Genomic DNA, 57,671 nt, shown 5'->3' on the forward strand with positions numbered 1-57,671 from the left:
TAAGTTTAGCCATATGTGTTTATTTTATTTTTATGAAATTCGGATTTAACATGACAGAAATTATGCCAAGTGATAAAAACTGACACTTTGTAAAATGAAAATGCCAGCTTGTCATTTGGGCTGGCATTTTAAATTCTTATTGTAATCAATTTCTTATTGAATAGTATCTAAAGGACTGTTGGTATCTGTTGGAACAACTTCTTCCGGTACTGTTTCCGGAACAGCTGTTTCAATATCATCACCCTGTAGTAATTTTGAATCGGCCTCGCCAAAACTGCCCTTAAGGACCACATTAGACAGAAGAATCAGAACGATCAACAGACCGGCCAGTGTCCAGGTACTTTTATCCAGAAAATCACCGGTTTTCTTAACCCCGCCAACAACCTGTGTGCCACCACCTCCAAAAGAAGAGGACAATCCCCCACCTTTAGGATTCTGAACCATGACCACCAGGACCAACAGGAAACATACCACAATGATAAGGATCAGGAATATTGTAAATGTACTCATCTTAAGAATTTTCCTTTTGTAATTGCTTTACCGCTTTAATTCGGCTTGCAAAGAAACTACTTTTTTCCGGATATTTCAAACTTAATATTTTGTAAGCCTGCAGTGCTTTTTTGTATTTTTTTTGTTCCAGATAGACCCTGGCCAGGGTCTCCGTCATCAGCTCTTCAGAATTGATTTTTGTAGATTCTTTGATATCCACCTTTGACGAATCCTGTTCCTGAGGAATGATTTTCGGATTTTCTTCAAGAAAGCGATCAATGAGATCAAACTTTTTCTTTTTCTCCGATTCCTCAGCAATAGGGAATTCCATGTTTTCGGGTATACTGGCTTTTTGTTCTTTTGATTTGATTCTGGATTCGATGGGCTTTGAAGAACTAAGTTGTAACCATTCAAGGAAAGAATGTTTTTCCTTTTTGGTAAAGGCCAGAGGTTGTCCAAGTTCCAGCTCTTCTGCCGCCTTTGCCTTTTTCTGGGCAATTTCCCTGTCTATTTCAGGGTCCTTGGATGTGAAAAGGGAAGGATCCAGAATATCCTCGGCATCCCTGGTATTTCTTGGAAGGGGTGCATCAGCCGATTCCTCTAGCAGGGCTGCCGGACTCTCTTTTTCCGCAATCACTTCTTCTGCTTCTACCTCTTGCACCTCGAGCTTCTCCGTTTTCCCGCTGATGGTATCGGCAATGGAATTCTGAAGAAATTCCGGAGAGGTGATTAAATCAAAGAGCACATCCCGGTCTGCTGTATAGGCTGCGGTTGCTTTCAGAGCATTATTATATCTGAAACTATTGAGGTTTTTCAAACCTTTTAATTGCAGTGCTCTGGCAGCCTGAAAATAAGGGTATTCTTTTACGATTTCCTCTAATTGCCTTGTCTGAACAGGATCTACCACCTTGTCGGGATGCTGGAGTAAATATGTGAAATCTGTAACATTCATGTTTACCAGTCTGCGAGTGATTCGTTGAAAATATCCTGATTAATCCGCTCAAAAATCACCTGATGGGCTTCATCCCTAACAGTTGCCAATTGAGAAGCGGCGGGATAATCGTAGAAAAAGGAAAAACGCTTTTCAAACTCGGCGCCTTCTTTGGTTTTGTTGAAGAACCGCACATTGACTGAAATACTAAGTCGGTTTTGGGCGGCTGTCTGTTGAGCCGTTGCCGACATAGGCGACACACGGTACTCCACGATTTCTCCTTCGTAAAGCAAGTCGCCATTAGAAGAAACCAGGTCCAGACTGGTCTGATTCAGGATAAGGTCCTGTAGCGATAGCGTATATTCCCTGTCCAGGCCCGGATCAAAGGTAGAACCCGGACTTTGAGAGGCGTAATTCTGAAAGTAATTAACCGTAAATGTCTCGGCGGTTCCAACGTTTCCTCCCGTAAAATTATAAACTCCACACCCTGTCAGGGACAGGAGTAGAATCATTATACAGATGTGTTTTTTACTAATCACTAAAGGTCGTACTGTTTTATTTTGCGATAGAGGGTCCGTTCGGAGATACCCAATTCGGAAGCTGCCGCCTTGCGTTTACCCCGGTTCCGTTCCAGTGATTTTTTTATCAATTCAATTTCCTTTTCCTGTAAAGATAGGGTTTCTTCTTCTTCTATTTCTTCAGCAAAGTGGTACTTGTCTTCCTTGGTAAGCTCTATCGGTTTTTCCACCCTGCTCTCATGAGGAGGCAGAAGTTCAACAGCATTTGCCTTCTCCTCTTCAACATCTGATTCGTTTCCGTAAATCTTTCGGATCAGATTTTCATTCTCCTCCTGAACTTTTTCTGAATCTCCGGAATTGAGTAATTCGAGCGTCAGCTTTTTAAGATCGTTAAGATCGGCCTTCATATCAAAGAGCACCTTGTAGAGAATCTCGCGTTCATTGCTGAAATCTCCCTTTTTAGAACTGTGTTCCACCACTGCGGGTAAATTAGAATCATTTGCGTGTGGGAGATAACCGTTTAAGGTTTCGCGGGTAACGGCTCGACTTTCCTCTAAAACGGAAATCTGTTCAGCAACATTCCTGAGTTGCCTTATGTTGCCAGGCCAGCGATATTTCTCAAGAATTTGAATGGCGCCTTCCTCCAGTCGGATAGTGGGCATTTTGTATTTCTGGCTGAAATCGGACGCAAATTTTCGAAACAGTAAATGGATGTCATCCTTTCTCTCCCTTAGCGGGGGGATATGTATCTCTACTGTACTTAACCTGTAATAGAGATCTTCCCTGAATTTCCCTTTTTTAATGGCCTCAATCATATTCATATTGGTAGCCGCAACGATACGAACATTCGTTTTCTGAACCTGTGATGAACCCACTTTTAGAAATTCCCCATTTTCCAGAATTCTCAAAAGTCTTACCTGAGTAGTCAATGGAAGTTCTCCTACCTCATCAAGAAAGATCGTACCTCCGTCTGCCACCTCAAAGTAACCACTACGGGTCTGAGTGGCTCCAGTAAAAGATCCTTTTTCATGCCCAAAGAGTTCACTGTCAATAGTGCCTTCAGGAATTGCTCCGCAGTTTACTGCTATGTATTTGGCGTGTTTGCGGTGCGAAAGGGAATGGATGATTTTTGGGACGGCTTCTTTTCCCACACCACTTTCTCCGGTAACCAGGACCGAAATATCGGTAGGGGCTACCTGAATGGCTTTTTCCAAAGCCCTGTTTAATTTCGGATCATTTCCGATGATCCCAAAGCGTTGTTTTATAGCTTGTACACTTTCCATTATGCCGTATTTTCTGCCATTCCAACAGCCTCACCCAGGAGGGTGGCTGAGGTACAATCATTTATTTTTACATTGACAAACTGACCCAATTCGTACTGTTCTTTAGGGAATACGACCACAGTGTTGCCCGAGGTTCTTCCCATCCAATGTGCGTCCGATTTTTTGGAAGGCCCTTCTATCAGAACTTCCTCAATCTTTCCGATATGCTGTTTGGTTCTGTACAGGCTGTGCTTTTGCTGCATTTTAATAATCTCCTGTAACCTCCTTTTTTTGACGGCTTCAGGAATATCATCCTCCAGCTTTCGCGCCGCCATGGTACCCGGCCGTTCGGAATAAGCAAACATAAATCCAAAGTCGTATTTTACAAATTCCATTAAAGACAAGGTATCCCGATGATCTTCTTCAGTCTCCCCCGGAAAGCCGGCAATCATATCCTGGCTAATCCCGCAATCGGGTAAAATATTACGAATATCCGTGATCAATTTCATGTATTCATCACGTGTATGGAGGCGATTCATTGCTTTGAGCACCCGGTCACTTCCGCTTTGAACAGGCAGGTGGATGTAGTTACAGATATTTTTATACTTAGCCATGGTTTTTACCACATCCAGTGTAATATCCTGGGGATTGGAGGTGGAAAAGCGAATTCGCATCCCGGGTTGTGCCTCTGCAACCAGTGACAACAATCCTGCAAAATCAACAGAAGTGGCTTTCTGGATTTCTGATGCCTTGTCGAAATCTTTCTTGAGTCCGCCACCATACCAGAGATAACTATCTACATTCTGCCCCAGTAAGGTAACTTCCTTGTACCCCTTATTCCATAGTTCATTGACTTCCTTAATTACAGATCGGGGATCCCTGCTGCGTTCTCTGCCCCTGGTAAAAGGAACAACACAGAAAGTACACATATTATCACAACCCCGTGTGATGGAAACAAAGGCGGTTACTCCATTGGTATTTAATCGTACCGGGGCAACATCCCCATAGGTTTCTTCTTTGGAAAGGATCACATTTACTGCATTCCTGCCTTCGTCTATTTCCCTGACAAGATTGGGCAGGTCCTTGTACGCATCTGGCCCCACCACCATATCAACTATCTTTTCTTCTTCCAGAAACTGGCTTTTAAGGCGTTCTGCCATACATCCGAGCACCCCTACTTTTAAATGAGGTCTGGATTTTTTAACGGCATTGATTTTTTCCAGCCTTTTCCTTACCGTTGTTTCGGCTTTTTCACGAATAGAGCAGGTATTGACAAGCACCAGGTCTGCTTCCTCCAAGTCGGACGTAGTATTAAATCCTTCATCAGCCAAAATAGAGGCCACGATCTCACTGTCAGAAAAATTCATCTGGCAACCATAGCTCTCTATGTAGAGCTTTCGCACATTTTTGTTTCTTGACTTTGTCTTCAGGGAAGAACCCTGAATACTTTCATCGATTACTTTTTCCATATAAACTCTATAATGACAGGCGTATTAAAGGAGGGCAAAGATAAGACAATATCCTTTTTTATGACAATTTGACAGGTGAATATTTTCATAAAAAAGACGCAACTACACAGTAGCATACGTATCTATAGTGTATCCTAATCCAATAATAAACTTTCTTATGAAAACCCTGAATTTCCTGCTTGTTGTTATTGCCGTTTCCAGTCTGCTTTCCTGTGAAAAGGATGATCCGGGAAAGTATGCCGATTATCTCGTAGCCCGACCCCTCACGATTTCTTTGGAAGAATTTAAAAATGGTGTAGACGTCATTGTTCCACAGCCCATAAACGAATCAGGTAAAATCTACGCCTACGAGAATTACATATTTATTAATGACAAATACAAAGGGGTTCATGTGATAGATAACAGTGACCCCGGTTCCCCGACCAAGGTAGCCTTCATTAAAATAGCAGGGAATGTGGATATTTCCGTAAAGAACGATTTCCTGTATGCTGATAGTCTTACTGATCTGATAGTGATCGACATTTCCGATATCAATAACATGCAAATTGTTAACCGACTGCACGATGTCTTGCGGGATAATGTTATTTGGCCGATGGAGGCAGATATTTTTGAATACGAGGATTGGGGAAATCCCGATAATGTACTTATTGGATGGGAAGTGGTCACCGAACGCAGATTGGTAGAAGAGGTGCAGCAACGCTTTGATGATGTACTGATGGCCAATGCCGCTGAAAACAGTGTAGGACAAGGAGGCTCACTGGCACGCTTTAAGATCGTTGCAGATTATTTATACGCCGTTGACAATCACAGTATAAATATCTTTGAAATTTCAGACCTGGCGAATCCCGTAGACATGGAAGATGTATATGCCGGATTCAATATCGAAACAATCTTTAATCAGGAAAATCATTTGTTCCTGGGGAGCCGAAGCGGAATGTATATTTACGATATTTCCTCCCCGGCACAGCCCAGTTTCGTTTCCGAATTTCAACACGGTACGGCCTGTGATCCTGTCGTTGTAGACGGGGATTTCGCCTATGTCACCTTAAGAGGTGGTAATGGATGTGGTGCCACCGAAAGTGGATTATTTGTAATCGATATTGCCGATATTTCCAATCCTGCCCTTCTTAAGTCGTACCCCATGGAAGAACCCTATGGCCTTGGTGTAAAAGACGATAAACTCTTTGTCTGTGATGGAAGTTTTGGTCTTAAGGTTTATGACAAAAGTAATGTGCCCGACTTAACCCCCCTGGAGCATTTTGATGGAATAACCACCTTTGATGTTATTCCGATGCAGGACCATTTGTTAATGATCGGAGATGAGGTTTTATATCAATATACCTATACTGCCACCAGCCTGGAATTGATCAGTTCCATGGCTCTGGATTAATTATCCCTGGACAGGCTTTCAAGGTTCAGTTGCCGGAAGATATTTTGAATCACATAAGAAGTAAAAGAGGCAAATCAAATTTTTGCTATACTTTTGTGACTTCAAAAATCAATGAATGGCTAAGAATTTAGTAATTGTAGAATCACCCGCCAAAGCAAAGACTATCGAGAAATTTCTGGGAAAGGATTTTAAGGTAGAATCGAGTTTTGGACATATTGCAGACCTTCCGTCAAAAGAACTGGGGGTTGACGTAGCCAACGATTTTAAACCCAAATACATTGTCGATAAGGACAAAAAGTCCCTTGTAAAAAAACTTAAGGACCTGGCAAAGAAGGCCGAAACGATCTGGCTTGCCAGTGATGAGGACCGGGAAGGGGAGGCCATATCATGGCACCTGGCGGAAACCCTCGATCTCGACAAGAGCAAAACCAAACGAATAGTCTTTAATTCCATTACTAAATCGGCCATACAGAATGCGATTGAAAATCCAAGGGCCATTAACTACGATTTGGTCAACGCCCAGCAGGCCAGGAGAGTCCTCGACCGATTAGTGGGCTACGAACTTTCCCCTGTGTTGTGGAAAAAAATTAAACCGGGCCTTTCTGCCGGAAGAGTGCAATCAGTTGCGGTGCGGCTAATAGTTGAGCGGGAACGCGATATTGAAGCCTTTGTTCCTGTAGCCTCGTTCCGGATAAATGCGGAATTCCGAACTCAAAAAGGAGAGGTTTTTAGCGCTAAACTCTCCAAGACATTTGATACCAAGGAGGAAGCAGAAGTGTTTTTAAGGGCAAATCTGCAGACAGAATTTGAAGTTGCATCCCTCGATAAGAAACCCGCAAAGAAATCACCTTCAGCACCTTTTACAACATCTACCTTACAACAGGAGGCCTCCAGGAAACTTTATTTCTCTGTGGGGAGGACCATGCAGGTGGCCCAGCGGCTTTATGAAGCCGGACTGATAACCTATATGAGGACTGATAGTGTAAACCTGTCTTCGGAGGCGATTAATGACGCCAAAAAAGCAATCGTAACCAATTACGGTGAGAAATACAGCAAGGTTAGGAACTACAAAGGAAAGAGCAAAGGGGCACAGGAGGCTCATGAAGCCATTCGTCCTACGGATATGACGCTGCAGAATCCGAAGGTAGAAAGAGACCAGGCCAAATTATACGAATTGATATGGATGCGAACCTTGGCTTCTCAAATGGCCGATGCACAATTGGAACGCACCAATGTTAAGATTAGTGCCAACTCCCACAAGGAACAGTTTACCGCCAATGGAGAGGTGGTCAAGTTCGATGGATTTTTAAAGGTCTACCTCGAAGGGAAGGACGAAGAGGATATAGCCGAAGAACAGGAAGGAATGCTCCCAGCGCTTCAGGTAGGAGAGTCCCTTGATAACAACTACATCACTGCTACAGAACGATTTACCCGGCCACCCTATCGTTTTACAGAGGCATCTCTGGTAAAGAAGCTGGAGGAATTGGGAATAGGAAGACCTTCTACATATGCTCCAACCATATCTACTATTCAGAACAGAGGATATATTGAGAAAGGAACAATTGAAGGATCCGAGCGTAAATACAGTCAGTTAGTTCTTGAGAACAACAAGATCAAAGAGAATCACCTTACTGAAACAGTCGGATCTGACAAGGGGAAGATGGTGCCTACTGATATAGGAATGATTGTCAACGATTTTCTGGTGGAAAATTTCGCCAACATCCTGGATTACAATTTTACAGCAAAAGTAGAAAAGGACTTTGATGAGATCGCTTCTGGGGAGGAAGACTGGCAAAAAGTAATGAAAGATTTTTACAAGGATTTCCATCCCAATGTGATTGATGTGGAGGAGAACGCAGACCGTGCAAGTGGTGAACGTGTTCTTGGGACAGATCCAAAGACCAAAAGACAGGTCTCAGTTCGTCTGGGACGATTTGGCCCTATGGTGCAGATTGGTACGGTTGAGGAGGAAGAAAAACCGCTGTTTGCCAGTCTGCTGCCAAACCAGTCATTAAATACAATTACCTATGAGGAAGCCATGGACCTCTTTAAGCTGCCGCGGAAATTAGGAGTCTATGAAGGAGAGGAAGTTGAAGCCAATGTGGGTCGATACGGTCCTTACGTGCGCTATGGTAAAAAGTTTGTCTCCCTTGAAAGTGGGGAAAGTGCGATGGATGTGGATTTAGACCGGGCTGTTGAACTTATCAAGGCCAAGCAAAAAGCAGATGCACCAATAACCACATATGAAGGGAAAGACGTCACTAAAGGGAAAGGGAGATTCGGTCCTTTTATCAAATGGGACGGCATGTTTATCAACGTGAACAAAAAATATAATTTTGATCAACTCTCTGAAGCAGATATTGCTGAGCTTATTGAGGCCAAGAAGAAGAAGGAGGCAGAACGCGTAGTAAAGGAATGGCCAGAGGAAGGGATCAGAATAGAGAAAGCCCGCTGGGGCCGGCACAATGTAATCAAAGGCAAAACTAAGGCAGAACTGGCCAAGGAAGTTGATGTTACAAAAATGAGTCTGGAAGACGCGAAAAGTCTTCTGGAAAAGAAAAAACCCAAGAAAAAAAGTAAATAACCCCACTTTGCTATAGTCGTATGGCATTTGATTTTTTAGTTCCGGTTGAAGATAAGGCCCTGGCGCACTGCGAGCTCTTGCCGCCGCAATCCCTTGGAAAGAATATCTTTAAACATACCCACAGAGATGGTCTGCCAGTCCTGGCTAATGCTTCATTTGCCATTATGGGGGTAAATGAATCGCGTAACGCCTTTGAAAAGAAACCTGAAAAACTCGCCATAGTAGAGATTCGTATTCAATTGTACAAGTTGATGATGGGCAATTGGAATATCAATATTGTAGATCTCGGCAATGTAGAGGAGGGGGAGACGGTAGAAGACACCTATTTTGTCGTCAAGGAAATTACGGCAGGTTTGCTGGAGGAAAATGTGATACCTATTATAATAGGTGCCACTCAGGACATTACCTATCCTACCTACAGGGCTTTTGACAGGATAAAAGACCTGATCAACCTCGTGTCCATTGATAGCCGTTTCGACTTTGGGGCGGATGAAGAATTGATCAGCTCCAGTTCTTATATGAGTAAGATCATTACCGATAAGCCCAACAATCTGTTTAATTTTTCCAATATCGGGTACCAGAGTTATTTTAATGCTCAGGAGGAGATCGACCTTATGGAAAGGTTGTTCTTTGATGCTTACCGTCTTGGTGAAATCTCTTCAGATATAACCTTAGCCGAACCAGTCTTGAGGAATGCCCACCTGGTAAGTCTGGATGCCCGGGCCATAAAAGCCAGTGAGATAGGAGGATCATCCAATTATTCGCCCAATGGTTTTGACGGTAGGGAGATCTGTGCAATCGCACGTTACGCCGGAATCAGTGAAAATGTAGCTGTGTTCGGTATTTATGAAAGTGAAAACTCACCCTTGTCGTTCCAGCTGATCGCTCAGATTATCTGGTATTTTATGGAAGGATATAACTTCAGGATCAAGGAACGCCCTACTGGTTCCAGTAAAGATTTTACCAAGTTTATAGTCCCTACCGAAAACGAGGAACTGATATTCTACAAAAGTCTGCTCACCCAAAGGTGGTGGGTAGAAGTTCCTTCATTTGCTTCTTCGCATACTAAATCAAATTCACCTGCGTTATTACCTTGCACTGAGCAGGACTATTTGGACGCTTGCGACCAGATTATCCCTGAACGGTGGTTTAAGGCCTACAAGAAAGGTTTAAACTAAACGTGAATTTTTTTAAAAGGAAGGCTAGTAACGTACAATATTTTATTCAAAAAGTAGTTTTAGAGAATAATAATTGACATTACTGCTAAAAGTCTAAATCGAAATTTAACCTAAAGTATGAAGAAGCTATTGTTGTTATCTATAGCGTTTGTTTTTTTACTCTCAAGTTGCGGGTCTAAGACAAAAGGAGAACTAGTGGGCGTACAAGGAAAGAAATGGTACCCTGAAAAACCATATGGAATGGAACTCATACCAAGGGGTGCTTTCATCATGGGAAAAAGCGAGGAAGATATGGCGCAGGTTCTCAACGCCCCAACTAAAACAGTAACGGTGAGATCGTTCTATATGGATGATACCGAAATAACAAACAGTGAATATCGTCAGTTTGTACAATGGGTCCGCGATTCTATCGTAAGGACCAAATTGGCAATTCTGGCTGATGAACTAGGAATGGGTCCTGAGGACGGAGGTATCGGAGAGTACGCTTTTAAGAGTGCTGATACCACCAGAATGTCGACATATGAAAAGTATATGCTCGACAATTATTCCGGTATGGGAGAAACGGGCTACGAAGGATATCGTTTAAATACTGATGAAGACCTGGTTTGGGATACATCAGATTATCCGGATGAGTACTATACGGAGATAATGGATTCATTGTACATTCCTGAAGAGGAGTCCTACAATGGACAACGTATTATTGACGTAACCAAATTAAAGTATAAATACACCTGGATGGATATCGAAGCGGCGGCCCGTTCTAGGGATTCACGCCGTAAGGAATTCCTTAGGACCGAAGAATTGGAAATTTATCCTGATACTACGGTATGGATCAGGGATTTTGAATATTCTTACAACGAACCCATGCACAATGATTATTTCTGGCATGATGCTTATAGTGACTACCCTGTTGTTGGTGTATCCTGGACTCAGGCCAAAGCCTTTTGTCACTGGAGAACTAAATTCAAGAATGATGATCAGAAGTCGCGTGGGAAACAATTTGTGAACCAGTTCCGTTTGCCTACAGAAGCCGAGTGGGAATACGCTGCCCGTGGTGGTATCGAAGGAGGTACCTATCCCTGGGGAGGTCCGTATGTAATTAGTGACACAGGCTGTTTTATGGCCAACTTTAAACCTCAGCGAGGGGATTACGCAGCGGATGCAGCCTTATATACGGTAGAAGCTAAATCATATGAACCTAATGATTTTAACCTGTACAATATGGCAGGGAACGTTTCGGAGTGGACTAACAGTAGTTATTTCCCCGGTTCTTACGAATATGCTTCTACAATGAACCCCAACGCAGATTCGGGCGATAACGCCAGAAAAGTAATCCGCGGAGGATCCTGGAAGGATGTGGCTTACTTCCTGCAGGTAAGTACAAGAGATTATGAATATCGTGATTCTGCCAGGAGTTACATCGGTTTCAGAACCGTACAGGACTATATGGGAGAAGAAGATTCAACACAATAACAGATTACCAATTAAGATCAAACAAAAACCAAATACTTATTTATTAAACTTAAATTAAATCTTAGAATTATGGCACAGTCAAAATCAACAAAAAAACTATTTAACATGGCCTATGGCCTGGGAGCTTCGGTAGTAATTATCGGTGCCCTCTTTAAAATCCTTCACTGGGAATTCGGACCGTTAACCGGTGGACTTCTGCTTGCAGTAGGTCTGATTACAGAAGCCCTTATTTTCGCCATCAGTGCCTTTGAGCCTGTAGATGATGAATTCGATTGGTCTCTGGTTTATCCTGAATTAGCTGGAGGAGAATCTAATGGAAAGGCCAGTTCTGATGCTAAAGAAGCAGAAGGATTGCTTTCAAAAAAATTAGATCAGCTTTTAAAAGAAGCTAACATTGATGCAGAATTAATGCATAGTCTTGGTGACAGTATCCGCAATTTTGAAGGTGCTGCCAAAGGAATCGCTCCTTCTGTAGACGCAATGGAAACTACTAAGAAATATTCTGATGAAATGGCCCAGGCTGCTTCACAGATGGAATCTTTAAACAGCTTGTACAAAGTACAGTTGGAAAGTGCCAGCAGACAGGCTTCAATTAACGAAGAAGTAGTTCAGAACGCAGGTGCTCTTAAAGATCAAATGGAATCATTGGCCTCTAACCTCTCATCTTTAAATGGTGTATATGGCGGTATGTTATCTGCCATGAGTAAGAACTAATTAGTCGCGAACCAATAACCCAAATCAAGTTACAAATCAAAACTAATTAGAAAAACATGGCATCAGGAAAAGCAACACCGCGTCAGAAGATGATCAACTTAATGTATTTGATCTTTATCGCAATGCTGGCGCTCAATATGAGTAAGGAAGTTCTGGCTGCATTCGGATTAATGAATGAAAAGTTTGAAGCTTCTAACGAAAAAACCACGGAAAGCAATATGGCCTTCCTCAGTGGATTAGAAACCAAAGCATCTGAGAACAAGGAGAAATTTGGACCCTTGTACAAAGACGCCGTTAAGATCAAGGAATTGTCTCAGGAATATTTCGATTATATCGAGTCCTTGAAAACGTCAATGACCAAAGAACTGGATGATCCGAAGGATTATGTAGTTATGGACAAGTCGGACTGGCTAGACCAGAAATTCTTTCAGGGTGATAACCTTGCCCCGGAAGGAAAAGAATTCCTGAAAAGAATCAACGATTATAAAACCCAGATCACTGCACTTCTTCCAGAGAACTTTACCGAAGTTCGCGATGCTGTAGCCTCAAGGTTTCAAACCGGAGACGCTAACGGCAAGGTAGAAAGAAGAGATGGTGTAAAAGTTGATTGGATCAATTACCATTATGAAGGATATCCATTAGTAGCTTCTCTGGCAAACCTGAGTAAGCTGCAGGCCGATATTAAATCGACTGAAGAGGATGCCTTAAAAGCAATGCTTCAGGGTCAGTTAACCTCTGAGGTTTCCATGACAAACTATACCACTTTACTGGAGCAGGAGAAATCTGCTTTCTATACAGGGGAGAAGTTTGCAGGAGCCATCGTCCTTGGACGTAAGGATGCGACAACAAGACCTAATGAAGTAAATCTGAAACTCGATGGAAGAACCCTGGTTGAAGGGAAGGACTACGAGATTAAGGAAGGACAGGTAAAGCTACTGGTAAGTGCAGGAGCTGCCGGAGATCACAAGATCGAAGGAAACCTGGTCTTTATTCAGGATGGAGAACGTACCGAAGTACCGGTTTCTTCAACATTTGCGACGATTACTATGCCTAACGCAGCCGTAATTTCAGCAGACAAGATGAATGTGGTTTACCGAGGAGTGGCCAATCCAATGACCATTTCAATCCCTGGTATTCCAGATAACAAAGTTGACGCAAGTGCAGCTGGATTACGCAGAGTTTCAGGAAGCAAGTTTGTTATGAACCCTGGAAAAGGACGTGAAGTGACTATCAATGCCTCTGGTGTTTTGCCTGATGGTAAGAGAATCACTACTCCCGCTACCTTCAGGATCAAGGATATTCCAAGACCTGCAGGATCTGTAAGAGGGGAATCCGGAAGTGCCAAGATGCCAAGGCGAAACCTTGAAATCGCGACTATCGGAGCGTTGTTAGAAGACTTTGATTTTGACCTTAACCTTGCGGTAAGCGGATTTAAATTCAAAGTGCCAGGACAGCCAACTGTTGTTGTCAAGGGTAATAAACTTGATAGCAGAGGTAAATCTGCCCTTAAAAGAGCCAAAAGAGGTGATGCTGTTCAGATCTTTGATATCGAAGCTTACATCACCAATAACAAAACGTATAAGCTTAAGAAAGTATCTCCTGTAATTGTGGAGATCACAAACTAAGAATTTTTAGTAAAATTGAATTTTATGAATTGGAAGAATGTAATACTAGTTGGAGCCGTTTCTCTGCTACCGATTTCAATCCTGGCCCAGGCAAATATTTTAAATGCCAAGAAGCCACAGGATATCGGGAAGAAGACAGCAAACCAGTTGGCAATGGATGATGATGTTCCTCTGGATTATGGTTATGTGGATGACAGGGATATTCTCTGGTCCAAGACCATATGGGAGGTGATCGACCTTGATGAGAGGGTGAATTTCCCCCTCTATTATCCAACCGATACAATTGATATCGGTGCCGACAGGAGATCGCTTTACGATGTTTTCTTAAAAAACATCAAGAACGGCAAGTTGACAGATGTTTACGTTGACTCTTACTTCACCGAAAAAAGGAAGTTTGAAGATCTGAAAGCAACCCTGACAAGGATAGATACAACAGATTTCGGATACGAACAAATCAATGCAGGTGAAGAACTCTCCCCTGAATATGTTAACAGGAGGGATATAACCGCTGCAGATATTGAAGAGTATCGTATTAAAGGTATTTGGTATTTTGACAAGCGCCAGGGAGAACTGAAGTATCGACTCCTCGGGATAGCTCCCGTAGCTCCCGATGTAAACTTCGTGGATGACGAATCTATGAATCCTGCCGATAACAAGGTAGAATTGTTCTGGGTTTGGTTTCCAAGTGCCAGGAAAATCCTTCACGATGCGAAGGTGTTTAACCAACGGAATTCAGCACAGCCTATCTCATATGATATGTTGTTGAACGCCAGAAGGTTTAACGCAACCATCTACAGGGAAGACAATGTCCATGGAGATCGTTCTATAGACGACTACATCGCGGATAACGCCTTGTTCCAGTTACTAGAATCTAATCGCATCAAAGAAGCGATCAGAGACAGGGAACAGGATATGTGGGCCTATTAAAAATTCCTTTAGTATTCCAATTCAATTATAAAATGAAAACGCCGCTTTTATGAAGCGGCGTTTTTTATTTTTGTACAATGGTTGATTACCTGATAGCAGGCCTAGGTTTGGCTGGAATTTCGTTTTGTGAAACCCTGGAACAAGAGGGAAAATCGTTTATGGTTGTCAGTGATCAGTCTCAAAAGGCCTCAACCGTAGCAGGCGGCTTGTACAACCCGGTTGCACTCAAGAGATTTAACCTGTCATGGAAGGCCCATGAACAACTTGCACTCCTGCCCCAATTTTATGCCGGCCTGGAAAAAAAATTGGGTGTTCAATTAAATTACCCTCTCAGCGTTCTGCGAAGATTTACAAGTATAGAAGAGCAAAACCAATGGTTTGAAGCTTCAGATAAGCCGGGTCTTGAACCCCTTATGTCTACCTCACTGATTTCTAATACTAATGCTGCTATTGAAGCGAAATACAGTTACGGCGAAGTATTGAGAACGGGCAGGGTCGACACAAAACTCCTTCAAATAGGCTACAGAAACTATCTTCTCGATCGGAATCTGCTCCGGAAAGAATCGTTTGATTTTAATTCCCTGACCTTGGGGGAAGATCTTATACTCTACAAAAATATTAAAGCTAGGTATCTCGTTTTTGCCCTTGGCTATGGTCTGAAGCAAAATCCCTATTTTAACTGTCTTCCTTTAAGTGGATCCAAAGGTGAATACCTTATGATCAAGGCTCCTGATCTTAAGGAAAAACATATCATAAAGTCTTCCGTATTTCTTATTCCTCAGGGAAATCAGGTTTATCGCGTCGGAGCCACATATAAACGAGAGGACAAGACTAATAAACCCACTCCGGAGGCAAGAGAAGAACTTGAAACCAAATTAAGGTCCTTTTTAAAATGCGATTATGAGGTGGAACACCAACTTGCAGGAATCAGGCCCACCACAGGAGACAGGAGGCCTTTGGTTGGGCAACATCCCTACTACCCATCGCTGTATCTTCTCAATGGCTTTGGTTCCCGCGGCGTAATGATCGCTCCTTATGCTTCAAAAGCCTTGTACAATTACATCGAAAATCAAGAAGAGCTTCCTGCGGAAATGGACATAAAAAGATTCAGAAAACGCTTTGGTAAATTCTAGGATTTTACGACTGCCCCCGGATCGTAGTGCATGAAAATATTGATCCAGATATTCCTTGAGAGACGAATTATAATTGGTAGAAAGAGAATTAGTGTTACTACTATGCTGACAAAAATATTGAGCAAGCTGGCCTTGAATACAAAAAAAGTAATAACAAAGGCTGCCACGGCAAAGGCAATACCTACAGCATAACTCACATACATAGCACCATAAAAGAAAGAAGGCTCTATTTTGTACTTTGTATTACAGTGGGAACATCGTTCATTCATCTTAAAAAGAGACCCCGGAAGATAAGGATTCTGTACCTTGTACATGCTTTCCATATGGCATTTTGGGCAACTTCCTGTTAAAATGCTGTAGAGTTTGCTTCCTTTTTTGAACATTTGCAAAACTTTTGGCAAAGATACTTTTTTGCTTAATTATACCTTGTAAACCGAGTTACAATCATGTTAAATGTCCATAATCTTTCCGTTTCATTTTCAGGTGAAATCCTCTTCGAGGAAATTTCGTTCCGTCTGAATCCGGGTGACCGTGTTGGACTGATCGGTAAAAATGGGGCAGGAAAATCTACCTTGCTGAAATTACTTGCCAAAGATGTAGCTCCTGATACCGGAACATTAGCTTCCGACAAGGAACTACGCATTGGATTCCTAAGGCAGGATATTGAGTTTGAGGAGGGGCAGAGCGTACTTGAAGAAGCCTATAAGGCATTTAAAGAGCTTCAGGAAGTAGAAGGTCGACTGGAGAAGATCAATGAACAGCTCGCAGAACGAACCGATTATGAAAGTGAGGGATACCATCAATTGATGGTAGATCTCAATGATTTTACGCATAGATACGAGATCCTGGGGGGATATAACTACCAGGGCGAAACAGAGAAAATCCTTTTGGGCCTGGGTTTTAAAAGGGAAGATTTTGATAAAAAGACCAATACATTTTCCGGGGGATGGAGAATGCGTATTGAACTGGCGAAGTTGTTACTACAGAGCAACGATGTACTTTTGTTAGATGAGCCTACCAACCACCTCGATATCGAATCGATTATCTGGCTCGAACAATTTCTCACCAATTTTCCTGGGGCAGTTGTGATCGTATCCCACGATAAGATGTTCCTGGATAATGTTACTAACCGCACTATAGAGATCTCGCTGGGCCGTATTTACGATTACAATAAACCATATTCCAAATTCCTCGTTCTGCGCGAAGAAATCAGGGAACAGCAAATCAATGCCCAAAAAAATCAGGAGCGTGAAATTCAACAGGCAGAACGACTCATAGAAAAGTTTCGTGCCAAGGCCTCTAAAGCTTCCATGGCCCAATCGCTGATTAAAAAATTAGACCGAATGGACCGCATTGAAGTGGATCAAACGGATAAAAGTGTTTTAAAACTGCGTTTCCCGGTATCCGTGACCCCGGGAAAGATAATAGCAGAAATGAATGGCATCACTAAGCATTACGGCCCCAAAGAAGTTTTGAATAACATCAATTTACTTTTAGAACGCGACAGTAAAACGGCCTTTGTAGGACAAAATGGACAGGGAAAAACTACCCTTGCCAAAATTATGGTGGAGGAGATCGCTTACGAGGGAGAACTCAAATTGGGGCACAATGTACAGATCGGCTACTTCGCCCAGAATCAGGCAGAATACCTCGATGGCAATAAAACTGTACTAGACACCATGATTGATGCTGCCAATGAAACCAATAGGAGTAAGGTTCGGGATATTTTAGGCTCTTTCCTCTTTAGCGGGGATGAGGTGGAAAAATTCGTAAAGGTGCTCTCCGGAGGGGAACGAAACAGACTGGCCCTTGCAAAAATGTTGTTGCAACCCTTTAATGTCCTCGTGATGGACGAACCGACCAACCATCTGGATATTGCGTCTAAAAATGTACTAAAACAGGCCTTGATCAACTTTCAGGGGACACTCATCGTCGTTTCACACGACAGGGACTTTCTACAGGGTCTAACCAATAAGGTCTACGAATTTAAAGACAGGAAAATAAAGGAGTATCTAGGGGATATCAATTACTTCCTTGAGGAACGGAAAGCAAATGATTTCAGGGCAATTGAAAAGAAATCGGAGGAGGAAACAAAAAAGAAAACCGAAGATAAGTCCCCGAATCAATACCTTGATCAGAAAAAATTAAAAGGTCTTAAAAATAAACTGAGTCAGGTAGAAAGTAAGATTAGTGGCCTGGAAAAAGAAATTGCCGAGATTGATCATGAACTGCTGATGAATTATGACCAGACGATTGCTCAGCCAAACTTCTTCGATAAATATCAAAAAAAGAAGAAACAACTCGAATCCCTGATGCAGCAATGGGAAGATCTTACCCTACAACTCGAAAAATAAGCCGCAAAGGGATTGTAATACAAGTTTTATTTCACAACAAAATTTCTGGTTTTCACAACAAAATAGGACCGTTTGTCGGAAAAATAAGTAGGTAATCTCTACTTTGAACTATATTTGTAAGGTAATTCCTAATTCATGTATCAGATTTGTTGTAAGTCGACTACTGAATACTGACAAAGAAATTCAAAATGAAAAAAACACTTTTCCTTTCACTGTTGATGTTAAGCTCAGCGCTCTTTGTTACAGCCAAGGTATCCAAAGGGGAAATGGAGGCGCTTACAGACCTTTACGAAAGCACTAATGGAAAGGAATGGGTAAGGACATGGGATTTCTCCACTCCGGTACACACATGGTACGGGGTAAAGGTGGAAGGTGATCACATCGTTGAGATCAATCTCTTCAGAAATAATTTAAAGGGTACACTGCCTGTATCCATGGATAAGTTGTCTCACCTCAAGGTCCTCAATTTGGCATTTAATGGTTTGACGGGCGAATTACCTGAAAGTATTACCCGGATGGAAAAGCTGGAGGTCCTCAAAATAGAGATGAACAGATTTAAGGGTGAATTACCAGAAGCTCTCGGTAATTTACGTCAGTTGAAAGAATTGACGGCTTTTAATAATTTCTTTACCGGAAGTATTCCTTCAAGCATGGGACAGCTCACCCGTTTGAGAGTACTTAATCTTTCAAGTAATAGTCTCAGGGGAGCAATACCAGAAGAACTGGGTAAATTGACTAATTTGGAAAGCCTTGGACTATTTGAAAATACACTCGAAGGATCCATTCCAAGACAATTCGGGCAGTTGGTGGAACTCAAAGAGCTCATCCTTGCAAATAATCAATTAGATGGAGCAATTCCTTCAGAATTTAGTCAATTGGCCAGTTTGGAGATCCTGCAGATACAGAATAACAAATTCAATTCTCTCAAAAACCTGGAAGGAATGAATACGAAGCAATTCCTGGTCTTTGACTATGACAAAGAAGAAGCTAAGTTGAACTTTAAGGAGATCGACTTTAAGAAAACCCGGGTTGCGGATACGAAATTTGAAGACGAAGATGATCCTGATCATGAATAGTCAATTTTAAGTTGGTTAGCTATAATTAGGGGATGTGAAAACATCCCTTTTTTTTGTTTTAATACCTAAGAAGTCCTTAAAATATTATGATTTATTTAACTATGGTTGCATATGCAACTAATAGATATTTATCTAGTTTTGGCCCATGCAAGAACTCGACTTGGAGATAGATTTGGAAAAGTCGCTTGGCCCCTGGCTAGGCAAAACCATAAAAATTACAGACTACTATTTGCACGAAGCTTTTCAGCAGCATGGTTTGGATATAAGTAAAGAACAGATGATCGTTCTTGGGAAATTGAATAAAAATGACGGACTTAACCAAAATGAAATTGCCGACTTAATCTGGAGAGACAAATCTTCTTTAGCCAGGTTATTGGCGAAGATGGAAAAAAAGGGGTATATAATCAAAAGACAGCACGAACAGGACAGGCGCGTTAACCTGGTTTACCTTACAGATAGCGGAAGGGAAATTTTCCGTAAAACCAGACCGATCATACAAAAAGCAATAAACATCCTGGAGATGGATCTCAGTAAATCAGAAATCAATCGCATGATTGAAATTTTAAAACGGATCCAGGATAATTTTACAAGAGAATTAAAATCACTTTAAGTATCCACCAAATGAGAAAGATAATATTATCGATACTAGGAATCCTGATTATAGTGTTGGGGATTTTTTTATCCAACAGCATAGTTGAAAGTAAAACCAGGCCAAAACCAAAAGTTGAAAAGGCCGTAAAGACCGTTTTTACTCAAACCGTAAATAACGGAACAGTAGATATTATTGTTCCGGCAAATGGCAACCTTACCGCGAAGCAAAGAGTAGAGCTCTACGCGGAGGTGCAGGGGGTATTCAGAAAAGGGAATAAGCTATTTAAGGCTGGTCAGCCATACAGGGCCGGAGAAACTATCATTCGAATAGATGCCTCCGAATATTATGCCAGTGTGCAGTCTGCCAAAAGCAACTTATACAATCTGATCACCTCTATAATGCCGGATCTTCGTTTGGATTATCCCGAGTTTTATCCTAAATGGCAAGCCTATCTTTCGGGCTTCGATCTTGATAAGACAACCCCGCCATTCCCGGAAATGACTTCTGAAAATGAAAAATTTTTTATATCCGGACGTGGAATTTTAACTACCTATTACAATGTTAAGAATCTGGAGCAACGGTTGAGTAAGTATGCGATAAGAGCACCTTTTAGGGGTATTCTGACAGAAGCACTGGTTACTGAAGGCTCGCTGGTTAGATCAGGACAAAAACTAGGTGAGTTTATCAACACCGATGTGTATGAATTAGAAGTTGCAGTGAGCAAGACCTATAGTGACCTTTTAAAAGTAGGCGAGGTTGTCAACCTGGTCAATCTGGACAGGACCAAAACTTACAAGGGGAAAGTAGCCAGGATAAACGGGAGCGTAGATTTGGCTACCCAGACCATAAAGGCGTTTATAGAAGTCAGCGACAGTGATCTCAAAGAAGGGATGTATCTGGAAGCAAATTTAAATGCTAAACAAGAGACCAATGCAATTGAAGTAGACAGAAACCTGCTTTTGGAAAATGATCAGATATTTGTCGTTCGCGATACTGTCCTCGATCTTATTGATGTAAAGCCCGTTTATTTTTCGGATAAGAAAGTTGTTCTTAAAGGGGTTCCTGAAGGAGAGACGATTATAACCAAACCCGTGGTGGGTGCATATGCGGGAATGCTCGTAAAGGTGTATAAGGAAGAGACTGCACAAAATATTGAACAATGAGAAATATTATAGCGTATTTTATTAAATACCATGTGGCGGTCAATGTAGTGATCATTGCATTTTTCATCTTTGGGATTGTAGGAGCCCTGTCGTTAAAATCTTCCTTTTTTCCACTGACGGATTCTAAGAATATCTCAATAAACATTACATATCCGGGAGCTTCTCCACAGGAAATTGAAGAAGGCATTGTCCTGAAGATCGAAGATAACCTAAAGGGACTTGAAGGGGTTGATAGAGTGACCTCTACCTCCAGGGAGAACAGCGGGAGTATCAATGTGGAAATAGAAAAGGGCCGGGATGTGGATTTTATGCTACTACAGGTAAAAAACGCTGTAGACAGGGTACCGACATTCCCCACGGGTATGGAACCCTTGGTGGTTTCAAAACTGGAGGTTGTAAGACAGACCATAAGTTTTGCAATAAGCGGAGATAATATCCCACTGGTAACCTTAAAGCAAATTGGACGCCAGATTGAAAATGATATACGGGCCATTGACGGGATATCCCAGATCAGTATTTCCGGATACCCTGAGGAAGAAATAGAAATTGCTGTCAATGAGAATAGCCTATTGGCTTATGGAATGTCCTTTACAGAGGTAGCACAGGCAGTTTCAAATGCCAATATCCTTGTAACCGGAGGAAATATCAAAACCGATTCCGAGGAGTATTTAATCAGGGCCAATAACAGATCCTATTACGGAGATGAACTTTCTAATTTAATTATAAGGGCCGATGCTTCCGGTCAGACAGTGAGATTGAAAGATGTGGCTGTAGTCCGGGATCGTTTTTCTGAAACACCCAATGCATCCTATTTTAATGGCAACCTTTCAGTAAATACTACTATCACCAGTACGAATACGGAAGACCTTATTTCTTCGGCCGAAAAGGTTAGGAACTATATAGAGGAATTCAATCAGAAATACAATAACGTTACACTCAATGTAGTGAGCGATTTATCTGTCACCCTCACTGAGCGGACAAAACTACTTACAGAAAATGCCGTCATGGGGATGACCCTGGTCCTTATTTTTCTTTCTTTATTTCTAAATACCAGGCTGGCCTTTTGGGTAGCCTTTGGTCTGCCAATCTCATTTTTGGGAATGTTCATTTTTGCCGGCTATTTCGATGTAACCATCAATGTATTATCCTTATTCGGGATGATTATCGTGATAGGGATTTTAGTAGATGACGGGATTGTGATCGCAGAGAATATATATCAGCATTACGAGAAAGGGAAAACACCCATACAGGCAGCCATAGATGGTACCATGGAAGTACTTCCACCCATTGTATCTGCAATTATTACAACCGTACTGGCATTCTCAATTTTCCTGTTTCTGGATGGAAGAATTGGGGAGTTTTTTGGAGAAGTATCGGTTATTGTGATACTCACTCTTGCTGTATCCCTGATAGAAGCTCTGATCATTCTCCCGGCTCACCTTGCACATTCCAAAGCCCTGCGTCCGATAGATGACAAACCAAAGAAGGGGATAGCCAAGGTGTTTTCAAAGCTGAGGATTATCAATAAATCCGGAGACCGGGCCATGGCATGGCTCCGGGATAAAATGTACAGTCCTACCTTGCGTTTTGCCCTGAAGTATAAACTGCTTACGTTTTCCTTTTTTGTTTTTGCACTCTTACTAACATTTGGCTCCGTTGGAGGGGGTATAATCCGTACTGCCTTTTTTCCGCAAATTGCCAGCGACAGGGTACAGATAAGTTTACAAATGCCCAATGGAACAAATGAAAAGGTTACAGATTCAATAATTAGCCTTATTGAAGAGAAGGCCGAAATCGTCAATCAGGAGTTAACCGAACAGTATTTGAAAGGAACCGATAAGGTCCTTTATGAAAATGTTATCAAGAATGTTGGTCCTGGTTCTTCAACGGCCTCTCTGACCATTAATCTACTTCCCGGTGAAGAGCGTCCGGATGAGATACGTTCCGACATGGTTTCCACACGTCTGCGTGAATTGGTGGGCCCTGTTATCGGAGTTGAAAGCCTGATTTACGGTTCAGGGGGGAATTTTGGTGGAGATCCTGTTTCTGTCTCTTTACTAGGCTACAATATTGAAGAATTAAAAGGGGCAAAAACCGAGTTAAAGAATGCGTTACTTCGTAATCCGGAATTGAAAGATGTTGCTGACAACGATCCTGCTGGAATCAAAGAAATACGCCTAAAACTAAAGGAAAATGCCTACCTGCTAGGTTTAGACCTGCGAACGGTAATGAATCAGGTAAGAGCAGGTTTTTTTGGAACTCAGGCACAACGTTTTCAACGAGGCCAGGATGAAATTCGGGTATGGGTGCGTTACGACAGGGAAAACAGATCGTCCATTACCGATCTTGATGAAATGCGCATTGTTACTCCAAGCGGCAGTCGGATACCATTAAAAGAGATTGCTTCTTATAGCATAGAGCGTGGAGAGGTCGCCATCAACCATTTGGACGGGCAGCGTGAAATTCAAATTTCAGCGGATTTAAAAGATGCACAAACTACCAGTGCAACAGATATAATGACTGAGATTCGAACCGAGATCATGCCTGAAATCCAATCGAAGTACCCTACGGTATCAGCTTCTTATGAAGGACAGAACAGGGAAGCCGGTAAACTCCTCGATTCATTGCAATTTGTTGGTTTCACTGTACTTTTCCTGATTTATGTTACCATAGCTTTTACATTCAGAAGCTTTAGTCAGCCCTTAATGCTACTCATCCTAATCCCCTTTAGTTTAACGGCCGTGGCATGGGGACACTGGATCCACAATTTCCCTATGAACATCTTATCCATGCTGGGTATTATAGCCCTTGTAGGGATCATGGTAAATGATGGCCTCGTCCTGATAGGAAAGTTTAATGGGAATCTTCGCAATGGGATGAGTTTTGACGATGCAATATTTGAGGCCGGAAGGTCCAGATTCAGGGCCATTTTCTTAACCTCTCTAACCACCGCTGCTGGACTTGCCCCTTTAATCTTTGAACAGAGCAGGCAGGCACAGTTTCTGATCCCCATGGCTATCTCCATAGCCTATGGTATTGGTTTCGCTACAGTCCTCACCTTGATTATGTTGCCTATTTTCCTGTCTTTCAGCAATAAAGTGAAAGTGGGTACAAAATGGTTGGCAACGGGAAATACGATCACAAAAGAAGAAGTGGAACGAGCCATAAAGGAACAAAAAGAAGAGATTCATTTACAAGATCAAATGGTGACTAAACTATTGAAAGAACCAACCAATGGCTCTTCAGTTTCAGATCCAAAAAAAGATATAGAAAAAGAATTGGAGGATACTAAATAATGAGAAAGTACCAAGCAATTTTCATGCTACTGGCATTTGTAACTATAAATACCAGAGCACAGGAACAAGTATTGTTAAAAGATGATGCAGTTTCCAGAGCACTCTACAACAATTTTGGAATTAAAGTAGCAAAGAACCAGGTCGAGATTGCCGAGAATAATAAAAGTATTCTCAATACGGGCTTCCTGCCTACTTTAACAGGAAGTGCCGGGGCAACTTACAACAGAGATGATGCAACTATAGAATTTCCGGGGCAATTTCTCGAGAGTGGTGAACCAAGACCCGATGTAGAACTCAACCAAGCCGAGGCCCAGAGATACGACTCCAGCCTTTCTCTGAATTTCACTTTGTTCGACGGTATGGGCAGATATTACAATTACAAAAGCCTGAAAGAACAATACCAGCTAACAGAGTTACAGGCAAGGGAAACTATAGAAAATACGGTTCTGCAGTTGCTGAGTATATATTTTGAAGTAGCAAGACTTACAGAGAACGTCAATGTGTTTAAGAAGGCCTTGGAAGTTTCCAATGACCGGATAACCCGGGCTGAATACGCCTTTGAATACGGTCAGAATACTAAGCTCGATATACTGAATGCCCAGGTTGATGTCACAAATGACAGTATCAACCTGTTAAATGCACAGCAGCAATTGTCGAATACAAAGCGCGATTTGAATGTAGTATTAAATCAAAACCTGAATGAATCATTCGAAGTTGATACAGTTGTTGCCTTTATCCCCAGATTACAATTGGACGACTTTATTGCAAAAGCGAGGGAAAATAATGTCGCCTTATTGCAAACGAAAAAAAATCTGCTAATCAATGAATACGATATCAAGATTAGTAGATCCGGATACCTCCCCACAATAGGCCTTAATGGTTCATATGGCTGGAATTTAAATCAAAGTGCAGCTTCAGCCTTTTTTCCGGGCACCAACAATGAGACCTATAACCTCAACCTCGGGGCACGGCTTACCTGGAACCTCTTTGATGGCGGTAGTACCAATGTTCGTGTGAAAAATGCGAAGATCGCTTATGAAAACCAGGAACTGCTAAAGAAACAGATTGAGCTGGAGGTAGATCGGGATATATTGAATGCTCTCGATATCTATGAGAACAGGCTTTCTATCTATGCTATCCAGGAACAAAACGTTGTTACAAATGAGAATAATTTTGAGCGTTCCAGAGAACAGTTCCAGTTAGGGAGGATCACCTCCATAGAATTCAGGCAGGCACAGATCAACCTGCTGAATGCACAAACCAATAAGAACCTTGCCAAATACGATGCGAAGCTGGCAGAAATACAGCTCCTCCAATTAACGGGCCAACTTCTCAATGTTGAACTATAAGAGGGAACATGCTTGAACACTTCTTTCAATGTCCTTATTGCTGGGAAGAAATTTCGATGTTAATAGACACTTCTGTTGCTACTCAGACCTATGTTGAGGACTGTGAAGTTTGTTGCAATCCGATAGAAATCAACATTCATTGTACGGCTGGTGAATTGCATGAATTTCAGGCAAATCCCCTGGGCCAGTAAATCGATAATATCATCGCACTTCCGGATCTGGTGCGCAAATCCCCATTTATTTAGTATTTTGTTCCGGGCATAGGATAATTATTCTGTAATGGACAATCAACAGAAGAAAGCAAAAGCTTACTGGAATGAAAACCTGAGGTATCTTGTGATATTACTCTCCATATGGTTTGTTGTGTCCTTTGTGGCAGGCATCCTCTTAAAAGACTGGCTGAATGCTATTAAAATTGGTGGATTTGGCCTTGGTTTCTGGTTTGCACAGCAAGGTGCTATCTATGTCTTTGTAATCCTCATTTTTGTTTATGTCCGACTGATGAATAAACTTGATAAGAAATACGGATACGATGACTAATGATATCCAGAAAACAATAAGTTAAAACATGGACGTACAAAGTTGGACGCTCCTTCTGGTCGTCATATCCTTTTCCCTCTATATCGGGATTGCTATCTGGTCGAGGGCCAGCTCAACCAGTGATTTTTATATTGCCGGAGGCCATGTTCCCGCTTTGGCCAACGGTCTGGCAACGGCAGCCGACTGGATGTCGGCGGCCTCTTTTTTAGGGATGGCCGGTCTCCTTTCTTTTACAGGCTATGACGGTTCAGTTTACCTGATGGGTTGGACAGGCGGATACGTTCTACTCGCTCTTCTTCTTGCCCCATATCTGAGAAAATTCGGAAAATTCACGGTTCCTGATTTTATAGGAGATCGCTATTATTCCAATATTACGAGGACAGTAGCGGTTATTTGCGCCTTGTTGGTTTCTTTTACCTATGTGGCAGGTCAGATGAGGGGGGTTGGACTTGTTTTTTCACGTTTTCTTGAAGTTCCTATTGACACGGGAGTAATTATCGGAATGATCATTGTTTTGTTCTATGCGGTACTCGGTGGGATGAAAGGGATAACCTATACCCAGGTTGCACAGTACTGTGTCCTGATCTTTGCCTTTATGGTGCCCGCTATATTCATTTCCATTCAAATGACAGGGAATCCGGTTCCACAACTGGGAATGGGCGCCCAGGTCCTTGGAGAGGAGATTTCACTGCTCGATAAATTAGACGGTCTTTCTGAAGCTCTTGGATTTACGGCATATACGGATGGTTCAAAATCCACAGTTGACATCTTTTGTATTACCGCTGCGCTTATGGTGGGTACAGCAGGATTACCCCATGTCATCGTACGATTTTTTACTGTTCCCAATGTGAGGGATGCAAGGAAATCAGCAGGTTACGCCCTTCTTTTTATTGCGATTCTTTATACAACCGCACCAGCAGTGGCAGTATTTGCCAGGACTAACCTTATAGAAACAGTGAGTGATCAACCCTATGAAGAAATGCCCGAATGGTTCCGGAAATGGGAAACTACGGGTTTAATCGTATTTGATGATAAAAACAGGGATGGCCTTATTCAGTATGTAGGAGATGCCGATAAAAACGAACTAACCGTGGATCCCGATATCACCGTGCTGGCAAATCCGGAGATAGCTAAGCTTCCAAATTGGGTAATTGCCCTGGTTGCTGCTGGTGGCTTGGCTGCAGCACTCTCAACCGCTGCAGGTTTGTTGCTCGTTATTTCCACGGCTATTTCCCATGATCTTATAAAAAAGCAATGGAAACCAAATATTTCTGACAAATACGAACTTGCACTGGCCAGGATTTCTGCAGTGATAGCCGTGTGTATAGCAGGATATTTTGGGATCAACCCACCCGATTTTGTAGCTGCAACGGTAGCACTGGCCTTTGGGCTGGCGGCGGCTTCATTCTTTCCGGCCATCATTCTGGGCATATTTTATAAAAAAATGAACAAGGAAGGAGCTACCGCCGGAATGGTGGCAGGAATCTTAATAATGCTTTATTATATGCTCAGATTCAAGTTTGATATGTTTGGCGGAGGGAATTCTTCAGACTGGTGGTTCGGAATTTCTCCTGAAGGCTTTGGAACTGTGGCCATGTTGCTTAATTTTATTGTATCCCTCTCCGTTTCGGCATTGTTCAAGGATCCACCGATAGAGGTACAGGAAATTGTTGAGAACATCCGATTGCCAAAAAACGCCGGGAGAGCAAATTCACATTAAACCAATACGCATGAGTAATTACAGCATTAAAAACCTGGAAGAGTATTTTCAGCTCTATCGAAAATCAGTAAGGGAACCGGAAAACTTCTGGGAGGAGATTGCAGAAGAGCACTTTTTCTGGAGAAAACGCTGGACAAATGTAATGCAATGGGATTTCTCAAAACCTGAAGTAAAATGGTTTGAAGGAGCCAAACTGAATATCACTGAGAATTGCCTCGACAGACACCTTCCGGCACGTGGGGATAAAACAGCGATTATATTTGAACCAAACGATCCGGGAGAAGAAGCACAGCATATCAGTTACAATGAATTGCATGCCAGAGTATGCCGATTTGCCAATGTGCTTAAATCACAGGGTGTAAGCAAGGGAGATCGCGTTTGTATTTATCTTCCCATGATACCGGAACTGGCCATTGCAGTACTGGCATGTGCGCGAATCGGTGCGATCCATTCTGTGGTTTTTGCCGGCTTTTCCTCACAGGCTCTTGCCGCACGGATTAATGATTGCGATTGCAGGCTTGTAATTACTTCCGATGGCTCCTTCCGGGGAGCAAAGACCCTAAATCTGAAAGAAATAGTAGATCAGGGCCTGGAAACCTGCAAGGGGGTTAAAACCGTACTGGTCGTCAAAAGAACAGGAGGTGAGATCGAGATGAAGGATGGGAGGGATAAGTGGATAGCACCTCTTTTAGACAAGGCCAGCGAGGATTGTGAAGCGGAAATAATGGATGCAGAAGACCCACTGTTTATCCTGTATACCTCCGGTTCCACAGGTAAACCAAAAGGCATGGTCCATAGCTCAGCCGGATATATGGTATTTACCGCCTACACCTTCAAGAATATATTCCGGTATCGGGAAAATGATATTTACTGGTGTACAGCGGATATTGGTTGGATCACCGGACACTCTTATATCGTTTATGGTCCCCTGGCCAACGGTGCCACCACAGTAATGTTTGAGGGCGTTCCTACCTATCCCGATTACGGCAGGTTCTGGGAAGTGGTAGCCAAACATAAGGTCAACCAGTTTTATACCGCCCCAACCGCTATCAGGGCCCTGGCCAAAGAGAGCCTGGATTTTGTGGATAAGTATGATCTTTCTTCTATAAAAGTTCTGGGTACAGTAGGGGAACCTATCAATGAAGAAGCATGGCATTGGTATAATAACAACATTGGAAAGAATAATAGTCCGATAGTAGATACCTGGTGGCAGACGGAGACCGGAGGGATAATGATCTCTCCCATTCCATATGTCACTCCTACAATACCCACCTATGCCACCTTACCCTTTATTGGTATTCAGCCAGCTCTTATGGACGAGAAGGGGAAGGAAATAAAAGGGAACCAGGTAGAGGGCCGATTGTGCATAAAATTTCCCTGGCCCGCAATGGCCCGAACTATCTGGGGAGATCACCAACGCTATTACGACACCTATTTCTCTGCCTTTAAAAATATGTACTTCACCGGGGACGGGGCTATGAGGAATGCCGTAGGATACTACAGGATCACCGGTAGGGTGGATGATGTTATAATCGTTTCCGGGCATAATCTGGGGACTGCTCCTATTGAAGACGCCATTAATGAACACCAGTCGGTTTCAGAATCAGCCATCGTAGGCTATCCACACGACATCAAAGGCAATGCCCTTTACGGTTTTGTGATCCTCAAACACGGGGGGGAGAGGCGTGACAGGGAAAACCTCAAAAAAGAAATCAATGAGCAAATTTCAGAGCATATAGGCCCTATCGCCAAGCTGGACAAGATTCAATTTGTGCCTGGACTGCCTAAAACGCGAAGCGGAAAAATAATGAGGCGTATTTTGAGAAAGATCGCTGCAAATGATACCTCCAATCTAGGGGATATCAGCACCTTGCTCAATCCGGAAGTAGTGGAAGCCATTATAAAGGATGCGCAATAATTTCACTGCTATCTATCCTAGAGAATGGAATAAAGGATAAATCCGCCAAAAGCAAAAGAAAAAGGGGCGAGAAGTCTTATTGTATTAGGTGGAAGCATGGCTGTGCATTTTTGTGCATAAGCATAGTGCAAGGCTCTTGGTAATAGCATTAGGAGTATGGAAGTACCTATCATAAACCAGCCCATTATCTGTAGGAACTCAGGAAATTTTGATTGAGGAGCGCAGAGAATGAGTCCGACAGCAGGAATCATTCGCAATGACAATTCCCCAAAGTGTATCCGAGGAGTACTGGCGGCTTTATTTAATATCTTCCATATGCGGTTGGGTGCGAGCAACATCAAAAAACCTACGCCTATCAGGAAAAATCCGAATAAAATCACAAGAAATTTCGCAAGGAGTATCAAGGAGTTAGTCTTTGGATTGATAGTATTTCTGAAGGGTATAAAAGGCCTTTTTTCTCTTTCCTTCTTCAGATATCAGGCCTTTTCTGTTCCATCCGTCCTGTATTCGGGGGAGAACCCTTCTGGGCGATCTGAAATCCACCAGGATCCAGGGAGACATGCCCTGAAGCTGAGGGATTGAACTAAGCATCTTTAAAGTTTCCTCATACAGGAATTCCTGGTATTCTTCTGTCCATCGCGTAAGCTTATCACCATGCAGGCCGTACTTGGCTCCTGCTCCAAATTCTGAGATCAGGACTGGTTTGTCCTGCTCTATACGCCATTTTATTTGGCTAAGCTTATCGGGGAGACCATCATACCAGCCGATGTATTGATTGAAACTTAGAATGTCCACAACAGATGCAAAGGGATCATCGATGGTTCTTATCAATGGATCGTTGTTATATCTTCCCTGCTCCAATGCCGCGCTTATGAGTCGGGAAGGGTCCATATCTCTTGCCAAAAGGGAAAGATTAGTCAGAAATTCCGTCCTGGCATCGCTTGCAGGCGTCTCATTGGCCATAGACCAGATTATGACCGAAGCCCGGTTTTTATCACGAGTAATAAGTTCTTCGAGTTGCCGGGCTGCATTTGCATAAGTGTCGGGATTTTTCCAGGAGATTGTCCAGTAAACAGGATTTTCTTCCCATACCAATAAACCCATCTGATCGGCCATTCGCACCATATGTTCATTGTGCGGATAGTGTGCCAGTCGAACAAAATTACACCCCATTTCAGTTGCCCAGGACAATAGCTGACGCGCATCTTCTTCGCTGTTCCCCCTGCCTCCTTTAAAAGGCTTTTCTTCATGTATGGAAATCCCTTTTAGGAATACAGGAGATCCATTGAGCAGAATTTTACTCCCCTGGGTTGTAATGGTGCGGAATCCTATCTGATCTTTTATTTTATCATTCCCTGAAGTAATAGAAACCTCGTGCAGAAATGGGTCGTCGGGCGACCAGTATCTGATCTGTTTTGCAGATATATCCACTTTAGCGCGCCCTTCATTATTCGTAATCAATGGAAGGGTTACAGACAATGCCGGGATGCCTACTTCAATTGCCTGATTTGCAAGCTGTTTCCCCTTGAGTTGAACATAACCCTGAATCCGGGTCGGGTCTTGGGGATTGAGGTAAAGAAAATAATCATTAATGAATGTAGAAGGAGTCTCAATGAGTTTTACTTCCCTGGTAATTCCGCCGTAATTCCACCAATCGGTATTCAGGGTAGGAACACCTTCTTTTATCCTCTTGTTATCTACTTTCACTACAAGGTAATTATCCCTGGCATCAAGAAGCTCCGTTATTTCATAGGAGAATGGGGTAAATCCCCCGATATGACGCCCTAATTTCTTACCGTTGAGGTATACATCCGATTTGTAATTAGAGGCTCCGAAATGCACAAACAGACGGTTCGATGGTTCTTCAAGCTCGTAATCAAATGACTTTTTATACCAGAGGGAGCCTTCGTAATAGAATAATTTTTCTTTCTGAGTATTCCAGTCGCTTGGCACCTGCAGACTATCACTAAGATCAAAATTATATTCGATCAGCTCGGAAGGATTATCCGGTTTTGAATTAGTAAAAAAGGCGTTCTTCCCCGGATCTTTCTGATTTTCGAAGGCTTCAAGGCGGTAGTTGTAAAACCCGTTTTCATAGGGGTCCACTATATACTTCCAGTAACCATTTAAGGAAGTGGAAGGCCTGTTATAGGTGTTTATTATTCCCGGCTGCTGGGCAGATAAAAATATAGTGAAACTCAGGATCAGGAAAAGGCTCAGAAGGTACTTTGTAGATTCCATAGACCGGTTAAAAAGAATTCAATCTTAGTTTTTTTCCTTCAGAAAGGCATAGGTAAAGCCATTTTGCAGGGTAAAACCGACAGCCAGTACTCCTATCAGGATCTGATATCGGGGATGATCCCCCACAAGCGAGGAGGCAATAAGAATAACTCCGGCCCAAATGAGCGCGTTCAGGATCAATACTTTTTTCATAGTTATGTGGTTTGAGATGATTTTAAAGTATGCCAGAGGATTCCAGTTGATCCCTCCTGCTACCTAAAGGTACTTAAAAACATTTTCGTTTTATTCTTTATTCATTCACAAACCTGATTCTGGCCCAGTTATGTCCTTTTTTGTCAATAGTGAGTGTATCGATATTAATCGTACTCCCCTTTTTTGCAACTCTTACAAATGACGGCAGCTTGTACCCATTTTCTTTTCTGGGTTTATCTGCGCGCACATTTGCATCTTTTATAAGCTTATATTCTTTGCCAATTTGAGGCCTTTCACTGATAATTCGGTCACTATTTTGTCCGGTTGAAAAATTTCCCAGATATAACCAGTCGGTAGCTATAGGTTCACCTTCATCAGGATCGATTAGTTCACTGGCAGTCTGCTTGTCAATTTTGTCGATAATGCTGAGAGCATTTTTTTGGATATCGGATAACTGACTTGTATCTCCTGAGGACAGATCGAGATTATCAAGAACGTGATTTACCACACTCTTAATGGCAGTATCCCGATTTCCTATATCCACAAGTACATCCAATAAATGCTGTTTCCCTGGGGCTAAGATCATTTGAGCCGCAATTTGTGGATCATCATCCTTTTTGAGCATATAGATGGCATAAGCCCCCATTTTGGAGGTTGTAATATCAGGATCGGCAATCATTTCCATAAAAGGCTTCATGGCCGTTACGTTGGCAATCTGACTTTCAATTTCGGTAAGGCTTTTGTTAAAAAAATACCCCATTACGGCAACGAGAACGGGGGTAAGGAGCAGGATGGATGATTGAATGATATCCCAGGGGGTCTTGGATTTTTTCTGTTCAGACATGATATGGTTGGTTTAAGGTTTTTAAATAAGCTATTGAGAACCGGGAAAATTTTAAATAAGCTTATGAAGGCCGGGTCAAGGTATCCACCAGGCGGTAACAAAGAACAATATTTAAGTGCTCTTAGTTCTTACTAGAGTGTTTGGTTCCCAATCGTCCTCCTAACCATCCCATCGGGATGTACGCCGCAATAAGGTCTAAAGTTGAGAACCATGCAGGGGCCGGAAGGTTGATTACATTTATGATTCCACCAATCAGAAAACCTATACCCACAATCATCGCAAACATCATTTTTCTTGTAGCCGCAATTTTCGCAGCAAAATAAGCACCTATTAATGTACCTATGGCATGAGCTAAAAATGGAAAAATAAAATGTTTTGGTTCGAAGAGAGACATGCTTTCCTTCAGGCCTTCCATTGTACTGACGTCTGCACCTTCAGGGAGGTTAATTACGCGTCCGTTAAGGGAAATAAAGAACATGTTTACGGCACTGCCCAGCACAAGGCCTGCGATAACTGCCAGGATATTGCGGAAAATAGGATTCATGGTTTTTTGGTTTTCAGGTTATTCAGAAAATACTGCGAAACGTATTGCGCTGATTTTAATCATTTTAAATGTAATGATTTTTGATCAATTACCTTTTTTAAGTAATTTCCTGATAAGGATGATCTGTCCCAAATGATAATGCGAGTGTTCAATAATGCCGAACAGATTCCTTTGGTATGAACCGTATTTTTCGTCGGCTAGTAGATTTGGTAATTCTTCCTCAGGGAGATTTTCAACCAACGAAATAAATTTTTCCGCTTCCTTCCATGTCCTGTTTTTAAGTTCTTCCCAGTCGGAGCTATTTTGGATGGAAGGACAATCAAAGCTTTCAGAATCCTTTCCCTTCAGAGGTTCCCCTTCCAGAACTCTTGTCACTACTCTGGCAAAATAATTAATGTGATAAACGAGTTCGGCAATGCTATGCAGCTCATCGATTTTATGAATAGCTTCCTTCCAGCTGAGTCCTGCAAGACCATCCCTGAGGTTAACAGCTGTCCAGTTACCTCCAAAATAAAATTCCCTGATATGTTTGGCAATGAAAACCGATTGACTCATAGTTTAAAAACCTTTTTAGATTTCATCTTGTTGAATACCCAATAAAGTTAGGATAAATGAAATTATTCACGGTCTCATATGATTGGATGATCAATTTCAATTTGCCTTATTTTTCCTGAATCTTTTGCTAATCCAGTTCAGAATCATAGTGGCGATTATAGCCAGGCTAATTGCCATACTATTGAATACAATGTCTTCGGTGTCGAAAACTCGTTCAGGAAGGAAATATTGAATCCCTTCATCAAGAGTGCCAAGCAATATTCCGGCCAGCCAGGCCAGCAACGCTGGTTTCCAGATGCCGCCTTCTAATTTTGGTCTCCTCCTGATTGCCTTGTGTAGTAGGATTGCCAGTACACTATATTCTATAAGGTGGCTCCGTTCAGGAGCGCCCAGGCGAAAAAAGAACATGACATAGACTCCAATGATGCCAATTAATACGGCGTATTCTATCCCGGAAGGTTTCTTTATCAGTCCGTGTAGTAAAACAGCAACGCCAACAAGGAACATCCCGAGGAGGAAGAAGACTGCCTGTACATTCTGATCCCTTAATTCATTAGCAAAAGGCCGACCCATAAATAGTGTTGAAAGGATGGTGAGGTAGACCACGATTACGGCCAGCCAGAGATACTTTTCTTTTATATTGGTTTCCTTCATCATAAATCTGCTAAAACCATCTTGTAAGGTTGTAAATTTTATATTTTCTTACTTCAGGCTGGCCAGTTTGTTCTCAATCCTGACCACTGTATTCCAGTTTCTGGTGGTGATTTTTTTTCCATAAAAGCTTTGCAGAATGCCCATGGCTTCGGGGGATTTGGAAACGCTCAGGTCGAGTACGCTGCAAATTATTCTTCCCTTGTGATAGATGATACGATAGGCACCATCTTCACTCTGCCAGGGTAGGGGAATCTGTGATTTACTGCTGTCACTGAGAAAGGTGGTATAAAACCTGATGGTCTTGTCCAGGCTTTCATTTGAAAACGGATTATTAGCCGTTAAATTTAATATTTGTTTTGCCTTAATAACTGTAGTGGGGATTTCAAAGCCGAAAACCTTTGAAATATGTGAGCATATCTCATCCTGGAGCCTGTATTCTTCTTCTGAATCAGCTTTAAAAATAATATTCCCGGAATTCAGCAGGGTGATCACCTTTGAATATCCCAACTTTTCGAATTCAGTGCGGAGCTGTACCATGGGGACCTTATGGTGTCCACCCACGTTAATTCCCCTTAATAAAGCAACAAATGGTTCCATGTTAGATTCTGTATTCAAATTATTGAGTCAAATGTCCTGTACAATAAAAATCGCATTCCCGTTAAGATCGTAAAAACCAAATTCATGCGTGCCCCAAGGCGTATTCAGGCGTAATTTATCTTCTGCTATGGTCCCTCTTTCCAAAAATTCTTCGAAATATGGATTTATATCACTGACGAAGATCTTCATCACGGAGCCAAGGACGGGATCTTCTTCAGTTCCGTGGTGAAATTGTAAATGAAATTCCTGTTGCTCTCTCCGCATACCTGCGTATCCTTTATCTCCAAATGCATATGTAAACCCAGTGTATTTTTTATACCATTCCAGATCACGTTCTATATCCGTTGATGGTAAGACAGGTATAATGTACAATGCGGAATTAGCTGTTTTCATTTGAATAAAATCCTTCGTTAAAATAGACAGTATGAAACCGAACGCCTAGCAAGATCGGAAATTTACATGAGCCATAGTTTATATCGATCAAACGTCTGTGGATAATAGGGTTTCATTTGGTAAATTTGAGGTACTCTCTAATAAAACCTAATTACATATACCATGGAAGACATAAAAGACAGGAGTGGATCATCTAACGGTTCAGCTTACCAGGCTAACGATGAAAGTAAATGCCCATTTCTCAATGGGGAACTGCAGCAGGTTGCCGGTGGAGGGACTACCAACCGCGATTGGTGGCCCAATTCGTTAAATCTCAATATCCTTCGCCAGCATTCTGAGCTGGTTGACCCTATGGGGGAAGAATTTGACTATGCAAAAGAATTTAAAAGTCTCGACCTAAAGGCGATAAAAAAGGATCTTACGGATCTTATGACTGATTCGAAGGACTGGTGGCCGGCCGATTATGGGCATTATGGTCCTTTCTTTATTCGTATGGCATGGCATGCTGCCGGGACTTACCGAATTTCGGATGGTCGTGGAGGAGGTGGTACAGGCTCCCAGCGCTTTGCCCCATTAAACAGCTGGCCCGATAATGCTAACCTGGACAAGGCCAGAGTACTTTTATGGCCGATTAAAAAGAAATACGGAAAGAAAATTTCTTGGGCAGATTTACTCATTCTTGCCGGAAATGTTGCGCACGAATCCATGGGATTACCCATGTACGGATTTGCAGGTGGGCGTGAAGACATTTATCAGCCCGAAGAAGATATTTACTGGGGGTCAGAAACTACCTGGTTGGGAAATAAAGCGAGATACAATGAAGATGGTGATTTAGAAAGACAAATGGGTGCTGCTCATATGGGTCTTATCTATGTCAACCCGGAAGGACCAAACGGAAACCCCGACCCGTTGGCTGCCGCGCATGATATCAGAGAGACTTTCGGTAGAATGGCAATGAACGACTACGAAACTGTTGCCCTGATTGCCGGAGGCCATACATTTGGTAAAACCCACGGCGCTGCCAGCGATGCAGAGTTTCTTGAGGCAGAACCTGCAGGGGCTCCAATCGAATTGCAAAGCCTTGGCTGGAAAAGCAACTTTAAAAGCGGAAAAGGATCGGATACAATCACCAGTGGTCTGGAAGGAGCCTGGACAGATACTCCGATAAAGTGGAGCCATAAGTACCTGGAGAACCTTTTTGGCTACGAATGGGAACTCACTAAGAGTCCGGCCGGAGCATGGCAATATCAGCCCAAAGATGGAGCAGGAGCAGGAACTGTTCCCGATGCACATGACCCGGAAAAGAAACATGCGCCATTTATGTTGGTGACAGATCTTTCACTAAGGATGGATCCTGCCTATGAAAAAATATCAAGGCACTTCTTAGAAAACCCTCAGGAATTTAAAGAGGCATACCAAAAAGCGTGGTATAAACTAACTCACAGGGACATGGGACCCAAGTCGCGTTTCCTTGGACCTGAAGTTCCTTCAGAAGAGCTGATCTGGCAAGACCCTGTTCCTGCAGTTGATCATGAACTGGTAAATGATAAGGATATCGATAACCTCAAAGAAACCATCCTGGCTACAGGACTATCCATTTCTGAACTGGTAAGCACTGCCTGGGCATCAGCTTCCACTTTCAGAGGTTCTGATAATCGCGGGGGGGCTAATGGGGCTCGTGTAAGACTTGAACCCCAGAATCAATGGGAAGTAAACAATCCTGTGCAATTAGGAAAAGTACTTGATGCGCTTACAAAGGTGCAGAACGACTTTAATGCTGCTCAGAAAGGGGATAAAAAAGTATCCCTGGCGGATCTGATCGTACTTGGTGGATGCGCTGCAGTTGAGAAAGCAGCGAAGGACGCGGGACAGAATGTAAAAGTTCCATTTTCTCCGGGGCGTACTGATGCCTCAGCCGAGATGACTGATGCGGAAGCCTTTGACGTACTGGAGCCTATTGCCGATGGTTTCAGGAATTACCGCAAAATAAAATCTTCTGTTTCTACCGAAGATATGCTGGTAGATAAAGCTCAATTAATGACTCTTACTGCACCAGAAATGACTGTGCTCGTGGGAGGGATGAGAGCTCTTGCGGCGAATTACGATGGTTCCGAACACGGTGTATTTACGGATAGACCGGGTACTCTTAGTAATGATTTCTTTGTAAATCTACTTGATATGGGTAATGAGTGGAAGGCTATCGACTCTGATCAGGAAGTATTTGAAAGTCATGACAGAAATACAGGAGAGAAGAAATGGACAGGAACAAGGGTTGATCTGATCTTTGGTTCTAATACTGAACTTAGGGCGATTGCCGAAGTCTATGGCTCTGACGATGCAAATGGCAAGTTTGTAAAGGACTTTGTAAAGGCATGGAATAAGGTGATGAACCTCGATAGGTTCGACCTGGCCTAAAACTTAGCCTATATTTAATAAAATGGCCCCATTACGGGGCCATTTTTTTGTGAATCAATGATTGGAATAGTCTATTCTTCCGCAATCTGAACGGCAAGGCCATTTACATCGAAATAGTCTGATGCGCTGGTAATTTTTCCGTCTTCATTAACCGAAATCAGGACAAACAAGCCCAGTACCGCAAGGGTAGTGAATTCTTTTTTCATTGGTTGTTTGTTGGTTAGTAAGTACTTAAGGTACAAAAAAAGCAATGGGGCTAGAGGTAGGGGATTGCTATCGGAATTCAGAGAAAGGATACTAGATTATTGATACACCCTTACGTAGTCGATCTCCATTGTAGCGTTGGTGAATCCAGGAGGAATCTCACCACCTAAATTTCCACCCATGGCAATATTGAGTAAAATATAATGAGGGTTATCGTAGGGTTTGTCCTGGGTATTGGCCAGTTCGTAGACCAAAGTATCATCTACCAGTACCCTCATAGTACTGCTATTCCATTCCAGTACGTAGAGGTGGAATTCCTGGGTGGAATCCGGAACGGCAGTCTCAGATCCTTCACTTTGGTATGCTCCGGTATTCGTATTTCCCCAGTGGAAATAGGCAATAGTATTGATCTTATCCCAACCTCTTTGCTCCATGATGTCGATCTCACCACATGCGGGCCAGCCTACATTGCCGTACTGCTGACCAAAATAATTTCCTGTCTCATTGATGTTGGCTCCTAATGTCCAGATGGCGGGCCAGGTACCCCCTTCAGCAGGTAATTTAGCTCTGACTTCCACACGTCCATAGGTAAAGGCATATTTGGAGTTTAATCGGGCTGAGGTATAAGATTTGGAAACACCGCCGCTGGTATATTGTTCTTTATGAGCGACGATTTTTAATGTGCCATTACTTACATATGAATTCTCCACCCTTTCTGTATAGTGCTGAACTTCGTCATTGTACCAGCTTCCATTGTTGGGTCCGATTACCTGGTGGTGCCATTTAGAGGAATCAGGGCTTCCCTCATAATCAAATTCATCTGCGAATACCAGCGTAGCTTCTTGCTCCTGAGTACCTCTGAAAATAGTTACTTCGCTTGATTTAGAAATAGATTCTCCTGAATCAGAATAGGCAAACACCTCTATGGAATACGAATGCGTACCTTCCCGATCAAAGGTATGACTCATGGTTCTGGAAGTAGTTTCTTCTAATGCCCCGCCATCAAATCTGTATGCGTAACGTACGGCGTCCTCTGCGTATGCACTTACCTGTACCATTCCCGAACCATCTCCTCCTGGTTGCGTGTCAGAAGCACCGACGACGGTTATAATAACAGTTAAATTTGAGGGTTTAGTTGTAGTTTCGGGATCAGTAGAACTACAGGAAAGAATAAGGGTCAGACCTAAAAGGGCAAGATAAAACAGTTTAATTTTATTTTCTGAAGTGAAGAAATGGGATCCAGGAATCATAGCGAGGTATTAGGAAAGACCAATAATACTAAATTTTCTACTGATAACCGTAACTCCGGGCACATGGAATAGAAAGAACAGCCTGAGTGCGAGAGTTTTTGGGTTCGGATTTCTTCCAAGTTCTTAGTAATACTCATCGGCGACCAGTGCATAATTCCAATATTTTCAATAGCTACTTGTCGTATTCTGATATTTATAACCAATTTCTTGGTAAAACGGGTTTATCTAAGTTATGTTGAGATTTTATCTGTTGAAGATTTCCTCAGCTTTTCTATTGAAAACTGTTCCAGGTCCCCGGAATTCTTTGTGATGTTAACTTGGTCTTTGCTCATGTCTTTTTCAATTCGGTTCAAAACCGTAACAGTTCCGTCATTATCCCAAAGCGGATGACATCCAACCGGTGTTGAAAATAGATGTTGTAGTAATCGATTCCATGATAATACTGCACAAAGAACCCAATGTCTTCTAAAAACTTCGGATGGTAATAAAAAGTGAAGCTTGCATTAAACCGCTTGATATTAAAGGTGTCCCAATCGTTGATATTATCCAAAAACCAAGTGGTTTCGGCCTTAAGCGAAAAATCGGCCTTTACCGATCTACGATGCCCCATTCTCATGGGAAGTTTATAGGCCAAAAAGGCATTGTGCCAACGGAACCCACTATACTGACCGTGCAATTCTTCCAGCATCCAACTTCTGGGGTGTACTTCGAACGCGCTTTTGAAAAATTTTTGTGCGTTCAATGTTTTGCTGAATCCAGATTTAAGTAATCCCAGTTCAAAAAAATTGGTGGCAAAATTTCCTGTTTGCAGATTGATATTCCCATCCTCATCATAAAAACCGCCGTCCTGCCCGTTGGAATGGTGGGCCATTTTTCCGAACAGGGTAAGACGATTGGCGGCATTCTTTTCACTTGCCAAATAATAGAACGAAATCTGTGGAATATAGCTGGGAGTTTTTACTGGAAAGGACTCTTCATTGAACATACGGATGGTAATCTGCGCCGTGAGCACACCCATTAAACGGGAATCCTTGCGTTCACGAATTACAAAACTGGGGTTTACATTGGCCTCGAACATTAAGGGTTCCAGATTGCCTATATCGGTGGGAAACGTGATGTAACTATCGCTTTGATTGACCTGTACGATCTTTGCCAGATCAAGTCGTGGGATACTGTCCTGTGTTTTTTGACCTGTCATGTTCCCTGTGCATAGGATTACTAAAAGAATTATATGGAAATAGGGGTTCATTTTCTTACTATCCGTAAATAAGCCAACAACGCAAAAACCAAGGTCAGGGAGATTCGAAAAATAAGGGCGCCTATGGTCTTGGTTTCGTACAGTCCACCGTTATTAATATGAAAGAACAGGCCTATAAGGGCGATAATCAAAATTAGGGCAGCAGCTACCAGAATTTTATGAGTCCATTTTCTTAGCTTGATAAATCCGTAAGCAGCCAGGAGATAGAGCCAACTGCAAAAGAAATTTGCCCAGACTACAAAGGGTACATAATTACCTTCTTTGGCCCGTATGCCAAACCAATCGAAGATGACCGAGCTGCTCAAAAACAAGGTCAACAGAGCGAATGCCATCAAAACTCCTACGGTAGCGTACGTAATAATCTTGCTTTTCATCTTTTTCAATTTTTTATACTTTCTTTTTGGTTTCCTTCCCCGAACCACCATTTGGGTCTTTGCTCTTTTTTGACCAGTTTGAACTTTTCGATGGCGTGGGTCTTAATGTGTGCCGCCATATCTTCCACGGAATCGGTCACGAACAGTAGTTTCATGTCCTCAGGACTAATACTTTCCTCTTTCGCCATGATCTGAATGTGTTGGCAGAGTTCCTTGTGGTATTCAGAACCGAAAATGACCACCGGAAAGTTTTGGATCATCTTGGTCTGAATCAAGGTAATCGATTCGAAGAGCTCGTCCAAGGTGCCCATTCCCCCTGGCATCACTACAAAGGCATAGGAGTATTTTATCAAGAGGAACTTGCGCACAAAGAAGTAACGGATGTCTATCCATTTATGCAGATACGGATTCGGTTTTTGTTCAAAGGGAAGGATGATGTTACAGCCCACGGAATAACCACCAGCCTCGTAAGCTCCTTTATTGGCCGCTTCCATTATTCCTGGCCCTCCGCCCGTCATAACCGTAAAGCCCAAATTCGCTAAGGCAGCCCCGACTTTTTCGGCCTGTTGGTAATACGGATTGTCGGGCTCGAATCGTGCCGAACCAAAAACGGTTACACAAGGTCCGATAAAGTGCATTTTCCGGAAGGCCTTTATAAAACTGAACATGACCCTGAATGTGAAGAAGAGTTCCTTGAAACGGGAAAGTGGGCCTCTTAAAAATTTGGATTCATCGGTATGTAATCGATTGTTATTGTTGTTTTCCATCAGCTAACCTTTTTATAGCTCCATACGGCCAACGCATTTATCAACAGGGCATAAATGCCCAGTTTTATCAATTGCGGGGAAATATCCGATAATGAAGATCCTTTCAACATGACCATGCGCACCACCTCCACGAAATATTTAACGGGATTGAATTCGGTAATGAACTGCGCCCAGATGGGCATACTTTCTATGGGGGTAAACAAGCCGCTCATCAGTATAAAGATGACCGCAAAAAACCAAGCAAGGAACATGGCCTGTTGCTGGGTCTCCGTAAAATTGGATATGTACAGGCCGATACCAAGGACGACCAATAAGTACACCGTGGCAAACAGGAACAGCAGTGCCAAATTGCCCACCATGGGAATGTCGAAGGCTATTTTGGCGATGACCAGACCGATTATCAGTTCGGCAATGCCCAAAATCCAGAACGGTGTCAATTTTCCGATGATGAACTCGTGTTTTTTGATAGGCGTTACGTTGATCTGTTCCAAAGTGCCCAATTCTTTTTCGCGTACAATGTTCATTCCGGCAAGAAAAAGGGCGACCATGGTTACCAGCAGTACCAAGATTCCCGGAACCATAAAGGTCTTGTAATCCAGTTCGGGATTGAACCAGAAAAGGGGGATGGCATTTACCTTTTTCGGCATTTGTGACATATCCGCCGGATCGATCAGATCTACTTGGACCGCTTGGTTAAAATCCTTGATGATCGAGGTAACATAAATATTCTCGACCGCCGCCGCCGAACCGTTGATGGCATTGATGGTTACCAAAAGCTTTGATTTTTTTTCTTTTTGTAGGTTGCGTTCAAAATATTGGGGTATGTGCAGTACGACATCTACCGTGCCACTCTGCATGGCCTCTTTCGCCTTTTCTTCGGAAGGGTACATGGCGATAAAATCGAACTGGGTCGAAGCCTTGAATTTGCTCAATAACTCTCGTGAATAGGGAGTATTGTCCATATCGATTGCAGAGAACGCAATGTTCTTTACCTCATAGGAAGCGGCATTGGCCAATATCAACAACTGTATGACCGGCAACATAAAAATAATGACCAGCATCGGCTTGTTACGAAAGATCTGCTTGAATTCCTTGACCAGTAAGAAGTTAATCGTTCTCATACTACTCCAGTCTTATTTTATATTTTTTTATGCTGACCCCAATAAATACGGTAATCATGGCCAATAGCACCAAGGTTTCCTTCCACAGTACCGTAATACCTACCCCTTTCAACAAAATTCCCTTGATCAAGATGATGAACCACTTTGCCGGAATGATGTTGCTGATGACCTGTAGGGCGACGGGCATGCTGGAAATGGGAAAAATAAAGCCCGACAACAATATGGTCGGGAGCATAAGCCCCATCAAGGAGGCCATCATCGCGGTCTGTTGCGTCTCGGAAATCGTCGAGATAAGTATGCCCAATGAAAGTGCGCTGAATATGAACAGGATGCTTTCCAATGCCAACAAGAAATAACTGCCCTGTATGGGCATTTTAAATACAAAGAAGCCAAGGGCCAAGATGACTATGGCGTTTACTATCGCAAGGAAAACATAGGGAAATACCTTGCCCAAAATAACCTGAAAGGGCTTCAGGGGGGAAACCAAAAGAATTTCCATGGTGCCGAGTTCCTTTTCCCTTGTAATACTGATGGAGGTCATGATGGCCGAGACCAGCATCAAGATTACGGTCATGATGCCGGGCACGAACATAAAGACGCTCTTGAGTTCGGGATTATAGTACATTCTGGTCTCCGGTACGATCTGGTACGGCACCTTTATGGCCTTGTTGATGTCCGTTTGGTATTTCTGTAAAATGGAGGACAAATAATTGCTTACGGAATTGGCCACATTGGGTTCGGTGGCATCGGTAATGATCTGTACATCAGCGGAATTTTGGGTTACCAAGTTCTTGTCGAAATTGGGGCCGAATACCAATACAGCCTTTACCTGCCCCTTTTTGAATATGGATTCTATTTGGCCCTCGTCGTCCAGCATATCGCTGATCTTAAAGTATTTTGAGGCCTCGATATCGTTGATGATCTTTTGGGTCTCGGTGTCCTTGGATTTGTCCAGAATGGCTAGGTCAACGTTGTTGATCTCATTGGTAACGGCATATCCGAACAAAAGGATCTGAACGATGGGCATCCCGAACAGAATGACCAATGTGCGTTTATCACGAAAAATGTGATAAAACTCTTTGATGACAAATCCCCTGAATCGTTTCATTTAGCTGTTATTTATTCGATATTCCTTGCCAGTTTCAGGAATACCTCATTCATGGAATCCACTTTAAACTGTTCCTTTAATTTTTTGGGCGTATCCAAGGCCTCTATTCTACCTTCTACCATGATGGAGACCCGATCGCAATATTCGGCCTCGTCCATGTAGTGGGTCGTAACAAAGATGGTAACCCCCTTACTGGCCTCGCGATAGATCATTTCCCAAAACTGCCGACGGGTAATGGGATCTACACCCCCCGTAGGTTCGTCAAGAAATATGATCTTGGGATTGTGCAAAAGGGCTACGGAAAAAGCGACCTTCTGTTTCCAGCCCAACGGGAGGGAACGTACCAGTTCATCCGCATGGTCGTGAAGCCCCAGTTCGTCTATCAATGCCTGTGTCTTTTCCTTTAGGACCGATTTTTGCAAACCATAGATTCCCCCGAAAAAAACAATATTTTCCTTGATGGTAAGGTCATTGTACAACGAGAATTTCTGGCTCATATAACCGATGCTCTTCTTCACGTCCTCGGCATGGGATATTACGTCGAAACCTGCAACGGCGGCCTCTCCGGATGTCGGTTTGGAAATACCGATCAGCATCTTCATGGCGGTGGTCTTGCCTGCCCCGTTCGCACCCAAAAATCCGAAGACCTCGCCCTTGCCCACCTCGAACGAGATTTCGTTGACCGCGGTAAAATCGCCGAACATTTTGGTCAGATTCTCGACCTGTATGACATTTTCGTTTTCCATTTTTTTTTGTGGCTAGACCTATCAGGTTTTGCCTCTTAATTATCGATCAATTCATTTTCTTTGGACAGTTCCATAAAAGCATCCTCAATGGTGGCAACGGTTTCCGAGACTTCGATATCCGAATGTTGTTTTTCCTCCAAATAATGAAGCAAGTCCGAAGGGTTGAAATTCAGGTCGGTGCTTGTAAAGTGGACATACTCCCCGAACGGATAGACACTATGTGTATCGGGATAGACCTCCAAATCCTGTAACAACTTGTAGGTAGCGTTGGCCTTAACGTTAAAGATATTTTTGGGGAAGGTATCTATGATTTTTTGCGGACGGTCTATTTTCAGGATGGTCCCATCCTGTATAAGTGCGATCCGGTCGCAAAGGCTGGCCTCGTCCATATAGGCGGTCGAAACTAAAATTGTAATGTCTTTCTGTTGCAACCGTTTGAGCATTTCCCAAAGTTCCTTTCGGGAAACGGGATCGACTCCGGTCGTTGGCTCGTCAAGGAACAATACTTTCGGTTTGTGTATCAAGGCACAGGAAAGGGCCAGTTTCTGTTTCATCCCCCCAGAAAGCTTACCGGCCCTCCGATCTTTAAAGGGTTCGATGTGTTCATAAATGTCCTTGATCAGATCATAGTTCTCTTCGATGGTCGTTCCGAAAATCGTCGCGAAAAAGTTCAGGTTTTCCTCTACCGTAAGGTCTTGGTAGAGTGAGAACCTTCCCGGCATATAACCGACATGGCTTCGGATATCCTTAAAATCCTTGATAATATCATAATCCGCAACCGTGGCCTCTCCCTCATCGGGAAACAACAAGGTGGTCAATATTCGGAACAGGGTCGTCTTGCCCGCCCCGTCGGGGCCTATCAATCCGAACAGTTCCCCTTGTTCCACCTCAAAGGAAATATCGGTCAAGGCTTTGACCTTGCCGTACGATTTACTGATGTTATTTAAGGAAATGGACATGGGTATTTGGGGTTAATCTATTCCTGGTTTCAACTTCATTTTATAAAAGGAGATTCCCATCCAGACTACCGAGGTGGTCATGGATAGGGCACCGATCAGGACGAAAATCGGCGGAAGGCCCAAATAGACTTCGGCCAAAATGCCCAAGGGCATCAACAAACCGATCAGGGCGAGCCATGATATTGCTTTTACGCTCGAAAGCCGTTCTCGAAAATGTAATAGTAAATAGCCGATCAGAATGTTCAAAAAAGCAAATAGATTACCGTGAACATGGGCCAATCTGCTTTCAAAATGCTTCCCTACGGAGTAGCTGTTTACCCATTCTTCCTTGCCCGGGGCAAAGTCCCTCAAATAGATCAAAATGAATCCGTAGGCCATGAAAAGTCCCATGGTCAAGAATCCTACCGCAATGTTGTTTTTACCGTTCATAATAGTGACTTTTTAGTGAATAGGTCAGTTGAAATATTCGTAATAACCCTCCAAATGTTCCTTTATATTGGAAGTCAATTTTGCCCCTTCCTCAACACTTCCAGTATTCTGAAGAAGTTTTATTTTTTCGATAAGCGGATGTAACCAGACATGTAGGTTGTCATGGGAGGCCCCTTTCATGGTGCACTCCTTTACTACGGTGTTCTTGACCTCATTTAAGCTGTCGCCCAACTTCTTGTAATCTTCCCTTGAGGAAAGCTTGCTTTTGCCTATCAAAGCCAACATCGCAACGACCCCATCCGTAGTCTCTTGGTTCGCCTGCCATTTGAAGCCATTGTTTAATACAATTTCATTGACCCACTCGCTGTCCGGATGATGTTCTGTTTCAACCGTTTGGGTTTCGGTTTGAGCCTCTGTGTTTTTTTGGGCTTCCTTTGATGTTTGCTTGCAACTTGCAAAAGCCAAGGATATAAGTGAGATTAATAGTGCTGTTTTTTTCATCTTAATTATCTTTTATTTTGAACTTGACATTTGAACCAGAAAACTGCCAACTGCAACCGCCTACTGACTACTGGAAAGCCACATCTCCGCAGGCATCCCAATTTTCAGGCTCCCATCATTTTTTACCCTGATTTTTACCGCATACACCAAATTGACCCGCTCCTCTTTTGTCTGTATGATCTTTGGGGTAAACTCGGCTGAATCGGAGATCCATGATATTTGCCCTTGATAGGATTTCATCGAGTCTGCATCATCGATTTTTACCGTAACCTCTTGACCTACTTTTAGATTGGCCAATTGGTTTTCGCTGATATACACACGAAGTATCATTTCATCGAGATCGGCGATTTTGTACAGGGGTTTCCCAAAGGCCGTAATTTCGTTGGGTTCGGCATATTTTACCAGAACCGTTCCCTTTGCCGGGTTTTGAATAACGCTCTTTTCGATCTGGTCCTCAATCTGTTGCACCTGTACCTCAATGCTTTTGACCTCGTTTACGATCGGTGCGTTCTGGCTCTCTACACTTTTCATTTGTTCCTTTATAATGCTAATCTGTCCGTTGATATCGTCAAGTTGTTTTGTGGTAGCGGCGTTCGCTTTCACAAGGTTTGCAATCCGGTTCTGATCGTTTTGGGCAACCCTTAATTGCTCTTTGAGCACTTCCCGTTGTGAGAGTACATTTCGTGATTTGGAAAAGATGGTGTTTTTAGAGGCCAACAATTGATCGCGTTTTAACGATAGCTGAACGGTATCGATTACGCCGACCAGTTGGTTTTTGTCCAATACGTTTCCCTCCTCGACACTAAACGTCAAAAGCTTGCCGTTCGCCTCTGCGGAAATAGTGGTTTCCGTGGCTTCAAAGTTTCCGTAACCATCGGCCTTGTTCCCATTGCCGGTACAGGACAAAAGGGTAGTTACAAGAAGTGCTGCGATGCTATTATATATTTGTTTCATTGCGATAGATTGAATTAAAATCGGTTTTTGTTATAGGCTCCTTTTGTAATCTGGTATTGAATTTTGTTCAACAATAACTGGGTCTCGTGTAAGTTCAGATGGCTTTTGGCCTCGTATAGATTCGTAAATTCGGTTATATAGGCCGATGATGTGATGACCCCGTTCTTTAATTGCGATTCCGCTGTTTTCAGGATGTTCTCCCGAAGGGCGATGATTTCATTGTCGGTGGCGATCAATGCCTCGATTTTATCGATTTCGGATTGCAGATTGACGAGTTCCATACTGTTGTTGAGTTCAAAAGTCTCTTTTTGAGAGTCGATAATCTCTTTGTTGATTTCAAGGGATTGTTTTTCGGTCTTGGTCTTTTTCCAGTCGAACACGTTCCAATTCAATTTGAGCCCCGCCATATAAAAGGTGTTGAACGAATTGTCAAGCATATTAAGACCGGGATTCCCGTAACCGCCCTGTGCAAAGGCATTCACTTTGGGCAGGTTTGATTTTGAAAGTAGTTGGGAGGAATAATCGATCTGTTCCTGTTGAAGATCGAAGAGCTGTAATTCGGGCCGTTGTGATTCGGTCGCGCCCAAAAAAACTTCTGGTCTTGTGAGTTTGACATCTTCGGACAATTCCTTTCCTATAAGCAGCGACAACCGCTGTACCAAGGCCGATCTGTTATAACTCAGTTCTGCGAATTGCTGTTTTATTTTTAGGAGTTCCGCTTCCAATGCCTGTTCGGAGGAGGCTAGCAGTGCTCCATATTTTACGCCTGCCCTTACCTCTTCGATGCGGGATTTCAATTGCTCCTCCTTTGCATTTAGCAAGGCTTGGTTTTCCTGCAACAATAGCACCGATAGGTACATCGAGTTGACCTGATTTTTCAGACCGTACAAATTTACATCTACATGTTGTTGGTTTACTTTTGATGTGGCCTCCTTCACTTTGGAGGTCGCATCGATCAGCCCGCCGTTGTAGATCAATTGGTTTACGTCCAGAGTTGCCCGGTACTGATCCTTGTTGGGCGGTTCGATGGTTACATTGGGAAGTTGGAGGGGTAAACTGGTCACATCCGATTGGTAAGTGGCCTGTGCATTAATATCCAATTTGGGCAATTTTCCTTTTTGGATCGCTTCGATATCCAGTCGTACCTGATTTTTCAATAGTTCGGACTGTTTTGCCGACGGATAGTTTTCGGTTACCAGTTTAAAACACTCATCTAGCGTAAGTGTCTCTTGGGCCGCAACCATAAAGGGTAAAATGAATACGAGAATTGAAAATAGTCTATTCATTGTATCGTATTTAGTTGTTCAAGCAAATGTTGTTTTTTAGAGTCTCCGTTTCAATGATATTCATCATCCATAATTTTTAATGGAACTTATAATAAGCTCGGGTATCAATTTTTTACGTTCTTCCATCATCATTTTAAAATTCTCCTCGTCAATATTCAAAAGCCCTTTGACCAAACCATTGGCTGCAAACGAGAATGCAGTCAACGAAAAAAGGTTTAAAATCATTTGCTTTGGGTCTATGGTTTTTAGGACACCTTTTTCTATTTCTTCAGTTATTTGTTTTTCAAAAGGACTGGGGTCGGGAACCCCATGAGTATTGAAAAAATTATGTGCAAATTCCGGATTGTTATTTATCTCTTGAATCAGAAAAGAGGGGATATACGGATTTTCCTGTACAAAGGAGATATAGCGGTCTACAAAGCTTCTTACTTTTTCGAATACAGTAGCATCACTACTGAAAATTTCATTGATCTGCGGGGCGAACTTTAGAAAAGTCTGCATAAAAACAGCTTCGAACAATCGTTGTTTGCTCCTAAAATAATAGTGCAGCATAGCCTTGTTTATTCTGGCCTCGTCAGCGATTTCCTGCATGCGTGCCCCGGCCATTCCTTTCTTCTGGAATATGTTGATTGCTGCCTCTAAAATTTTCTGTTCTGTCGTGGAATCTTTCATTAACTACATGATTTAACTAAATGGTTAATAAAGTTATAAAAAATTGCTTACGAATTTAGTTTCCGGTTTAATTTTAATATTTATTTAGCATGGATAGTTTATCTTTTTTAAAAGTGGCGTGATTCTATGTAGCAATGGATTCTTAACAGTGTAGGTCTCCCATGAAAGCTCCAAAGCGAGTTGGTCGCAAAAAACGAAGGATTTTTTGGACACAATAAAGCTTGAATTGTCCAAATCATTAAATATGTACTTGAAATATAAGAAATGAAGTAATTTGGAATATGACTGGATTCTTTCCTCCCCACCTTCGTTCCACTTCGGTGGATCGGGAGGGCCAAAGAGAGAGCTTTATAAAGAAAGCCGTCTATAACTATGTCATTTGGAATTTGTCATGTCCAAAGGGAACTGGATTCATTTCCTCGCTACGCTCGGAAATGGGTCCCGATAGCTATCGGGAGGGCTTCACAAAGAAAGCCATCAACCTCGCCTTAGCGAGGTATTGGCTTTTCCTTTTTTCGCAAACTCGAACGAGTTCGGTTTGTCCACAACTTCATATAGGACTGGATTGTTTTCTCGCTTCGCTCAAAAACGGCCTTGGAAGTGGCTTTACAAAGAAAACCATCTGCCTTGTTTCACAAGGCCTGGCTTTCCCTTTTTTCGCAAACTCGAACGAGTTCGGTTTGCTCCAAAAGCAAAAACCACCAGCTGAAGCTGATGGTTTTCTTTGTAGCGGGGACTGGACTCGAACCAGCGACCTTCGGGTTATGAGCCCGACGAGCTACCTACTGCTCTACCCCGCGATGTGGACGGCAAAGATACAACGGTTTTTTAGGAATATCAAAATTTGCTTCCACAATTATTTGATAGGCCAGGGTCTGACTAAAATCTGAAAAATACCTACCTTCGGAACTTCAGCTTGCCTATGGAAATATTGAATGATTTTCTTTCCGGTTTGATTCCCTACACGGAATGGCCCATGTTTATCCTTTTGATAGGTGGAGGTCTCTTCCTGGTTTTCTACTCCAGATTTTTGCCTTATCGCTTCTTTGGCCATGCAATCGCAATTACATCCGGGAAATACGATGATAAGAATGCCAAGGGGGATGTTAGTTCCTTCCAGGCCCTGTCTGCTGCGGTCGCAGCAACAGTCGGACTCGGAAATATCTCTGGAGTGGCTATTGCCATCCATGATGGTGGACCCGGAGTAGTTTTCTGGATCTGGATTACAGCTCTGATAGGAATGTGTATTAAATTTTATTCCTGCAGCTTGGCCATCATGTACCGGGGGACAGATTCTGATGGTAAATTACAGGGAGGCCCCATGTTTTATATAACCCAGGGAATGGGGTCAAAGGCCAGGCCTTTGGCGGTATTCTTCTGCATCTGTGGCCTTTTTGGATTTCTGGGAGTATTTACGGCTAATCAATTTACCGAGACCTTTATGAGCGTGGTTGATCCGGTAGAGACCCTATATGCAACCAGTGAGTTCAATTGGAAACTGGGAATAGGTGTCATCCTCGCCATTATTACATCTTTTGTGATCTTCGGGGGATTGACAAAAATAGCGAAGGTAGCCTCTGCTATTGTCCCTTTCATGGTTTTGGTTTATCTCGCAGCAGTCATTGTGGTAATGGCTATGAATTCAGAATTGGTATGGCCTTCTCTCAAAATGATTATCACTGAAGCATGGAATTTTAAGACTGTTGTAACCGGAGGCTTTTGGGGTCTGGTCATTATTGGGATACGAAGGGCCATGTTTTCTAACGAAGCCGGTCTGGGGAGTGCACCTATGTATCACGGGCAATCCAAGAATGACGAACCCATCAAAGAAGGCCTGGTAGCTATGCTTGGGCCCTTTATCGATACGATCATGGTCTGTACCTTCACTGCAGTCGTCATTATTCTCAGTGGGGCTTATCTGGAAGATGGTAGTGGAATAGTGATGACACTGAACGCCTTTAGAAAAACCCTTTTTGGTTATGGGGACGAATTGCTGATGCTTATCGTTACGGCATTTGCCTTATCTACCTTGTTTACTTATTCCTACTATGGCGTAAAGAGTTTGTCTTTCCTCTCTAATGCAAGGATTGGAAAATGGTACAATGTATACTTTGTGTTGATGATCGTTTTTGCTGCTGTTGCCTCACTCGATCTGGTTAAAAACCTAATTGATCTCTCTTACGCCTTAATGGTTATTCCGAATATGATCGCAGTGTTGTACCTTGCACCCAAAGTAAATGCAGCAGCTAAAAAATACTTTGCTCAGTTAAAGGATGGAAAAGCATAAAGCCGGTTTTGTCAATATCATAGGAAATCCCAATGTGGGGAAATCTACCCTTATGAATGCCTTCGTAGGGGAGAAGCTCTCCATAATTACCTCTAAGGCTCAGACCACTCGTCATCGCATTTTGGGGATTGTCAACGGAGAAAATTTTCAGGTTATCCTGTCAGACACCCCCGGGATTATAAAACCAGCATATCAGCTGCAAAATGCCATGATGGATTTTGTAAAGTCGGCCTTTGAAGATGCAGATGTTCTAATCTACATGGTTGAGATAGGGGAAAAGGCACTAAAGGACGAATCGTTCTTCGAAAAGATCAAAAACAGCAAAATTCCCGTTTTACTTTTGTTAAACAAGATAGATACAGCAGACCAGGCCTTACTTGAAGAGCAGGTTCAATACTGGCAGGAAGAATTGCCCGGGGCAGAATTACATCCGATTTCCGCTTTGACCAATTTCAATGTTAAGAATGTTTTTGAGCGAATCGTAGCCCTCTTGCCCGAGGCCCCGCCATACTTTCCGAAAGATCAGTTAACAGATCGTCCGGAACGCTTTTTTGTCAATGAAACCATCCGTGAAAAAATCCTGAAACACTACAAAAAGGAGATCCCTTATGCCGTGGAGATTGAGACGGAAGAGTTTCTGGAGGATGAAAAGATCATCCGCATACGTGCTGTTATCATGGTAGAGCGTAATTCCCAAAAGGGTATTCTGATCGGACACAAAGGAAGTGCTTTAAAAAGGGTAGGGGTAGAGGCCAGAAAAGACCTTGAGAAGTTTTTTGATAAGCAGGTCCACATAGAACTCTATGTGAAAGTAAATAAGAACTGGCGGAGTGACAGTAGACAACTGCGACGCTTTGGATATCAATCCTGAGAAGCTTCTTTCCGGGATATTACCTTCATAAGGAATAGATGAAGCTGTTGCATCTGAGGTCTTCCCTTTTTTTTGCCCGCCCTTCCCATAAAGTAAAAAAGGAACCACAATACGATCATTGCGCCCATCGCCCCCAGTAACCATCCGTAGGGTTTATTTAGTGCAGCACTACTATATGCCCAGATTCCGAAAATGATAAAAAAGGTGGCTACTCCAAAATGCAGAAACATAAAAAAGGTCCACAGTGTGGGATTGGGTCCAAATAAACCGTGCACTTTACTCCCTCCCGATTCATTTTCAATAATTTCCAGATGGAGTTGAGGTGACCAGAAATGTGTTTCTTTCGAGTTGAATTTAATAAAAACATGATCGTCAATTCGCTTAACAACATAGGGTGATTCAGTACTGTCTTCAAAATACTTCAAAAGGACTTCCTTATCCTCTTCTCGTTCGAGATTGAATCTGGGACGTAGTACTATTTCGTTTGGTAATGGTTTCATGCCTATGGCAATATAAGAAAAGATACGATTTACAATAATTATGAACGGCCTCAGGCAGTAGATTTTATGGCATATTACATAGCTTGGAAGTTGCTTTATTAATACTACCTTTGTCCCCTAGTTTTAACGTATGAGCGCAATTGTTGCCATAGTGGGCCGACCCAATGTTGGGAAATCAACCTTTTTTAACCGCCTGATCCAGCGGCGTGAAGCTATCGTAGACGCGGTAAGCGGAGTAACCCGTGACCGCCATTACGGGAAGAGCGATTGGAACGGGAAAGAATTTACGGTAATCGACACAGGAGGCTATGTACTGGGCAGCGATGATGTTTTTGAGAAAGAGATCGACAAGCAGGTAGAACTGGCGATAGGGGAAGCGGATGCTATCATTTTTATGGTCGATGTGGAAACGGGTATAACAGGCATGGATGAGGATGTAGCCAATCTTTTGCGGCGTGTTGACAAACCTGTTTTTCTGGCAGTTAACAAGGTCGACAATACACAGCGGCTACAGGATGCGGTAGAGTTTTACTCCCTGGGTCTGGGAGAATACTTTCCTATTTCAAGTATTAATGGTAGCGGGAGCGGGGAACTGCTTGATGAACTGGTAAAAGTTTTGCCCGAGAAAGAAGAGTCGAAAAGCGAGTTCCCGAGATTCGCGGTTGTCGGAAGGCCAAATGCCGGTAAATCTTCCTTTATCAATGCACTTATAGGAGAAGAAAGATACATAGTGACCGATATCGCAGGAACCACAAGAGATAGTATCGATACTAAGTATAATCGGTTTGGTTTTGAATTTAATCTGGTAGATACAGCTGGAATAAGGCGGAAGGCAAAGGTAAAGGAAGATCTGGAGTTCTATTCGGTCATGCGATCAGTCCGGGCCATTGAGCACTGTGATGTCTGTATCCTTATGTTAGACGCAACCCGCGGTTTTGACGGGCAGGTAGAAAATATTTTCTGGCTTGCACAGCGCAATAATAAAGGGATTGTAATTCTGGTTAATAAATGGGACCTGGTGGAAAAAGATACCCATGCTGTTAAAGAGTACACACGAAAAATCAAAAAGGCAATAGAGCCTTTTACGGATGTTCCCATATTGTTTGTTTCTGCCCTTACTAAGCAAAGGATCTACAAGGCTATTGAAACGGCAGTAGAAGTTTTTAACAACAGGAGCAAAAGGATTCCAACACGAAAAATAAATGATGTAATGCTACCTATTATTGAGCATACACCTCCCCCGGCTTATAAGGGTAAATACGTCAAGATCAAATTTATTACCCAGCTTCCTACTCCCTACCCACAGTTTGCCTTTTTTTGCAACCTTCCCCAATATGTGAGAGAACCTTACAAACGTTTTCTGGAGAATAAACTTCGGGATAATTTCGACTTTACCGGGGTTCCGGTAACCATCTTTATGCGGAAGAAATAATGGACGTCTAATTCAGCACAATGGTGTAGAAAGAAGAATGGGTTTCTGCATCAGTAAAAACATCATTAGAACTTAGCTCTGTAATTACCAGTCGGTCTCCGCAGCAGGAGTCATCAGTGGTACTAAAAGTTACTTCCAGATCAAATTCGTAGTCAGTGCCCAAAGAAATAGTGTAGAAATAGGTACCTGCTTGCCAGTCGAAGCTCGAGATTTCTAATAAACCGCTAGTTGCGCCCTGCGTATCGGGAAAGACACGTATCTCTAGCTTTTCCGAGGAATTTCCTGATACTTCAATATTTTGAAGGGTATACGTACCATTAGAAATAACGTTTTCCCCATCTGCAATGAGCTCCAGATTGATGGAATCATTAGCCGCACACAAGACTAGAGAACAATCTGTTTTATTATCCTCAGAACAACTTGTAAAAGCAAAACACAATAGAGTTAATAGGATTATTCTTGGCATAGAATGGGGATTTACAATAAAGATGAACAGTCGCCAATAAGGTTGCCTCTTACCAGCCTCCTGATGCGCCACCGCCTCCGAAACCGCCTCCGCCAAAGCCGCCCCCGAAGCCACCGCCTCCGAAACCACCTCCGCCAAAGCTGCCCGAGCCGCCTTTATAACTTCCACGGCCCATATTGCTGAGGATGATCACATCCCAGATATCGAGACCTTTTCCACGTCCTCCTTTCTTTCCACCTCCTTTGTTATTGCGATTCGCAAAGATGATTACAAGGACAAAAATGAAAATGACTATAAATATTATAAAGACTATAATGCCAATTCTAATGTTTTTGTCGTTGCTGGAGTAGGTTTCTACCCCTTTCTGGAATTCTCCGTTAAGAACCTGGAAGATCGCATCTGCCCCCTTGTTTAATCCCAAGGCATAATCACCATCTCTGAATTCAGGGACAATTATAAGATCAATAATTCTTTTGCTCATGGCATCGGTGAGTCTTCCCTCAACCCCATAACCAGTATTGATGGCGATCTTTCTATCGTCATTTGCCACCAGGATCAGAACACCGTTATCTTCTTTTTCCTGCCCTATTCCCCACTTCTGTCCCCATTGGGCGCCCAGGTAATTGATGTCCTCCCCCTCTGTTGATGCGATAATGGCAACGACTATTTGTGTTGAGGTGGTATCTGAATACCTGATAAGCTTATCTTCCAGTGCCTTCTTATCTCCCTTCGAGAGCAGGGATACATAGTCGTAAACACTGGTTTCCAGTTTCGGTTTATCGGGGATGGTGAATTGTCCCCATACCAATGAAACACTGGATAGAAATACAACTAGAATGCTAGCTTTTAGATACCTCATTACTCAGTTCATTGGTGTCATTATTGTTATATGGAAAGTGGGCTTTCAATTCTTCTCCGGCTTTTAGGATACCATTTACGATCCCTTCTTTAAATTCCCCATGTTTAAAATGTAATTGGATCACATCTTTTGTGTCATTCCAAAACGTATTGGGAACAACTTCATTAATACCCCTGTCCCCGTAGATCACAAAAGTCCGATCCTGGACGGCAATATAGATCAGAACTCCATTGGCGTCTTTTGTTTCGTCCATCTTGAGTTCGTGGAAAACTTCCTGTGCTCTCTCATAGGAATCTTTCTTGGAACTACCCTCTATGTGGACGCGTATCTCTCCTGAAGTATTTTTCTCTGCTTTACGTATGGCCTCAACAACTTCGTTCTCTTCTTCCGGGGTTAGAAAGGCCTCTACCTTAGATTCTGGCATGGGATCAATCGAATTCAAAGTTTACGTCAGGGGCATTTTCAGAACCGGGATTCGCCTGATATCGGGCCATTTCTTCAAAACCAAACCATCCGGCCAGGAGTTTATTCGGGAATTTGGTAGTATGAATATCGTATATGTTCACAGCTTCGTTAAAGCGATCACGAGCAACGTTTATCCTGTTCTCCGTGCCTTCCAGTTGTGCCTGTAATTCCAGGAAATTCTGATTGGCTTTAAGTTCGGGGTAGCGTTCAACCGTTACCAAAAGACGAGATAGTGCTGAGGAGAGTCCGGTTTGTGCTTCCTGAAACGCTGCCATTTTCTCGGGCGTAAGGTCATTGACATCAATAGTTGTTGAGGTAGCCTTTGCTCTTGCTTCAATTACGTCGGTTAGTGTTCCGCGTTCAAAATCGGCTGCACCCTGTACCGTTTTCACAAGGTTTCCGATAAGATCATTACGCCTCTGATAAGTACTTTCTACATTAGACCAGGCCGTTTTGGCATTGGCTTCATATTCTACGGCAGTGTTATTAAAACCAACCGCCCACTGGTAAATGCCAAAGGCGACAACCACCAGGATAATTACGGGAATTAACCATTTTTTCATAAGTGTTCTCAATTAAAAGTTAGGTATTTATTTGTATCAAAAATCAGTTGATTGTTACATCATAGCTGTTTTTTGATTTTGATAAGCTCTGCTTTAACGCGTTCTAATTTCTGAATAATATCAAAGTTGGAAAGTGTTTTTTTCTTTTCTTCTCTTAGATGAGTTTTTGCTCCTTCGAGTGTAAATCCACGCTCTTTTACTAAATGGTATATCAACTGTAGATTTTTGATATCATCAGGAGTGAATTTTCGGTTCCCCTTGGCATTTTTTTTGGGCTGCAGCACGTCAAATTCCTTTTCCCAAAACCTGATCAGGGAAGTATTCACGTCAAAGGCTCTGGCTACCTCGCCAATACCGTAATATCTTTTTTCTGGTAGCTCTATATGCATTAATCCAATGATTGGTTTTCCTGGTTGGCGTATTTCAGCATGTTTTCAAATTCCTCGGCAGTTAAACTTCCGTA

59 protein-coding genes and 1 tRNA gene (2 of these 60 only partly in view) are annotated in these 57,671 nt (G+C 42.7%); 22 read left to right on the forward strand and 38 right to left on the reverse strand.

All coding sequences use genetic code 11. From position 1 onward, the window contains the following. From groES to miaB, 6 genes are all read right to left on the reverse strand, one after another. Positions 1–13, reverse strand: the 5' end (the start) of a protein-coding gene (groES, locus tag AB8P51_RS08455) for a co-chaperone GroES (RefSeq protein WP_369748369.1). The gene continues 266 nt to the left of window position 1, outside the view; the window shows 13 of its 279 coding nt (coding positions 1–13); its start codon is at positions 11–13; its stop codon lies off the left edge, out of view. 140 nt (positions 14–153) lie between these two features. Continuing rightward, complete coding sequence (gene secG, locus AB8P51_RS08460; protein ID WP_369748370.1) at positions 154–510, reverse strand: preprotein translocase subunit SecG; 357 nt, start codon at positions 508–510, stop codon at positions 154–156. Between the two features lies 1 nt (position 511). Next, positions 512–1,441, reverse strand: a complete 930-nt coding sequence (locus tag AB8P51_RS08465) for a hypothetical protein (RefSeq protein ID WP_369748371.1) — start codon at positions 1,439–1,441, stop codon at positions 512–514. A 2-nt stretch (positions 1,442–1,443) separates the two neighbouring features. Then, on the reverse strand, positions 1,444–1,932 hold the full coding sequence (lptE, locus tag AB8P51_RS08470) for an LPS assembly lipoprotein LptE (RefSeq protein WP_369748373.1): 489 nt from the start codon (positions 1,930–1,932) through the stop codon (positions 1,444–1,446). A 26-nt stretch (positions 1,933–1,958) separates the two neighbouring features. Continuing rightward, entirely contained in the window at positions 1,959–3,221 is a 1,263-nt protein-coding gene (locus AB8P51_RS08475; protein ID WP_369748374.1) for a sigma-54 interaction domain-containing protein, read from the reverse strand. Further along, positions 3,221–4,669, reverse strand: coding sequence for a tRNA (N6-isopentenyl adenosine(37)-C2)-methylthiotransferase MiaB (miaB, locus tag AB8P51_RS08480; protein WP_369748375.1), 1,449 nt, complete (start codon positions 4,667–4,669; stop codon positions 3,221–3,223). The genes AB8P51_RS08475 and miaB overlap by 1 nt, the downstream gene beginning before the upstream one ends. 157 nt (positions 4,670–4,826) lie before the next feature. Between miaB and AB8P51_RS08485 the strand changes: the two genes are divergently transcribed. The 8 genes from AB8P51_RS08485 (at position 4,827) to AB8P51_RS08520 (ending at position 15,693) form a co-directional block, all read left to right on the forward strand. Beyond that, positions 4,827–6,059, forward strand: a complete 1,233-nt coding sequence (locus tag AB8P51_RS08485; protein ID WP_369748376.1) for an LVIVD repeat-containing protein — start codon at positions 4,827–4,829, stop codon at positions 6,057–6,059. A 115-nt stretch (positions 6,060–6,174) separates the two neighbouring features. After that, a complete protein-coding gene (topA, locus tag AB8P51_RS08490) occupies positions 6,175–8,643 on the forward strand; it encodes a type I DNA topoisomerase (RefSeq protein WP_369748377.1) in 2,469 nt (822 codons plus the stop codon). Between the two features lie 20 nt (positions 8,644–8,663). After that, entirely contained in the window at positions 8,664–9,821 is a 1,158-nt protein-coding gene (locus AB8P51_RS08495; RefSeq protein ID WP_369748378.1) for a formimidoylglutamase, read from the forward strand. 117 nt (positions 9,822–9,938) lie between these two features. Continuing rightward, entirely contained in the window at positions 9,939–11,294 is a 1,356-nt protein-coding gene (gene gldK, locus AB8P51_RS08500; RefSeq protein WP_369748379.1) for a gliding motility lipoprotein GldK, read from the forward strand. 69 nt (positions 11,295–11,363) lie between these two features. Continuing rightward, entirely contained in the window at positions 11,364–12,008 is a 645-nt protein-coding gene (gldL, locus tag AB8P51_RS08505; RefSeq protein ID WP_369748380.1) for a gliding motility protein GldL, read from the forward strand. A gap of 56 nt (positions 12,009–12,064) precedes the next feature. After that, positions 12,065–13,633 carry a gliding motility protein GldM gene (gldM, locus tag AB8P51_RS08510; protein WP_369748381.1) on the forward strand — a complete coding sequence of 523 codons (1,569 nt, stop codon included), beginning with the start codon at positions 12,065–12,067 and terminating at the stop codon, positions 13,631–13,633. Positions 13,634–13,657: 24 nt separating this feature from the next. After that, entirely contained in the window at positions 13,658–14,560 is a 903-nt protein-coding gene (gldN, locus tag AB8P51_RS08515) for a gliding motility protein GldN (protein ID WP_369748382.1), read from the forward strand. Between the two features lie 77 nt (positions 14,561–14,637). Then, the gene (locus tag AB8P51_RS08520; RefSeq protein WP_369748383.1) at positions 14,638–15,693 is read left to right on the forward strand and encodes an NAD(P)/FAD-dependent oxidoreductase; all 1,056 of its coding nucleotides are present in this window, start codon (positions 14,638–14,640) and stop codon (positions 15,691–15,693) included. Here the strand turns inward: AB8P51_RS08520 and AB8P51_RS08525 are convergent. After that, positions 15,690–16,076: a DUF983 domain-containing protein gene (locus AB8P51_RS08525; protein ID WP_369748384.1), complete on the reverse strand. Its 387-nt coding sequence runs from the start codon at positions 16,074–16,076 to the stop codon at positions 15,690–15,692. The genes AB8P51_RS08520 and AB8P51_RS08525 overlap by 4 nt on opposite strands. 63 nt (positions 16,077–16,139) lie before the next feature. Between AB8P51_RS08525 and AB8P51_RS08530 the strand changes: the two genes are divergently transcribed. The 10 genes from AB8P51_RS08530 to acs all read left to right on the forward strand — a co-directional run bounded on the left by AB8P51_RS08530 (position 16,140) and on the right by acs (position 29,701). After that, on the forward strand, positions 16,140–18,047 hold the full coding sequence (locus tag AB8P51_RS08530; protein ID WP_369748385.1) for an ABC-F family ATP-binding cassette domain-containing protein: 1,908 nt from the start codon (positions 16,140–16,142) through the stop codon (positions 18,045–18,047). Positions 18,048–18,235: 188 nt separating this feature from the next. After that, positions 18,236–19,123, forward strand: a complete 888-nt coding sequence (locus AB8P51_RS08535; RefSeq protein ID WP_369748386.1) for a hypothetical protein — start codon at positions 18,236–18,238, stop codon at positions 19,121–19,123. A gap of 145 nt (positions 19,124–19,268) precedes the next feature. After that, positions 19,269–19,733 (forward strand): MarR family winged helix-turn-helix transcriptional regulator, encoded by a 465-nt coding sequence (locus AB8P51_RS08540; protein ID WP_369748387.1) that lies wholly within the window; start codon positions 19,269–19,271, stop codon positions 19,731–19,733. A gap of 11 nt (positions 19,734–19,744) precedes the next feature. Further along, the gene (locus tag AB8P51_RS08545) at positions 19,745–20,878 is read left to right on the forward strand and encodes an efflux RND transporter periplasmic adaptor subunit (protein ID WP_369748388.1); all 1,134 of its coding nucleotides are present in this window, start codon (positions 19,745–19,747) and stop codon (positions 20,876–20,878) included. After that, a complete protein-coding gene (locus AB8P51_RS08550) occupies positions 20,875–24,174 on the forward strand; it encodes an efflux RND transporter permease subunit (protein WP_369748389.1) in 3,300 nt (1,099 codons plus the stop codon). Before AB8P51_RS08545 ends, AB8P51_RS08550 begins: the two co-directional genes overlap by 4 nt. Next, entirely contained in the window at positions 24,174–25,523 is a 1,350-nt protein-coding gene (locus tag AB8P51_RS08555; protein ID WP_369748390.1) for a TolC family protein, read from the forward strand. The genes AB8P51_RS08550 and AB8P51_RS08555 overlap by 1 nt, the downstream gene beginning before the upstream one ends. An 8-nt stretch (positions 25,524–25,531) precedes the next feature. Further along, positions 25,532–25,714, forward strand: coding sequence for a CPXCG motif-containing cysteine-rich protein (locus AB8P51_RS08560; RefSeq protein WP_369748391.1), 183 nt, complete (start codon positions 25,532–25,534; stop codon positions 25,712–25,714). Positions 25,715–25,802: 88 nt separating this feature from the next. After that, entirely contained in the window at positions 25,803–26,063 is a 261-nt protein-coding gene (locus AB8P51_RS08565) for a DUF4212 domain-containing protein (protein ID WP_369748392.1), read from the forward strand. 28 nt (positions 26,064–26,091) lie between these two features. Further along, positions 26,092–27,783 (forward strand): sodium:solute symporter family protein, encoded by a 1,692-nt coding sequence (locus AB8P51_RS08570; RefSeq protein ID WP_369748393.1) that lies wholly within the window; start codon positions 26,092–26,094, stop codon positions 27,781–27,783. A gap of 10 nt (positions 27,784–27,793) precedes the next feature. Continuing rightward, positions 27,794–29,701 (forward strand): acetate--CoA ligase, encoded by a 1,908-nt coding sequence (acs, locus tag AB8P51_RS08575; RefSeq protein WP_369748394.1) that lies wholly within the window; start codon positions 27,794–27,796, stop codon positions 29,699–29,701. A 17-nt stretch (positions 29,702–29,718) separates the two neighbouring features. On the opposite strand, the gene AB8P51_RS08580 is transcribed toward acs, so the two are convergent. From AB8P51_RS08580 to AB8P51_RS08620, 9 genes are all read right to left on the reverse strand, one after another. Next, on the reverse strand, positions 29,719–30,105 hold the full coding sequence (locus AB8P51_RS08580) for a hypothetical protein (RefSeq protein WP_369748395.1): 387 nt from the start codon (positions 30,103–30,105) through the stop codon (positions 29,719–29,721). Positions 30,106–30,109: 4 nt separating this feature from the next. Then, positions 30,110–31,942, reverse strand: a complete 1,833-nt coding sequence (locus AB8P51_RS08585) for a glycoside hydrolase family 2 protein (RefSeq protein WP_369748396.1) — start codon at positions 31,940–31,942, stop codon at positions 30,110–30,112. 24 nt (positions 31,943–31,966) lie between these two features. Beyond that, complete coding sequence (locus AB8P51_RS08590; protein ID WP_369748397.1) at positions 31,967–32,134, reverse strand: hypothetical protein; 168 nt, start codon at positions 32,132–32,134, stop codon at positions 31,967–31,969. Between the two features lie 97 nt (positions 32,135–32,231). Then, positions 32,232–32,978 (reverse strand): hypothetical protein, encoded by a 747-nt coding sequence (locus AB8P51_RS08595; RefSeq protein ID WP_369748398.1) that lies wholly within the window; start codon positions 32,976–32,978, stop codon positions 32,232–32,234. 121 nt (positions 32,979–33,099) lie between these two features. Beyond that, positions 33,100–33,522: a hypothetical protein gene (locus AB8P51_RS08600; protein WP_369748399.1), complete on the reverse strand. Its 423-nt coding sequence runs from the start codon at positions 33,520–33,522 to the stop codon at positions 33,100–33,102. 84 nt (positions 33,523–33,606) lie between these two features. Continuing rightward, a complete protein-coding gene (locus AB8P51_RS08605; protein ID WP_369748400.1) occupies positions 33,607–34,077 on the reverse strand; it encodes a DinB family protein in 471 nt (156 codons plus the stop codon). A 96-nt stretch (positions 34,078–34,173) separates the two neighbouring features. Continuing rightward, positions 34,174–34,734, reverse strand: coding sequence for a VanZ family protein (locus AB8P51_RS08610; protein WP_369748401.1), 561 nt, complete (start codon positions 34,732–34,734; stop codon positions 34,174–34,176). Positions 34,735–34,779: 45 nt separating this feature from the next. Further along, positions 34,780–35,328: a DUF1697 domain-containing protein gene (locus tag AB8P51_RS08615; RefSeq protein ID WP_369748402.1), complete on the reverse strand. Its 549-nt coding sequence runs from the start codon at positions 35,326–35,328 to the stop codon at positions 34,780–34,782. Between the two features lie 27 nt (positions 35,329–35,355). Continuing rightward, the gene (locus AB8P51_RS08620; protein ID WP_369748403.1) at positions 35,356–35,721 is read right to left on the reverse strand and encodes a glyoxalase/bleomycin resistance/extradiol dioxygenase family protein; all 366 of its coding nucleotides are present in this window, start codon (positions 35,719–35,721) and stop codon (positions 35,356–35,358) included. A 162-nt stretch (positions 35,722–35,883) separates the two neighbouring features. Between AB8P51_RS08620 and katG the strand changes: the two genes are divergently transcribed. Beyond that, a complete protein-coding gene (gene katG, locus AB8P51_RS08625; RefSeq protein WP_369748404.1) occupies positions 35,884–38,136 on the forward strand; it encodes a catalase/peroxidase HPI in 2,253 nt (750 codons plus the stop codon). 71 nt (positions 38,137–38,207) lie between these two features. On the opposite strand, the gene AB8P51_RS08630 is transcribed toward katG, so the two are convergent. The 15 genes from AB8P51_RS08630 to AB8P51_RS08700 form a co-directional block, all read right to left on the reverse strand. Next, positions 38,208–38,342: a hypothetical protein gene (locus AB8P51_RS08630; RefSeq protein WP_369748405.1), complete on the reverse strand. Its 135-nt coding sequence runs from the start codon at positions 38,340–38,342 to the stop codon at positions 38,208–38,210. A 96-nt stretch (positions 38,343–38,438) separates the two neighbouring features. Next, positions 38,439–39,590: a family 16 glycosylhydrolase gene (locus tag AB8P51_RS08635; RefSeq protein WP_369748406.1), complete on the reverse strand. Its 1,152-nt coding sequence runs from the start codon at positions 39,588–39,590 to the stop codon at positions 38,439–38,441. A 349-nt stretch (positions 39,591–39,939) separates the two neighbouring features. Then, positions 39,940–40,788 carry a hypothetical protein gene (locus AB8P51_RS08640; RefSeq protein ID WP_369748407.1) on the reverse strand — a complete coding sequence of 283 codons (849 nt, stop codon included), beginning with the start codon at positions 40,786–40,788 and terminating at the stop codon, positions 39,940–39,942. Positions 40,789–40,835: 47 nt separating this feature from the next. Continuing rightward, complete coding sequence (locus tag AB8P51_RS08645; protein ID WP_369748408.1) at positions 40,836–41,222, reverse strand: hypothetical protein; 387 nt, start codon at positions 41,220–41,222, stop codon at positions 40,836–40,838. Between the two features lie 5 nt (positions 41,223–41,227). Beyond that, positions 41,228–41,989, reverse strand: a complete 762-nt coding sequence (locus tag AB8P51_RS08650; RefSeq protein WP_369748409.1) for a TIGR00730 family Rossman fold protein — start codon at positions 41,987–41,989, stop codon at positions 41,228–41,230. Continuing rightward, positions 41,989–43,110 carry an ABC transporter permease gene (locus AB8P51_RS08655; protein ID WP_369748410.1) on the reverse strand — a complete coding sequence of 374 codons (1,122 nt, stop codon included), beginning with the start codon at positions 43,108–43,110 and terminating at the stop codon, positions 41,989–41,991. The genes AB8P51_RS08650 and AB8P51_RS08655 overlap by 1 nt, the downstream gene beginning before the upstream one ends. Position 43,111: 1 nt before the next feature. Then, the gene (locus AB8P51_RS08660; RefSeq protein WP_369748411.1) at positions 43,112–44,218 is read right to left on the reverse strand and encodes an ABC transporter permease; all 1,107 of its coding nucleotides are present in this window, start codon (positions 44,216–44,218) and stop codon (positions 43,112–43,114) included. A gap of 11 nt (positions 44,219–44,229) precedes the next feature. Continuing rightward, complete coding sequence (locus tag AB8P51_RS08665) at positions 44,230–44,964, reverse strand: ABC transporter ATP-binding protein (RefSeq protein WP_369748412.1); 735 nt, start codon at positions 44,962–44,964, stop codon at positions 44,230–44,232. A 35-nt stretch (positions 44,965–44,999) separates the two neighbouring features. After that, positions 45,000–45,923 (reverse strand): ABC transporter ATP-binding protein, encoded by a 924-nt coding sequence (locus AB8P51_RS08670; protein ID WP_369748413.1) that lies wholly within the window; start codon positions 45,921–45,923, stop codon positions 45,000–45,002. A gap of 12 nt (positions 45,924–45,935) precedes the next feature. Further along, positions 45,936–46,352, reverse strand: a complete 417-nt coding sequence (locus AB8P51_RS08675; RefSeq protein WP_369748414.1) for a hypothetical protein — start codon at positions 46,350–46,352, stop codon at positions 45,936–45,938. Between the two features lie 24 nt (positions 46,353–46,376). Then, entirely contained in the window at positions 46,377–46,853 is a 477-nt protein-coding gene (locus AB8P51_RS08680; protein WP_369748415.1) for a hypothetical protein, read from the reverse strand. A gap of 60 nt (positions 46,854–46,913) precedes the next feature. Continuing rightward, a complete protein-coding gene (locus AB8P51_RS08685; RefSeq protein WP_369748416.1) occupies positions 46,914–47,807 on the reverse strand; it encodes an HlyD family secretion protein in 894 nt (297 codons plus the stop codon). A 14-nt stretch (positions 47,808–47,821) separates the two neighbouring features. After that, the gene (locus tag AB8P51_RS08690; protein WP_369748417.1) at positions 47,822–49,093 is read right to left on the reverse strand and encodes a TolC family protein; all 1,272 of its coding nucleotides are present in this window, start codon (positions 49,091–49,093) and stop codon (positions 47,822–47,824) included. Positions 49,094–49,156: 63 nt separating this feature from the next. Continuing rightward, positions 49,157–49,765: a TetR/AcrR family transcriptional regulator gene (locus AB8P51_RS08695; protein ID WP_369748418.1), complete on the reverse strand. Its 609-nt coding sequence runs from the start codon at positions 49,763–49,765 to the stop codon at positions 49,157–49,159. 727 nt (positions 49,766–50,492) lie between these two features. After that, positions 50,493–50,565 (reverse strand) — tRNA-Met (locus AB8P51_RS08700). Between the two features lie 122 nt (positions 50,566–50,687). Between AB8P51_RS08700 and AB8P51_RS08705 the strand changes: the two genes are divergently transcribed. Both AB8P51_RS08705 and era read left to right on the forward strand, forming a co-directional pair. Further along, positions 50,688–52,052, forward strand: coding sequence for an alanine/glycine:cation symporter family protein (locus AB8P51_RS08705; RefSeq protein WP_369748419.1), 1,365 nt, complete (start codon positions 50,688–50,690; stop codon positions 52,050–52,052). After that, positions 52,039–52,923 (forward strand): GTPase Era, encoded by an 885-nt coding sequence (era, locus tag AB8P51_RS08710; RefSeq protein ID WP_369748420.1) that lies wholly within the window; start codon positions 52,039–52,041, stop codon positions 52,921–52,923. Before AB8P51_RS08705 ends, era begins: the two co-directional genes overlap by 14 nt. Here era and AB8P51_RS08715 read toward each other — a convergent pair. Further along, entirely contained in the window at positions 52,914–53,423 is a 510-nt protein-coding gene (locus AB8P51_RS08715; protein ID WP_369748421.1) for a GTP-binding protein, read from the reverse strand. The genes era and AB8P51_RS08715 overlap by 10 nt on opposite strands. A gap of 130 nt (positions 53,424–53,553) precedes the next feature. Here AB8P51_RS08715 and der point away from each other — a divergent pair, with 130 nt between their 5' ends. After that, positions 53,554–54,855, forward strand: a complete 1,302-nt coding sequence (gene der / locus AB8P51_RS08720) for a ribosome biogenesis GTPase Der (RefSeq protein ID WP_369748422.1) — start codon at positions 53,554–53,556, stop codon at positions 54,853–54,855. Between the two features lie 7 nt (positions 54,856–54,862). On the opposite strand, the gene AB8P51_RS08725 is transcribed toward der, so the two are convergent. The 6 genes in view from AB8P51_RS08725 to AB8P51_RS08750 are tightly spaced (at most 59 nt apart) and all read right to left on the reverse strand, a layout consistent with a single transcriptional unit that may run on beyond the window. Next, positions 54,863–55,321, reverse strand: a complete 459-nt coding sequence (locus AB8P51_RS08725) for a hypothetical protein (protein WP_369748423.1) — start codon at positions 55,319–55,321, stop codon at positions 54,863–54,865. 49 nt (positions 55,322–55,370) lie between these two features. Next, positions 55,371–56,180, reverse strand: coding sequence for a YgcG family protein (locus AB8P51_RS08730; protein WP_369748424.1), 810 nt, complete (start codon positions 56,178–56,180; stop codon positions 55,371–55,373). Next, positions 56,161–56,604: a TPM domain-containing protein gene (locus tag AB8P51_RS08735; RefSeq protein ID WP_369748425.1), complete on the reverse strand. Its 444-nt coding sequence runs from the start codon at positions 56,602–56,604 to the stop codon at positions 56,161–56,163. Before AB8P51_RS08735 ends, AB8P51_RS08730 begins: the two co-directional genes overlap by 20 nt. Before the next feature lie 4 nt (positions 56,605–56,608). Beyond that, positions 56,609–57,208, reverse strand: a complete 600-nt coding sequence (locus AB8P51_RS08740) for a LemA family protein (protein ID WP_369748426.1) — start codon at positions 57,206–57,208, stop codon at positions 56,609–56,611. 59 nt (positions 57,209–57,267) lie between these two features. Further along, entirely contained in the window at positions 57,268–57,597 is a 330-nt protein-coding gene (locus AB8P51_RS08745) for a MerR family transcriptional regulator (RefSeq protein WP_369748427.1), read from the reverse strand. Beyond that, on the reverse strand, positions 57,597–57,671 hold the final stretch of the coding sequence (locus AB8P51_RS08750) for a M23 family metallopeptidase (RefSeq protein ID WP_369748428.1). It continues 903 nt past the right edge of the window; 75 of the gene's 978 nt are visible here — the last part of the coding sequence; the start codon falls outside the window, past its right edge; its stop codon occupies positions 57,597–57,599. The genes AB8P51_RS08745 and AB8P51_RS08750 overlap by 1 nt, the downstream gene beginning before the upstream one ends.

This window comes from Muriicola sp. SD30, from assembly GCF_041205185.1.
In the GTDB taxonomy this organism is placed as follows: domain Bacteria; phylum Bacteroidota; class Bacteroidia; order Flavobacteriales; family Flavobacteriaceae; genus Muriicola.

Excerpts from the sequence above, each read along its gene's own strand:
- AB8P51_RS08600 (WP_369748399.1), bottom strand. The coding sequence starts at position 33,522 with ATGAATCCTATTTTCCGCAATATCCTGGCAGTTATCGCAGGCCTTGTG.
- AB8P51_RS08680 (WP_369748415.1), bottom strand. The coding sequence starts at position 46,853 with ATGAAAAAAACAGCACTATTAATCTCACTTATATCCTTGGCTTTTGCA.
- AB8P51_RS08730 (WP_369748424.1), bottom strand. The coding sequence starts at position 56,180 with ATGAGGTATCTAAAAGCTAGCATTCTAGTTGTATTTCTATCCAGTGTT.
- secG (WP_369748370.1), bottom strand. The coding sequence starts at position 510 with ATGAGTACATTTACAATATTCCTGATCCTTATCATTGTGGTATGTTTC.
- AB8P51_RS08595 (WP_369748398.1), bottom strand. The coding sequence starts at position 32,978 with ATGTCTGAACAGAAAAAATCCAAGACCCCCTGGGATATCATTCAATCA.
- AB8P51_RS08660 (WP_369748411.1), bottom strand. The coding sequence starts at position 44,218 with ATGAAACGATTCAGGGGATTTGTCATCAAAGAGTTTTATCACATTTTT.
- AB8P51_RS08530 (WP_369748385.1), top strand. The coding sequence starts at position 16,140 with ATGTTAAATGTCCATAATCTTTCCGTTTCATTTTCAGGTGAAATCCTC.
- gldK (WP_369748379.1), top strand. The coding sequence starts at position 9,939 with ATGAAGAAGCTATTGTTGTTATCTATAGCGTTTGTTTTTTTACTCTCA.
- AB8P51_RS08610 (WP_369748401.1), bottom strand. The coding sequence starts at position 34,734 with ATGATGAAGGAAACCAATATAAAAGAAAAGTATCTCTGGCTGGCCGTA.
- AB8P51_RS08705 (WP_369748419.1), top strand. The coding sequence starts at position 50,688 with ATGGAAATATTGAATGATTTTCTTTCCGGTTTGATTCCCTACACGGAA.
- AB8P51_RS08605 (WP_369748400.1), bottom strand. The coding sequence starts at position 34,077 with ATGAGTCAATCGGTTTTCATTGCCAAACATATCAGGGAATTTTATTTT.
- AB8P51_RS08475 (WP_369748374.1), bottom strand. The coding sequence starts at position 3,221 with ATGGAAAGTGTACAAGCTATAAAACAACGCTTTGGGATCATCGGAAAT.
- era (WP_369748420.1), top strand. The coding sequence starts at position 52,039 with ATGGAAAAGCATAAAGCCGGTTTTGTCAATATCATAGGAAATCCCAAT.
- AB8P51_RS08585 (WP_369748396.1), bottom strand. The coding sequence starts at position 31,942 with ATGGAATCTACAAAGTACCTTCTGAGCCTTTTCCTGATCCTGAGTTTC.
- AB8P51_RS08645 (WP_369748408.1), bottom strand. The coding sequence starts at position 41,222 with ATGAAAAGCAAGATTATTACGTACGCTACCGTAGGAGTTTTGATGGCA.
- AB8P51_RS08745 (WP_369748427.1), bottom strand. The coding sequence starts at position 57,597 with ATGCATATAGAGCTACCAGAAAAAAGATATTACGGTATTGGCGAGGTA.
- AB8P51_RS08685 (WP_369748416.1), bottom strand. The coding sequence starts at position 47,807 with ATGAAACAAATATATAATAGCATCGCAGCACTTCTTGTAACTACCCTT.
- AB8P51_RS08690 (WP_369748417.1), bottom strand. The coding sequence starts at position 49,093 with ATGAATAGACTATTTTCAATTCTCGTATTCATTTTACCCTTTATGGTT.
- AB8P51_RS08485 (WP_369748376.1), top strand. The coding sequence starts at position 4,827 with ATGAAAACCCTGAATTTCCTGCTTGTTGTTATTGCCGTTTCCAGTCTG.
- AB8P51_RS08570 (WP_369748393.1), top strand. The coding sequence starts at position 26,092 with ATGGACGTACAAAGTTGGACGCTCCTTCTGGTCGTCATATCCTTTTCC.
- AB8P51_RS08495 (WP_369748378.1), top strand. The coding sequence starts at position 8,664 with ATGGCATTTGATTTTTTAGTTCCGGTTGAAGATAAGGCCCTGGCGCAC.
- AB8P51_RS08560 (WP_369748391.1), top strand. The coding sequence starts at position 25,532 with ATGCTTGAACACTTCTTTCAATGTCCTTATTGCTGGGAAGAAATTTCG.
- AB8P51_RS08640 (WP_369748407.1), bottom strand. The coding sequence starts at position 40,788 with ATGACAGGTCAAAAAACACAGGACAGTATCCCACGACTTGATCTGGCA.
- AB8P51_RS08615 (WP_369748402.1), bottom strand. The coding sequence starts at position 35,328 with ATGGAACCATTTGTTGCTTTATTAAGGGGAATTAACGTGGGTGGACAC.
- AB8P51_RS08550 (WP_369748389.1), top strand. The coding sequence starts at position 20,875 with ATGAGAAATATTATAGCGTATTTTATTAAATACCATGTGGCGGTCAAT.
- AB8P51_RS08695 (WP_369748418.1), bottom strand. The coding sequence starts at position 49,765 with ATGAAAGATTCCACGACAGAACAGAAAATTTTAGAGGCAGCAATCAAC.
- AB8P51_RS08735 (WP_369748425.1), bottom strand. The coding sequence starts at position 56,604 with ATGCCAGAATCTAAGGTAGAGGCCTTTCTAACCCCGGAAGAAGAGAAC.
- AB8P51_RS08535 (WP_369748386.1), top strand. The coding sequence starts at position 18,236 with ATGAAAAAAACACTTTTCCTTTCACTGTTGATGTTAAGCTCAGCGCTC.
- AB8P51_RS08650 (WP_369748409.1), bottom strand. The coding sequence starts at position 41,989 with ATGGAAAACAACAATAACAATCGATTACATACCGATGAATCCAAATTT.
- AB8P51_RS08635 (WP_369748406.1), bottom strand. The coding sequence starts at position 39,590 with ATGATTCCTGGATCCCATTTCTTCACTTCAGAAAATAAAATTAAACTG.
- AB8P51_RS08670 (WP_369748413.1), bottom strand. The coding sequence starts at position 45,923 with ATGTCCATTTCCTTAAATAACATCAGTAAATCGTACGGCAAGGTCAAA.
- AB8P51_RS08715 (WP_369748421.1), bottom strand. The coding sequence starts at position 53,423 with ATGAAACCATTACCAAACGAAATAGTACTACGTCCCAGATTCAATCTC.
- AB8P51_RS08555 (WP_369748390.1), top strand. The coding sequence starts at position 24,174 with ATGAGAAAGTACCAAGCAATTTTCATGCTACTGGCATTTGTAACTATA.
- gldL (WP_369748380.1), top strand. The coding sequence starts at position 11,364 with ATGGCACAGTCAAAATCAACAAAAAAACTATTTAACATGGCCTATGGC.
- acs (WP_369748394.1), top strand. The coding sequence starts at position 27,794 with ATGAGTAATTACAGCATTAAAAACCTGGAAGAGTATTTTCAGCTCTAT.
- AB8P51_RS08655 (WP_369748410.1), bottom strand. The coding sequence starts at position 43,110 with ATGAGAACGATTAACTTCTTACTGGTCAAGGAATTCAAGCAGATCTTT.
- katG (WP_369748404.1), top strand. The coding sequence starts at position 35,884 with ATGGAAGACATAAAAGACAGGAGTGGATCATCTAACGGTTCAGCTTAC.
- miaB (WP_369748375.1), bottom strand. The coding sequence starts at position 4,669 with ATGGAAAAAGTAATCGATGAAAGTATTCAGGGTTCTTCCCTGAAGACA.
- AB8P51_RS08525 (WP_369748384.1), bottom strand. The coding sequence starts at position 16,076 with ATGTTCAAAAAAGGAAGCAAACTCTACAGCATTTTAACAGGAAGTTGC.
- AB8P51_RS08740 (WP_369748426.1), bottom strand. The coding sequence starts at position 57,208 with ATGAAAAAATGGTTAATTCCCGTAATTATCCTGGTGGTTGTCGCCTTT.
- AB8P51_RS08590 (WP_369748397.1), bottom strand. The coding sequence starts at position 32,134 with ATGAAAAAAGTATTGATCCTGAACGCGCTCATTTGGGCCGGAGTTATT.
- AB8P51_RS08520 (WP_369748383.1), top strand. The coding sequence starts at position 14,638 with ATGGTTGATTACCTGATAGCAGGCCTAGGTTTGGCTGGAATTTCGTTT.
- AB8P51_RS08620 (WP_369748403.1), bottom strand. The coding sequence starts at position 35,721 with ATGAAAACAGCTAATTCCGCATTGTACATTATACCTGTCTTACCATCA.
- AB8P51_RS08725 (WP_369748423.1), bottom strand. The coding sequence starts at position 55,321 with ATGCCAAGAATAATCCTATTAACTCTATTGTGTTTTGCTTTTACAAGT.
- topA (WP_369748377.1), top strand. The coding sequence starts at position 6,175 with ATGGCTAAGAATTTAGTAATTGTAGAATCACCCGCCAAAGCAAAGACT.
- AB8P51_RS08665 (WP_369748412.1), bottom strand. The coding sequence starts at position 44,964 with ATGGAAAACGAAAATGTCATACAGGTCGAGAATCTGACCAAAATGTTC.
- AB8P51_RS08675 (WP_369748414.1), bottom strand. The coding sequence starts at position 46,352 with ATGAACGGTAAAAACAACATTGCGGTAGGATTCTTGACCATGGGACTT.
- AB8P51_RS08565 (WP_369748392.1), top strand. The coding sequence starts at position 25,803 with ATGGACAATCAACAGAAGAAAGCAAAAGCTTACTGGAATGAAAACCTG.
- der (WP_369748422.1), top strand. The coding sequence starts at position 53,554 with ATGAGCGCAATTGTTGCCATAGTGGGCCGACCCAATGTTGGGAAATCA.
- AB8P51_RS08545 (WP_369748388.1), top strand. The coding sequence starts at position 19,745 with ATGAGAAAGATAATATTATCGATACTAGGAATCCTGATTATAGTGTTG.
- AB8P51_RS08465 (WP_369748371.1), bottom strand. The coding sequence starts at position 1,441 with ATGAATGTTACAGATTTCACATATTTACTCCAGCATCCCGACAAGGTG.
- AB8P51_RS08630 (WP_369748405.1), bottom strand. The coding sequence starts at position 38,342 with ATGAAAAAAGAATTCACTACCCTTGCGGTACTGGGCTTGTTTGTCCTG.
- gldM (WP_369748381.1), top strand. The coding sequence starts at position 12,065 with ATGGCATCAGGAAAAGCAACACCGCGTCAGAAGATGATCAACTTAATG.
- gldN (WP_369748382.1), top strand. The coding sequence starts at position 13,658 with ATGAATTGGAAGAATGTAATACTAGTTGGAGCCGTTTCTCTGCTACCG.
- lptE (WP_369748373.1), bottom strand. The coding sequence starts at position 1,932 with ATGATTCTACTCCTGTCCCTGACAGGGTGTGGAGTTTATAATTTTACG.
- AB8P51_RS08540 (WP_369748387.1), top strand. The coding sequence starts at position 19,269 with ATGCAAGAACTCGACTTGGAGATAGATTTGGAAAAGTCGCTTGGCCCC.